The organism is Flagellimonas flava (genome assembly GCF_900129665.1).
In the GTDB taxonomy this organism is placed as follows: Bacteria; Bacteroidota; Bacteroidia; order Flavobacteriales; family Flavobacteriaceae; genus Flagellimonas; species Flagellimonas flava.
Genome location: NZ_FQWL01000002.1, coordinates 519044 through 576147, shown reverse-complemented (window position 1 = coordinate 576147; position 57104 = coordinate 519044). Strand labels below are relative to the sequence as shown.

Below are 57104 nucleotides of genomic sequence, written 5' to 3'. Positions count from 1 at the left end.
ATCGTTCCACCATATGCTTCTGGCCAACAATGGCCTTATTCATCTCCTGGGTAAGCAAATCAATAAAAGCACTTTCTTGGGCAATTTTTTCATTCACAGCACTAATATCAATAGTAGTGTTTTCTTCCATATAAACTTTTATTGTAACGTATTAATGATCAAAAATATATAGGGCTGCAAAATGAAAATTTATTTAAAAATGGTCTGTTAATTAATGGTTAAAAAAATCCGCAAAGCCCCAGTTTTGTGAAGGATTTAAGGGTTTAATTTTATACTTTCACTTCATATGCAAAGTACAGATAATTATTCAAAAGTTATTGTTGGGACAATGACCTGGGGAAGTTGGGGAAAGAAACTGTCCAAGGATGGGATGGTGGATTTGATGCATCATTGTCTTGAACATGGCCTTACAACTTTTGATCATGCCGATATTTATGGGGATTATACCACAGAAGCTGATTTTGGAGCCGCCTTTGCAGAAAGCGGTATAAAACGGGAAGATATCCAACTTATCACCAAATGTGGGATTCAAATGACAAGTGGACGAAAAAACCGCCTTAAGCATTATGAATACAGTAAGGATTACATCATTTGGTCGGCGGAACAATCCCTTAAAAACCTGAAAACCGATTATCTGGATTTGTTCCTTTTGCATAGGCCCAGCCCATTAATGCAACCAGATGAGATTGGAGAGGCCATCACTGCACTTAAAGAAAGTGGAAAAATAAAACAATTTGGAGTATCCAATTTCACTCCATCCCAAATTGGTCTTCTGGAAACCGGCACTCCGGTATCCGCTAATCAAGTGGAATTTTCCTTAACCCATACCGAGCCTATGTATGATGGCACTTGGGACGATTGTATTACAAACAAGAGAACGGCTATGTCATGGAGTCCTTTGGGGACAGTTTTTCGGGAAGAACAAAAAAAAATACAAGAGCACCTTTCAACGTTGGCCAATAAATACGATGCGGATGTGGGTCAAATTCTTTTGGCGTGGATGCTGAAACATCCTGCAGGGCCTAAACCCGTAATTGGCACCACCACCAAAAGCAGAATTGCAGCCTCGGCAAAAGCTCCCGACCTCGAATTGGAATTACAGGATTGGTTTGCCCTTTTGGAGGCCAGTCTAGGGCATGAGGTGGCGTAACATAAACGAAGAAAAAATGAACGTACTTATTACCGGAGCTACGAGTGGGATTGGTAAGGCCACAGCAGAACTCTTGGCCGGCAACGGGTTTGGCCTAATCCTTTGCGGAAGAAGAAAAGAACGATTGCAGCAATTGCAAAAGGAATTATCCCAAACTACACAGGTACATACCATAAGCTTTGATGTCAGGGATAAGAAGGCGGTTTTTGATGCAATAGCGAGTTTGCCGGATGCTTTTAAGCAGGTAGATATTTTGATCAACAATGCTGGGAATGCCCATGGGTTGGATACTATAGATGAAGGTCGAATGGAAGATTGGGACGCCATGCTGGATATTAATGTGAAGGGACTGTTGTATATGTCAAAGGCTATTTTACCACAAATGGTGGATAGAAAAGCGGGGCATATCATTAACATTGGTTCCACTGCAGGTAAGGAGGTATATCCCAAAGGGAATGTTTACTGCGCAAGTAAACATGCCGTTGATGCCATCAACCAAGGAATGCGAATTGATCTGAACAGTTACGGCATTCGGGTTGGCGCAGTAAATCCGGGATTGGTCGAAACTGAGTTTAGTGATGTACGATTTAAAGGTGATACGGCTAGGGCCGAACAGGTATACCAAGGATTTCAACCCCTTAAACCGCAGGACATAGCGGATATTATCCATTTTGTAATCACAAGACCTTATCATGTAAACATTGCGGACTTGGTAGTAATGCCAACTGCCCAGGCTAGTAGCACCATCGTCAAAAAAGAACTATGATCAACAAACGCCTTTTGGTCAAAAATCTGTTGGCTCATAATGATGAAAATAGTTTTTATGACAAGAAGCGTTTTATATCCATTGGTGAAAAAGAAGGAAAGGCCAAATTTCTGAAACATGTCTGCGCCTTGGCCAACAGCAATCCTATAAATAATTCCTTTATTGTGATTGGGGTCGAGGACGAGGACAGCAAGATTGTAGGTGTTGATTTTTTTGATGACAGTAAGATTCAGAATCTGGTGAATGCCTATTTGGACAATCCTCCCCTGATATCCTATGAAAATATTCCGTTTCCCCATTTACCGGAAGGAAAGGTGGTGGGTTTAGTGACCATACGTTCCAACGGCAAGGTATGCGCCCTTCGCAAGAATATCTGGAAATACTATGGTGGGGCCGTCTTTTTCAGGGAGGGAAGTATAAGTCTTCCCAAGGCATTTGATATTCAGTTGAAAGACATCAATTCCGAAGCTGTTGCTATCATTGAGCAGCATGCGAGAAACAACATTGAACTCACCCTTGATGCGGTCATTAATTTTATCAATACGCGTCATGCCGACCTGATAAGTGATTATAAGGTCTTCAAGGAACAATTTGTGGTCTGCTGGGCTGGAAACAGAAAGCGGGTCAATAACAAAACCTATTACTCCAGGGTGGACATTGAACTTATCAATGAGCAGGTAAAACTTTTCTATTCCGCATTGGATGAAATCACGATTTCCTATTCGGAAGATTCATTTACCATGATGGAATATGTGCAGCTGGGCTTGGGCTCCCAGCAAAAGTATTATCCACTTGAGGAGGTGGTCATCACTTTTTCGGAAAACGGAAAGTATACCATAAACAGCGAACTGATTTTTGAACCACCACAATACGATAAAAAGACCCTCCACCATGTGTTGAACACCAACAACTCCCTCCTTCAAAAACTGGAACGAAAAAGTGTCCTTAACCAAGCTGAAGAAGTGGATTTAAGTCATTTGCCGGCAACCTATCTTATTTGTTATCTGAATGGTTTTGAAGAAGCCAAAGAACAAATGGAGCGGGCAAGGCCAATGTTAAAACAACTTAATGAAAGAATCTATCAATCTTTGAAAGAGTCACTCAGGGTACTTAGAAAGGTGAGATACAATTAGACTAGGATTCCAACTGTACCTTGGTAGGCAATGAAGGAATGGCACCATAATTTTTGGTAGTAATGGCACCTGCTCTGTTTGCAACGGCAACCATGGACGTTAGGGTTTCAAAATCCGCTAAAATGTTTTGGAAATTGCCCATATCAGCAATTTGTTTTAATAAACAACCAATAAAGGCATCACCAGCTCCTGTGGTGTCAACTGGTTTTACAGGAATACTGGGCACAATTCTTCTGGTATCGCCGATACTCACCAAAGTACCATCTTTTCCAAGGGTAACGGTTATGATTTTAGTTCCAACCTCATGCAAATAATCGCAGGCTTCATCCAGGTCTTCCTTTCCCGATAACAATTGCGCTTCCTCCAAACTAAATTTACACAAATGGGATTTCTCAACGAAAGGCATACATTTTTTAATGAATTTCTGCTCGTTTTCCTTCCAAAGATCACTTCTAAAATTAGGGTCGAAACTGATGAACATATCCTTGGTAAGCCCATCAAACAGATATTTTCCATAGGCTTTTTCCAGAGAACCTCCCAAGAGTGCCGTAGCAGCTCCCAAGTGCAAAAGGTTGCCTTGAAATTCTTTCCTATGGTTTGGGTTGTATTCCAGTTCTTTATCGGCTCCCCTACTAAAAACAAAATCCCTTTCCCCATCCTCGGCCAAGGAAACAAAGGCCAAAGTGGTGAAAGTTTCTGAAACTTGGACAAGGGAAATATCTACCCCTTCTTTTTTGATGACCTGGACTAGGAAACTGCCAAAGGGGTCATCTCCAACCGCACCAATGAAGATTCCTTTTCCGCCTAATTTGGAGATGGCACAAGCCACATTTGCTGGTGCGCCACCTGCTTTTTTGGTAAATGTGTTAGCCTTGGAAAGGTCACTTCCCTGTTTTTCGGCAACAAAATCAATTAAGAGTTCGCCAATGCAGAATACTTTTTTCATCCTAACAACTACAAGTAGGGGTCAAAGTAAGGGGAAAAGTGTCGCTACTCCAAAATTTTATGGGCAATTACGGTAAAATAAGTGTTTGTGGAGCCTTTACCTGAAACTGACTAGTCCTTTTCTCAATAGCACTGATTTTAAAACTATACTTAAAAGGTTGGATGAATTTTAGGCCAAGTTTGAATTTGTTGTGTATCATTGTCCAAAATTTTTTCATGAGAACCTTGGTCATTGGAGATGTCCATTCTGGACTTAGAGCCCTTGAGCAATTGTTGGAACGGGCAAAGGTCAGTACCACCGATCATCTTATATTTTTGGGGGACTATGTGGATGCTTGGAGTACCGCAGTGGAGACCGTTGATTTTTTAATGGAACTTCAGAAAAGTCATAACTGTACCTTTATTAGAGGAAACCACGATGAACTTTGCCGCGAATGGCTTTTGACCAAGAAGGAAAACCCGCAATGGCTTGCCCACGGCGGTGCCGCCACGCGGGATTCTTATCTAGCGGCGCAAAGGGAGAACTGGAACAAGCATTTGGAGTTTTATGCCGGTCTTCAAAACTATTATTTGGACAACGATAACCGATTATATCTGCACGCGGGGTATACCAACTTAAAAGGAGTGGAGTATGAATATTTTGATCAATTGTTTTATTGGGATCGGACCTTGTGGGAATTGGCAAGGGCGTTGGACCCTAAACTTACCCAGACAGATAGCACGTACCCAAAAAGATTAACACATTACAGAGAGGTGTTTATTGGTCATACACCATTGTCAAAAACAAGTACGGCAATACCCCAACAAGGTGCAAACGTATGGAATGTTGATACCGGGGCCGCTTTTAAAGGACCGCTTACTATTATGGATGTGGAAACCAAGGAGTTTTGGCAAAGTGATCCAGTATACACGCTTTATCCAGATGAACCGGGAAGAAATTGATTTAGAATTTCCCTGATTTATGTTTGTCCTGCCATTTGGCAAGTTCGGCCCATTGCCCCATATAGGCCATTTTTGCCTGCATGGGCCATGATGCTGGATCGTGGATGCGGTAACGATCGCCTCCGGAATTCAAAACTTCCTGACACTTGTTTGTTGAGACCTCGGACAAGTCCTTCCAGGTCTTTATTCCAAAATTGTGGAACAAGCCTTCAATTTTTGGGCCTATTCCTTCAACAATTTTCAAATCATTTTCCTTCACGCGTTTTCCAAAAGCCGCCTTGGCCTCGACAGGATTAAAGGAATGGGGTTTAGCTTCGGTATTGGAAAGAGAAGCTACCGGAACATCCTTTTTGGTTTCTGTTTTCTGCGAAGCTTGTTGTTGTTTACAGGCTTCAAGTTCAGCTATTAGACTACTATTTTCTTGTTCTAATTTTTTAAGCTCTGGGCCTTGATCTAAGACGGAGGCATGTTTGCCCTTACCGATTAAGTATCCCAAAATCCCGGATATGATTCCCACCAAAGCGGGAATGATCCAACACCAGATATTGCTGTTTTCTAAACTCATTGGTTATAATTTAAGGTTGATGTTCTGTGTCTTTGGTTTCCGTAAGCTCGTATGAAATAGCACCTAGATAAGTAGTCCTGTCCTGCACCAAATTCTCATCAAGACTTGCAGTGGGAATGATTTGATCGGAACGAACCCCAAGCAAAACAAGATGGTTTTTTACTGAATGGGCACGTGCTATTCCAAGATTGGCAAACGAGCTGGTATTCTCTTCTTCCGAAGTATAGTATCCTGTTAATCGCACTGTTTGGTTTGGATGGTCGGCCAAATGGCTTTTGAGGTGTTCGATATTGGTTTTCAGACCCATGGACATAGGCATTAGAAAGGACGGGCTGGAAACAATAAAATTAAAGTTGTGGTTGACTTGAAACGGAAAGTCACTATCACGGACCGCAAAAGGATATGAAGCAGATAATTGATTGGGTTTTGCCATTTGAATATCTGTGGGGGATTTTGCATCACTGTTCATGCATCCGACGCACAGATTTTTAAACAAAAAAGTGCCAATAACAATAGTAGCCAGTATCCCTAAAAGGTACGTTGTTTTCGATGTCATTGGAGGTGGACTTTAGTGGATTCTTCTCCAAAGTATTAAAAAAATGCTAAAACTCTAGAGTTTAAACCAAACAATCTGAGCATGTTAGGTAGTATAAAACGGTATTTAACCATCAAATTGGAACGGAAGATGGTTGAAAAAATGCAAACCATACAGTTTTTTTGACCAATGATACGATTTGGGATTTATCCTTCATTTAGTTTACGGAAATTAGGGGTATATATTAGGTAAGGAACCCTATTTCTCCCGACCAAGTTCCGGCATTGAAATAGGGTTTAATTTAAGTTTGAGTTAGTTAAGTTGGTTTAAAGTAACGCCCGTTTATGCTTTGCATAGCGGGCGACTTTTTTATCTCAATGATTCCATTTTCCCGCCACATTTCGCAGTTTTTCTAGATAATGATCCCACGCAATGGCGCACCAAATAAGTCATTACTTCTTAACTGGGGGTTGCGAAGTCTTTTGTGAAAACAATTTATGGCGCTTTGCCACAATTAAAATTTCGAGTACATTTAATGGGTGGATGTGTCATCTATTTAGGTATTTGCGATTATTTCGGTCAACACAAAAAGTAACAAAGCAACTTCCCAAGAAAAACTAAAGAATTTGAGAGATGAAAAGACGAGAGGCATTAAAAAATGGTATGATGGGGGTTGGTGCCCTGACATTGTTCCCATCATTGCAAAAGTTGCAAAAATTAATGGGGTCACCCTATAATGAAGGTCAGATTCCACTTGGAGTTCAACTTTTTACCATTCCCAAATTGGTGGACCAAGACTTCAAGGGTACCCTTGAATTGATTTCAAAACTGGGATATAAGGAAGTTGAATTCTTTGGACCATATCCCTTTAGTGCGCAGGAGGCCATAGATGGATGGAATGAATTTAAACCTATGCTAGGTTTGGAAAATGATGCTTTTTATGGTCATACCATAGAGGAAACAGCACAAATTTTAAAGGATCTGGGTCTTACAGTTCCCTCTATGCATACGGATTTCATTTCATTGAGAAAAGAACTGGACAGAATGCTTGATGAGGTATCAAAGCTTAACACAAAGTATCTAGTTTTACCTGCTATCCAGGAGGAAAAAGACACCCTAGACGACTACAAGCGCTTTGCTGAGGAATTTAACGGGTTTGGCGAGAAAATGGCAAAATATGGAATACAGTTTGTCTACCATAACCATGGATACGAACATACAGAGCGAGACGGGGAAATACCCATGCATTACCTGCTCAACAATACTCATGAAGACCATGTGAAATTTGAGCTGGACATCTTCTGGATGCAGGCGGCAGGAGCCGACCCCATTCAATTTTTGAAGGAATATCCGACTCGCTATAAAATGTTGCATCTGAAGGATGCTTCCCAAGAGTTTCGTTTTACTGGCGACGGAAGTTCTCCTGATCAATGGATGGCCGGTTTCCCTTTAATGACGGATCCTGGGGATGGGGTCTATGATATCAAAGGCATTATTGATCAAGCAAAAACATCTGGGGTTGAACATTATTATTTGGAAAGGGACATTGCTCCCAACCCAAAAGAAACCTTACGAAATTCATATGATAACTTGCTTAAGTTGAGTTAAATAAAAAGGGCGGCTTATCTAAGCCGCCCTTTTAGTTTGAATCGTATGAACTATAAATCAAATTTGATTCCTTGAGCCAATGGAAGTTCTGTAGTGTAGTTGATCGTGTTGGTCTGTCTTCGCATATATATCTTCCATGCATCGGAGCCACTCTCTCGGCCCCCACCTGTTTCTTTTTCACCGCCAAAGGCACCACCAATTTCAGCACCTGATGTTCCAATATTAACGTTGGCAATGCCGCAATCGCTTCCGGAAGAAGACAGAAAACGCTCCGCTTCCCTAAGACTATTGGTCATGATGGCAGAAGAGAGGCCTTGAACAACTCCGTTTTGAAGTTCGATAGCATTTTCAACTGGACCGTTATATTTCAAAAGATATAGGATGGGCGCAAAGGTCTCTTCCTGCACAATGGTAAACGAATTTTGAGCTTCAACGATGGCAGGCTTTACGTAGCAGCCACTTTCATAACCCTCACCCTTGAGGACTCCACCTTCGACCAAAATGGTTCCGCCTTCATTGACCGCTTCCTCTAGGGCCGCCTCATACATTCTAACGGCATCGGTGTCAATAAGTGGGCCTACATGGTTGTTTTCATCCAATGGATTCCCAATGCGAAGTTGTTTGTACGCATCTGTAATCGCATCTTTGACCTGATCGTATATGGATTCATGAATGATCAATCTTCTGGTAGAAGTACAGCGTTGACCCGCCGTACCCACGGCACCAAATACAGCCCCGATAACTGTCATTTTGATATCAGCATCCGGAGTGACAATAATGGCATTGTTGCCACCAAGTTCCAAAAGGGATTTCCCCAATCGGGCAGCTACGGCTTGGGCTACAATTTTTCCCATACGGATAGATCCCGTAGCAGAAACCAAAGGAATCCTTTTGTCGTTGGTCATTAACTCACCTACCTTATAGTCACCATTGATTAGACAGGAGATACCTTCTGGCAAGTTGTTCTCTTTGAGTACTTCTGCAATAATGTTTTGACAGGCCACTCCGCACATTGGTGTTTTTTCCGAAGGCTTCCAAATACAGACATCACCGCAAACCCATGCCAAGGCAGTGTTCCAGGCCCAAACGGCCACTGGAAAGTTAAATGCGGAAATGATTCCCACTACACCTAAGGGATGGTATTGTTCGTACATTCTATGCCCTGGTCGTTCAGAGTGCATGGTAAGTCCGTGTAACTGCCTTGAAAGCCCTACTGCGAAATCGCAGATGTCTATCATTTCTTGGACTTCCCCCAAACCTTCTTGGTAGGATTTTCCCATTTCGTAAGAAACTAATTTTCCAAGAGGCTCCTTAAGCTCCCTGAGCTTTTCACCAAATTGCCGTACCATTTCACCCCTTTGGGGAGCAGGAACCAAGCGCCACTCTTTAAATGCATGGGTGGCTGACTCCATAACCCTTAGGTAATCTTCCGGGGTAGTGGTTTTAACTTTACCGATCAAGGCTCCATCCACCGGAGAATGGGAGGAGATGGTTTCTCCGGACCCAAAATTATCGGAACCTGTTGAGGTACCCTCATTTATCTGGTTGAGGCCCAATTTTCTTAGGGCTTCTTCAATACCAAAATCGATTGCAACTTCTGACATTTATAACTTTTTAAGTGTGAATTGTTATATTTTTTCAAAACTACGAATAATCCAGATGTTCTCATGGCCTTTTCTTAACTGAAATGATGCAATAGAAGAAGCAGTATACCTAGTATTGCTGGCAAGGCCTGAACCGTGAATATTTTCTTTGAAACGGTAGCAGCACCATAAATTCCTGCTACGGCTACGCATCCTAGAAAAAACAAGGCCACATAGACCTGCCAATCTGGATTGGTGATAAAGAGGGACCAAAAAAGCCCGGCCGACAAAAAGCCATTGTACAGCCCCTGGTTTGCTGCCATAGTTTTAGTGGGTTCAAACAAATGATCTGGAAAGTTCCGGAAAACTTTTTTGGCCTTGGTGGTCCAGACAAACATTTCCAGCCATAAAAAGTATAGGTGTAAAATGGCGACGAGTACAACAAAAAATTTAGCAGCTATCAACATTAGTCTTTGGCAATAAATCGTTCATCAATGGGCATCACAGTTCCGCAATTGGAGCAGGTCCGTAAATCTTTGGAACCGTAAAAGTGTTTAAAATGTCCCAGAAAATCTTTTTCAATATCATTTAAGGTAAAATAGGCCTCATAAAGTTTGTGGTTGCAGTTGTCGCAGAACCACAGTAGGCCGTCATCCACATTCATGTCCGATCGCTTTCGTTCTACCACCAATCCGATGGAACCTTCATGACGCACCGGCGAATGTGGAACTTTTGCCGGATGTAGGTACATGTCTCCAGGACCCAATTTCATGGTCTTTTTCTCTCCATTTTCTTGGATATGCACTTCAATATTTCCCTCCAATTGATAAAAAAGTTCCTCCGTTTCGTTGTAATGGTAGTCTTTGCGCGCATTAGGTCCGGCAACAATCATCACGATATAATCCCCAGCTTCCTTGTACAAATTTCTATTGCCAACCGGAGGCTTAAGAGTATCCCTGTTTTCAGCTATCCATTTGGTCAGGTTAAAAGGTGCTTGTATGGACATGACTCAAGATTTTCAGAAAGGTATAAAATTCCTTTTTGCCATCATAGGGTTTAACAAAAAGACCCGGGTATTGCCCAGGTCTCATCTTTAAAATCATTTACGTCCTTCTATTGACTAGAAAGCTCCACTCGCATGAAAATTTGAGTGAAGTATGCCCTTCCATCTTGATCTAACTGGACACTTAAGGTGGTATGGGTGAAATCACCTTCCAAGGTTCTTTTGTGTGAGGCACTGTTTAACCATCCTTCTAATGCAGAGTCGGCAGAAGAATAAAAACGCGCTACGTTTTCACCCACTTCAACAGCACCTGTTTCCGAAGCGATTTCTGATGCCCTGGTCTGAAAGTTATCGTGACTTAGTTTGTTTTTGGAAATCATGTAGTTGTTATGCGCTTCTGCATGTTCATATGAAGAAGGACTTAGCGCAAGTTCCGATGCACCTATGGAGGCTCGGTGTTCATTTACCATCGCTACCAACTCGGCTTCTACCGCCTCCGGGTCAACAACAATTGTCTTGTTGGCTTCTTTAACGGATTCTGTAAGAGCCTTTTCTTCAAGCGGGGATGATTTACTGCACATGACCAAACTTACAATGGAGGCCATGATCCATAAGGAGTAAAATACTTTTTTCATTTTCGGGGGCGATTAGCGGGGTTTGTTCTAAGAACCCCATGTGTTCCAAAGGTCTAAGCTAGCAGAGGATGGTAGTGAAACCATGAATTCTCCATATGGGAACCAAATTATCCGTTAAGCGGTATGAAAGCGGACTTTTTCCAGTTTTCATTAAAAATTCGGATAGCACTTTATCGGAAAAAAGAGACCTTTTATATACTATGGGTTGAGGACTCAGGTAAAGTATTTTCGTCACGATCGGGGTCAGTCTGTTCCTTTTCCAAAACAAAAGAAAATACGAACGCACCAATATCTTTAACAGGATGATAAAAGAGCGACTCATTTTTGGTGTCCTCATTGACCAAATTGAGAGGAGCAGTAAGTCGTTCAAAAAAGATGAGTATGGCACCAAGGATAATGGCTGTCTTAAGTGCTCCAAAAACCCCCCCGGCAATTTTGTTCAAAAGTCCCAACATGGCAAAATCCGCAATTTTGGTGAGCAACTTTCCTGCAGAATGGACCAAAATCACGATGCCAATAAAGGTGATGAGAAAAGCAGCGATTTTTAAATATTGCCCATTCCAGTTCATGGAGTTGGCAAGATGGTCCGCAGTGATATAGGAAAAATGGATGGCTCCGTAAATTCCCAAGATAAGGGCAATCAGGGAAGCAACTTCCACAAAAAGACCATTCTTAAGCCCTTTGAAAAGTCCCCAGACCAGTAAGATTCCAATAACAATATCCAAAAAGTTCATCGGTAGGATTTTAACAAATATAGGATATTGATCACTACCTTTGTTTTTTCCAAGAACAGCGAATGGCGAGAGATGAAAAACTTAAGGAACGATGGGATGAACTCGTGGTAAAATTGTCCCAACAATTTTCAGATGGCGACCCCTTGGATATTGACGGTATTATCTATCTTGTGGGGTTACAGGAGCTTGGCAATTTTCATCGGAGCTTTAAGAAAGATGAGAAGGTAAATCTGATGCATATTGCCATATGCAGATTGTTGGAGCCTTATGGCTATTATGATTTTGATTTTTTTGATGAGGAAGGATGGCCCCATTACAAGATAAAGGAGCAACTACCACCATTAAAGGCTGGGGAACAGGCCATTTTAATGAAGGAGGCTTTGGTGAATTATTTTTTGGAGAAGAACTATATAAAGTAATTAGAGCAGTTTAAGTATGGGCGAGCAGTTGAGATTTTCAAATTTGGACAGGCAGGACAGAATTCAGAATATCACCAAACAAACCTATGATTTGGTGGTAATTGGTGGTGGAATTACGGGCGGTGGAATTGCCTTGGACGCCGCTTCAAGAGGCCTTAAGGTATTATTGCTGGAAAAGGGGGATTTTGCATCCGGAACCAGCAGTAAATCAACGAAACTGATTCATGGCGGCCTGCGTTATCTAAAGCAGTTCGATTTTTGGCTGGTAAAGGAAGTGGGTTCTGAACGTGCAATTGTCCACAAATTAGCACCCCATCTCGTATTACCGGAAAAAATGCTCTTGCCCCTTATTGAAGGTGGTTCCTATGGAAAGTGGCTGACCTCCATTGGTCTCAAAGTATACGATATTCTTGCCCAGGTTACCGGAGAGGACAAACGACAAATGCTGGAGAAAAAACAGGCTTTGAAGTTGGAACCGCTCTTACCCAAGAAAATCCTCAATGGGGCCGGGTACTATGCAGAATACCGCACGGATGACGCCAGATTGACCATTGAGAACATCAAGACCAGTCTTAGCTTCGGTGCGGAGGCACTGAATTATGCCAGGGTAACCGATTTTCTGTACGAGAACGACAAGGTTGCCGGGGTGGCCTTTCAAGATGAAGCAGGAGGGGAAGAAGTTTTTCAGGTAAAATCAAAATACGTTGTGAGCGCTGCTGGTCCTTGGGTGGATGAATTGCGCACCATCAATAAGTCAAAAAAAGGAAAACGACTCCACTTGACAAAGGGGGTACATGTAGTGTTTCCAAAGGAAAAATTGCCGGTAAAACAATCGGTTTATTTTGATGTGCCGGATGGGCGAATGATTTTCGCAATTCCAAGGGGAAAAGTTACCTATGTAGGTACTACGGATACCAATTTTAACCTAGACAAAGATCATGTGAAGACCGATTTGGCGGATGCCATTTATTTGATTTCCGCGGTCAATAATATGTTTCCAGACATCCATTTGGAAATGGATGATATTGTGTCGTCTTGGGCAGGACTTCGTCCTTTAATACACGAAGAAGGTAAGTCAGCTTCGGAATTGTCCAGAAAGGATGAAATTTTCACGTCGGACACGGGCTTGATCAGTATAGCAGGCGGCAAGTTAACCGGGTATAGGAAAATGGCCGAACGTACTGTAAATCGTATCTCCCAAAAAATGGAAGAGGACTACGGTAACAAACCGAAAGAATGCGCAACGGCCGAAATTCCACTTTGTGGCAGCACTTTTAAAAAGTTCAAACATGTAAAAAAATACATGGCAGAAGTCAAGGATAGAATGCAGTCAGATGGTTTTAGCGAATACGATGCTTGGTATCTGGTGACCACTTATGGAAAGCAAACAGATACCATCTTGGAAAACTATGCTGCCCTTCGAAATAAGGATCCTTATGTGAAACTTATCCGGGCGGAGGTACAGTTTTCGATAGCGCACGAAATGGCCATGAACCCGATGGATTTCTTTATCAGACGAACAGGGAGGTTGTATTTTGATATTGAAAGTATTCGCTTGCACATGGAACCAGTCCTGGAAGAATTCAAAAAAGCCTATGGATATGGAAATGAGGAAATCCAGTCCTTCAGGGAAAAACTTTTATCCGAGCTGGATTCGCATTCCAATTTTTCGATCAATAGGGTATAAAAGGCAAGACCTGGAACAAACCTGACCTACCTTTTTGATTTCTCTATATTTGGAAAAATAGTTTGAAGTATTCCTATGGAGGGCAATCTTCTTTCGTTTTACGGTTGGTGGCAGTTTGCTGTGTGCTTCTTTGCATTTCTGGCATTGATGGCGATTTGGTGGCAGATTGGGAAGAAACAAAACGATTTTGGTCAGGTTTGGCTGGCTTTGTCCATTTTGGCCTGGTCTTTCTCAGGCCTGTTTGAAGTTTACTTTTCAGAAAAAATGCCGGAGAGCTTGCTACAACTTGAAAGTTGGCGCAGCATTTTTTCACTGTTCAATAGTCTGTTTATTTTACTGGCCCTTCCTTGGTTTAGATATTTACCCCCCCCGTTGGTCCCCATAATAAAAGGAGGGTTTTGGAGATATATTGTTGGTATTCCTTTTTTGTTCTGTTTTGGACAAACCTTACATAAACTTGTTATAGGAAAAGCATATGGGTTTGTTCAAGAGCCCGATGTATATTATGCGGTGTTCACCCTTATTTTTTTAGGAGGTGTTTTATGGGAGTCCTTTGCGAAAAGAAGGCTAAAAGTCCTCTCATGGCTGTCTTTGTTCTGTATTGCCATTACGCTACTGACACAGTTTCTAAAGCTTTCACAGTTTCTTGAAAACCAGTTGCTTTTCTCAGCAATTTTTAAGGCCAATTTAATCATGCTCTTTTTTGCCTTGGCGTTGGGCTGGGTCAAGGAACTAGCAGAAAGCATTATTCCAAAATCTGTAAACCTAAGTTTGATTTTTTCAAAAGAAAAGGACGTTTCGGGAAAATGGATTCCTACCGTTGTTTTGAACGGGTTTCCGGGAACCAAGGAACGTAAAATTGTGCTGAGCCCAAAGTCGAATGCCCTACTTTTAGAGTTTGCCCAAAAGTGCAAAAAAGGAGAAAATCCTTGGTTGGAAATCAAACCAAAAAACTTCTCCGTTACCGGAAAAAAATATGATATCTCGGATTACAATCAAATCAAAAGATTGCTCGTTGCCCTGTTGGATGGACTCTTTGGGGAAGGTAATTGGAGCAAGGAACAACACCTGGTTCCCCTAAAGAACACACTATTTGAAATGTCGGAAAACAGGGATAGAAAGATTAGATTGAGTATACCTCCAGAAAACATATTCCTGTAAATCAAACACTTATGATTAATTTGTCGGTTGGCAGATTTACCGACACCCCATAGTTTTTTCCGACCTTTTCTTCCTTTTCAAAAGTCTTGTTTCAATTTCAACCGAATTTGAAAACCAAGACCATATGAAATTTCCATTTCTCAGATTACCAGAAACGACCATTCATATATTGGGCACATCGACTGGAGGATTAGATCAAAGAATCAACGATTCTTTTATGCCCTTCGCACAATGGTGGGAGGCCCTAATTCTGGGAACCATAAACATTTTTGGAGCCCAAATACCTGTCGTATTGCTCCTGCTCATATTGGGTGCGCTTTTTTTTACTATCTATTTTAAAGGGGTAAATGTCCGCTTGTTTCCAACTTCACTCCGAATTGTGAGAGGTAATTACGACAGTTTGGATCGGGGTTCGGAGGATGGGGAACATGGTGAGGTCAATCACTTTCAAGCTCTGGCAACCGCAGTATCTGGTACGGTAGGTTTGGGAAACATTTCCATGGTGGCCGTAGCCATTTCCATTGGAGGTCCCGGGGCTACCTTTTGGATGATTTTGGCTGGTCTATTGGGAATGTCCACCAAATTTGTGGAATGTACTTTGGGCGTAGTCTATCGAGATATTGATGCGAAAGGAAATGTGTTTGGGGGACCCATGTACTATTTGAGCAAGGGTTTAAAAAGTAAAGGCTATAAAAATTTGGGAAAGGTATTGGCTGCAATATTTGCAGTCTTATGCATAGGTGCTTCCCTGGGAGGGGGGAATGCCTTCCAAACCAATCAGGCTGCTGCCCAAATTATTGGCCAGTTTGGAATTCAGCATGAGGCGGCGGGAACCTTGATTGGAATTGCCATTGCCATTTTGGTCGGAATAGTGATCATAGGGGGCATAAAACGAATTGCCAAGGTAACCGAGAAGACAGTTCCATTTATGGCATTGCTCTACGTTTTGGCCGCGCTTTTTATAATTATCTCCAATATAGATTTAGTGGATGACGCATTGGCTGCCATCGTTAAGGATGCCTTTTCCCCAAAAGCGACGGTTACTGGTGGTTTTATTGGAGTGATGATTCAAGGGTTTCGTAGAGCTGCGTTTTCCAACGAGGCAGGGGCTGGGTCTTCGGCAATTGCGCATTCTGCGGTGAAAACGAGATATGCCGCTTCGGAAGGTTTGGTCGGCTTGTTGGAACCGTTTATTGACACCGTACTTATATGCACCATGACAGCAGTAGTTCTTATCCTTTTTAATATGGAAGGGACATTTGTCTACGGCGATGTACTGAACAATAAGGTGCTAATGATGGATGGTTCCCGAGTGGGGGGTATCAACCTTACCTCATTGGCGTTCGAAAATGCCATAAGCGGGTCATCTTATGTATTGGTGGTTGCCGTTATTCTATTTGCGTTCTCAACCATACTTTCCTGGTCCTATTACGGGCTCCAAGCTTGGAAGTATTTGTTTGGAAGGGGCAAATGGTCGGACCTTGTCTACAAAGTAATTTTCTTGATGTTCACTATTCTAGGGGCAGCTATCACCTTGGATGCCGTGATCAAATTCTCCGATGCCATGATTTTGGCGATGGTTTTCCCCAACATGATCGGGCTGTTGTTTTTGTTTCCAAGGGTGCGGTTGGAACTTGAAAAATACCTAAAGGCAATTCAAGAACTAAAAGGCCGGAAAGATGGTAGGTCCTGACCGGCCTTAAAGGATGCAAAAGCTTTAGCTTTATTTGGAATCCAATCCCACGATGTCCTGTGCCCAACCAACAATGATATTGATGGTGCCCTCGTCCCATTCTCCAGGATTTCCTTCAAAAGAATCCTTGGGTGTTTTATGGATGGTGTTCCAATGATCCAATCCCGGATACTCATGTAAAATATGGTCCTGATGTCCATTCCGTTCCAACACTTCCATGATCATGTGGTTGTCAAAAGAGGACATGATCCAGTCGTTCTGTCCACGTAAAATCCGCACGGGAACCTTTAGCTTTTCCCATTGTCCGGCAAGATTAAAATCCTGTAATTGTTGGTAATAGGCAACGGGGCGTCCGTACATATGCGCAGGAGAATGGTAGTTATAGGCAGCCAAGGCCGGATAGGCATCCACCACCTCTTGATAGGTCTTTTTTTCGATGAGCATTCCGTAATACAACGGGATGTAATACTTGTTCATTTTCTCCACAATTTCCGATTCTGAATTTCCTTGAAATTGGAGTATGCGACGTTCAATTTCCAGCATATGTTCGTACCAGGTCTTGAAGAAAGTACCATCAGAAATGACCCCCGCCAAATTAAATTCGTTGGCCAGCAATGGTGCAAGGGCACTACCCATACTGGAACCGTAAACCACGATTTTATCGGGATCAACATAAGGCTTTGACTTTAGGTTCCGAAGGGCTGCTCGGTATCCCTCCAAATCTGTAATGAAATCGGATTGACTGCAATCACCTTGACTGTCACCTACACCTGGTTTTTCGATGCGCATGACCACCATACCCGATTTTTCCACCAAATCCTTGATGGTCTGCACCCAATTACCCCGTCTTCCAGGGTATGTTTCAATACTGGAACAGCTTAGTCCGCCGATGAGGACAACGGCTGGTTGTTTTCCGTTTTTTTTTGGTTTGGTGATGATGGTTCGTTGGGTGACTCCGTAAATGCTGGTAACTTCTTCATAATAGGTATCCAAACCTGTATGGGTTTCCTTTTCCAAGGGATTGAAAAGTACCTCCTTTTCAATCAATTTGGCATTCCTGACCGCCTTGATATGAATTTTGTTGTTAGCCCTAAGACCATAGCTCGCCTCGGTCCAATTTTCATCAGAAGTTATGGGAATACCATCCACTTCAATGATGACATCGTCTGGCAAAAACCCCGCCTTGTCGAGTGGACTATTCGTTTCAATCGAGTTGATTTTTGCTCCAGGAGTGTTGTTTGCGGGACCACTAATTATAGCTTCCCATGAGCTTCTACGGCCCAACTCTTGGGCCTCAACGGAAAATATGGAGAGAAGAAAAATAAATGTTGATACAATACTACTTTTAAGTTTCATGCTATGCTGTTTTATGATTTTCTTAAAATTAGATTGCCTATTTTTAGCTGAGGGAGAATTTATACCAAGGCATGGTTTTTTTATATCAAATCCATGCCGGGCATGACGAGTTCAGAAGCGCATCATGAAATCCAGTACCAACTTCTATCTATTTAATTCCAGAATAGCAACGCACGCCATTTTTTGGGTGCTGTACTACATTCTTTTTGGATTGATTTGGGTTGGGGAAGAAGGTTATTTGGCCTCGTTTTATCTTGAATTTGTGTTGCTGCCCATTCGCATTCTCGCGGTATACGTGACCATTTATTTTTTACTTCCCAAATACCTGTTGAAAAGAAAGTTCACAAGCTTTTTCTTGGGTTATGGTATTCTGCTTTTTATAGGTGGAATCATGCAACGGGTTTTCATCCATCTCTTTTATGAAGAGTTGTTGCTCAACGATTCTACCGCTGGGTTGTTCAACGTGATGAACTTGGTGCGGGTAATTATCCTGATCAATACCACCGTACTATTTATTTTGGCCATAAAACTTTTTCAGCTTTGGGCTGTTGAACATGAGCGGAACCAAAATTTGGAAAGTGAGATTTTGGAGATTCGTTCCAATCGAAAAACACATCGTGTTCCCATAGACACTATTCTTTTTGTGGAAGGATTGGGGAACTATGTCACCTATCATTTATCGGATAAATCCAAGATTACCAGCTACGGAAGTATTAAGGGCGCACTGCAACAACTCCCCAAAAATTTTAGAAGGGTGCACAAGTCCTATATTGTAAATAAGGAACATATTAAATCCTATGATGCCCTGAGCATTGATATTCAGGATATTACGATTCCAAGGGGCAAGAGCATTGCTGATGATATTCTCTTGAACTGATTCAGTTCAGTTTTTCAGTAAGCTTTCGGAAGACCTTTTTGGGGTTCTTGTTTTCGTAAAGTATTTGATATACTGCGTTTATAATCGGAGTCTTGGTCTTCTTGATCCGGTTTTGGTTGATCAAATGTGCACTTTTGGTAGCGTAGTACCCTTCGGCAACCATGTTCATCTCCATCATGGCACTCTTGACCGTATATCCCTTACCTATCATGTTCCCAAACATTCTATTTCGACTAAAAACGGAATAGCCGGTAACCAATAAGTCCCCTAAATAAGCCGAATTATTGATGTTGCGCTTCATTTTGTAGACCTTGTCTATAAATCGCTTCATCTCCCGAATGGCATTGCTCATGAGCACACTTTGGAAATTGTCACCATAGCCCAATCCATGAGCTATCCCCGCGGCAATAGCGTAGATGTTCTTGAGCATGGCCGCATACTCCGTACCAATAATGTCATCAGAAATTTTAGTTCGGATATAATGGCTTTGCAAGGTGTTTGCCACCAATTCCGCTTTGGAGGCATCCGCGCAGGCAATGGTAAGGTAGGACAAGCGCTCCAGGGCAACCTCTTCGGCATGGCAGGGACCAGTCAATACCCCTATATTTTCAAACGGAATCTGGTACTCATCATGAAAGTGTTCCCCAACGATCAAACCGCTTTCAGGTACAATGCCCTTAATAGCGGAAAAAATGATTTTATCCTTCAATGAGGTGGATAATTGTTGTAGTTCTGCCTCCAAAAAAGCAGAGGGAATGGCAAAAACAAGCACATCTGATTCAGCAACTACTGAATTCATGTCGTTGCTGAGGTGAAGTTTGGAAACATTAAACTCTACGGAACTTAGATAATTGGGATTGTGGTTTTCCTTTTGTAAATGTCTGATGGCGGAATCACTTCGCATGTACCATGAAAGTTGGTCCAAGTTTTCGGAAAGCATTTTTACAATAGCGGTACCCCAGCTTCCTCCGCCAATAACACCAAAACGAAGATTTTCCTTCATTGTCCAGATTTAAGGGCAAAACTAAAAAATATATTTAATGAGGTATTAAACACTGATTATCAATTAGTTAAAATCTTGGCATGGTGCTTGGTCCATTCAAACTGAATCAAAAACCCAAAGTATGAAAAATGGAAAACTACTCTTAGCAATTATAAGTATAGGCTTGTTAGCCAGTTCTTGTTACACAGAAGTCCTTATTGAAGACGACTTCATTGAAGAATCACCCGTAAATACCGCCCTGGTTTTGGAATCCTTTGATTTATGGTATATAGATATCAATGCTACCAAGGGCAACGGGGAAGTTCCATTTTTGCAACGTGCCTTTACAGTCACCTTTGACCGTGGGGTATTTAGGGCCAACAACAATCTAGTTGGAATTGGAAAAACAGCAGGTGGATTGGGATTGGATGTGGGTACTTATGGTACCTTGTTCGGCGCGGTGGAAATAGACCATGATGTTGATGGCACTTGGGTTCTGGATGTCTATGCTGTAAACAGTAGCACCATTGAATTGTTTGATTCACGTTCCAATACATCCTACATTCTACAGGGTTATCAGCGCAACAATTTTGATTACGATGGGATATTCTATGACAATATCAATTACTTCTTGCAAGAATACCAAGCATGGGAGAAAACGTATACCAGCGAAATAGGCGCTGTAAACGAGTTTGATGACGAGAACTATCTGCAGTTTCTTTCCGGAAACAATGGACCCTTTTTTAGGTCATCCGTAGACGGTAGCGGAACACCAATTCCTAATCTCCAATGGGATTATGAGGGCGATTACGAAGTCTTTGATGTGGCCAATGACGGTACACTAAAAACTTTAACACTGGATTATGACTTTCTGGGCAATGACTATTTTGAATTGTACGTTATTGATGATAGTACCATTGAATTGTACCATGTGGCCAGTGAAACAGTATATGAGTTCCAAGGTAGGGGTTACATTCAATATTTGAAGTCCGGTAACAAGGTAGGAAAGAAACGTTCAAAAGTTAAAAATTCTATAATGTCTGTTACAAGGCAAAGAAAAAAGTAAGGAAAGAAATTAGTGTTCGACTACTATAACAAGTTTTTTGGTTGGTTATTTAGTTAAGAATCGCCTCAAGTTCTGAGCTTGGGGCGGTTCTTTTTTTATGGGCATTCCAGCCTTAGGCCCTCCTTCCTCGGTTTACCAAATACTGTCTTTTAAATTCAGAAGGATTCTCACCACTGACTTTCTTAAAGGTGCGATTGAAATACGAAAGACTTTCAAACCCACACTCATAACAAGCTTCCCCCACATTTTTCCCCATAAGCAACAGTCGCTGTGCCTGACTGATACGATACTGGTTTAAAAAATTGGTGAAGGTGTTTCCCGTAGTCTTCTTAAAATACCTGCAAAAGGCCTCTTTGCCTAGATTGCAAAGTTCCGCCACTTCGGCAATTTCAATTTTTCGCTGGTAGTTCTTGTCCACAAATTCATGTATTCCCCTTAACCGGTCCTGCTCTTTTTTTCGATAACGATTCACAAAGGGACGCTCATGCAGTAGAAAATATTCCTTACTATGGGCCAATTCCTTTAGAATGGAAATGGACTCCATAAAAAGTTCAAAGTTGGAAAGAAGGTGCAACTTCTTTAATCGCTCCCCAATTACTTTTTTGGTTTCCCCAGTGAAAACAATACCATGTCTAGATTTTTCAAATAGATCATGAATGGGCAGCAATTCTGGAATACTGGCTAAAAACTGGTCTTTGAATTCTGGTTTTATATGTAGTACATCCTTAATGTAGTCGGTTTGTACCCCATAATCAAAGTTAAGATGTGGGATGTTGGAGCCAATAAGGACCAGATCGCTACCTTCAAAACTTGAGATACTATCACCCACATGCCGGGTTGCGCTGGCTCCTTCAATATAGACCAACTCGTACTCAGGATGAAAATGCCAATAGAACAAATGGTTCAATCTGGGAAGATGCAAAAGTCGGAACGGACTCTTGGTATTGGGCGCTATGGTCTCTAACTGGATCTTCAATTTACACTTTAATACCCTCTAAAATATTAAATTACGTATAAAAAATCAATATAGTTCAAATTTTAATCAATATAAAGGTTGAGAACACCTATTGGGCTGCCTAGTTTTATCCCATAGAATTTAGAAGTTGAAAAAACAGAGATCATGGAAAAAGAAGTAAAATTGGAAATGGCCAACAAGGCCCATGAGGAAATTCCAGGGAATCCGTCCACGGCCACAAGCAGCAAGATGATGTTGAACGATAGGTCCAGCGGAAAACCACTTAGAGTGTTGACAGAAGAAGACTGGAACTTTTGGATACATAATGGCTATATCGTTATTAAAAACGCGATTCCCAGGGAACAGGCCAAAGCCACGGCCGATTTTTTGTGGGAATTTGACGAGAAAGACCCCAACGACCCCAAAACTTGGTATGCACCTCCAAGAGCGGAAATGAAAATGAAGGAACTTACAGGCACTGGAATGGTTGAGGTGTACAACCATCAGCATTTATGGAACAACAGGCAAATGCCTAGAGTGTACGATGCTTTTGTTGATGTTTGGGGAACAGAGAAATTATGGGTGACCATAGATAGGGCAAACCTTAACTTTCCTTTGCAGCCGGGTGTTGAGAAGAAGGGCTTTATCCATTGGGACTATGACCCTGAAACACGTCCGCAAAATGTTCAGGGTGTATTGGCCTTGGCCGACCAAACGGACGAAAATATGGGGGGATTCCAATGCATACCCTGGCTCTATCGTAATTATGATACCTGGAAATTGACCCAACCTGAAGACCGTGATCATTTTCAACCAGCCCTTGATGGAATTGAAGACAAGATTGTAAAGGTTAAAATGGAGGCAGGGGATTTATTGATCTTCAACAGCACGGAACCCCATGGAATTCGTCCCAATAAATCAGGGGATAAGGTCCGCATTGCACAATACATTTCCATGATGCCGGCTGAGGAAGACAATGAGGAATTAAGGCAATGGCGAATCAATTCTTGGCAGAACAGAGTTGCCCCCGAAGGTTATGCTTTTCCGGGTGATCCTCGGAACTGGGAAAGGGATAAATATGAAACCGCCGAGCTTTCCGACCTTGGGCAAAAGTTATTGGGTCTAAAAAACTGGTAACTTTAAGCATTGACCAAACCAAATTAAACCCCCTATGTTAACCAATATCAGTACTTGGGATATTCTCATTATCCTGTTTTATTTTGGAATTATTTTATGGATAGCCAAATGGGCTTCCGGTGGCAAAGGCGGCTCTGGAGCTGCGGCCGATTACTTTTTGGCAGGCAAGGACCAAGGATGGCTGGTTGTGGGAGCTTCCCTATTTGCATCCAATATCGGTTCGGAGATTATTCTGGGTGTTTCTGGAGCGGGAGCAAGGGCGAACATGCCCATGGCCAATTTTGAGATTTTGGCCGCTTTGGTACTTATCCTTTTGGGATGGGTTTTTGTTCCATTTTACCTCCGTACAGGGGTATATACCATGCCCGAGTTTTTAGAAAAAAGATATTCTCGTGCCTGTCGAAACTATCTCTCCATAGTCTCCATTTTGGCCTATGTGATTACAAAAATATCCTTAATCATCTTTGCTGGTGCCCTGGTTTTTGAAACCATTGGGGTTCCCTTTTGGACCGGGGCCATAGTCACAGTTCTGGCCACAGGGTTCTATACAGTTCTAGGCGGACTCAAAGCCGTGATTTATACCGATATGGTACAAGCGGTAATCTTGCTTTTAGGGACCATCGCCGTTACCCTTTTTGGAATTCACCAATTGGGCGGATGGGACGGTTTGATCAGTACCTTGGATATGGCTGCCAATACAGAAGGAAATCCACCCACAGAACGGTTCTTTAATTTATGGCGTCCCATGACGGATACCGAATATCCCTGGACTGGAATGCTGTTTGGAGCTCCCATTTTAGGTGTTTGGTATTGGTGTACGGACCAGTATATTGTTCAACGGACCCTATCGGCCAAAGATGTTTCCAATGCCAGAAAAGGGGCACTTTTTGCGGGATACCTAAAACTGTTGCCGGTATTCATCTTTTTTATTCCAGGGGTAATCGCTTATGCCCTGATGCAAAAAGGGGAAATCAATTTTGCGTTGGAAAATGCCGATCAGGCCTTACCGGCAATGATTACGAATTTTTTGCCAATGGGATTAAAAGGATTGGCCATAGCTGGCTTATTAGCGGCCCTTATGAGCTCGCTCTCATCGGCTTTTAACTCCAGTTCCACGCTGTTGACCATGGATTTTTATAAACAGTATAGACCCAATGCCTCTGACAAGAACTTAGTGCGGTTTGGGCAATTGGCCACAGTTGTTTTGGTCATTGTAAGTTTGGGCTGGATCCCGTTCATGAAAACCTTAATGGGAGGAGGAATCTTTCACTACCTGCAAAGCGTACAGGCGTATATCTCACCGCCCATTGCTGCGGTGTTTTTGTTCGGGCTTTTTTACAAATGGATCAACGCCAAGGGCGCCATTGTTGCACTTTGGTCTGGATTCTTCTTGGGCATACTCCGTCTGGTAACAGAATTCATGGTTAAGGAAGGTATTTTGATGGTGGACGAGGGAACACTTTTTGCCGCTTTCTTGGATATTAACTTTTTGCATTTTGCACTTTTCCTTTTTGTTTTCTGCGCCTTGGTGTTAGCTCTGGTGAGCAAAACGGGCCAGCCAAAATCAGATGAGGAACTGAAGTTGGTCACATTTCAGAAGAAGGAGGGTAAACCGTCCAAAGGACGCAGTAGAGATATGATACTTACCATTGTTCTCATTGTTTTGGTTTTGATTTTATGGGCTGTTTTCAGTCCCTGGGGACTAGCAGGATAATTATGGATTTACAATTAGAAGGGAAAACGGCATTTATTTCAGGCTCCACAGCAGGAATAGGTTTTGCTATTGCCAAGTCTTTGTTGAACGAGGGAGCCAAAGTTATTATCAACGGCCGTTCCAATAAGTCCGTAGACAAGGCCTTGGATAGCTTGCAAAGCGAGTTCCCAGAAGGGAGTCTCAAAGGGTTCGCAGCAGACTTCGAAAACAAAAGCCAGGTACAAGAGCTTATCCATCATTTGCCCAGGGTGGATATATTAATCAACAACATTGGCATTTATAAGGCGGCACCCTTCCTTGAAATGCAGGATGAAGATTGGTTTCAGCAGTTTGAGGTCAATGTTATGAGCGGGGTTCGACTCTCTAGGGAATTTCTGCCTAAAATGTTGGAAAACAATTGGGGTCGAATTGTATTTGTTTCAAGCGAATGTGCGGCCTTGGTCCCGCCGGATATGTTAGCATACAGTATGACGAAAACAGCTATGTTGGCTGTTTCAAAAGGGTTGGCGCAATTGACCAAAGGAACCGGAGTGACTGTGAATTCTGTCTTGCCTGGATCTACACTTTCTGACGGAGCAGAACGATTTTTAGAAATGGAAGCGGAAAAAACAGCTCGGACAAAGGCGGAGGTAGAAGCTGATTTTTTTACAGAGGTGCGGACTTCTTCATTATTACAACGTTTTGCCACGGTAGATGAGGTGGCCCATACGATTACGTATTTATCCAGTCCGTTGTCTTCAGCGACCAATAGTGCCGCTATTAAAATTGATGGTGGAAGTACGGGTGGAATTTTTTAGAAATCAGCACATTATGTTCAGAAATAGTGATTTTATTATCACTTGGGCTAAGATTTCATCAATTCGTAGGTACGAATTCGCTTCATGTGGTGAATAGTGCTATTTTTGCCGGCTTCAAACAGGAGCTATGAAAAAGTATCTCAACCTTTTCGATTTTTCCCAAAAAGTCAACTACCGTACCGAAGTACTTTCGGGCCTTACGGTGGCCCTTGCCTTGGTCCCAGAGGCCATCGCCTTTGCTTTTATTGCCGGTCTTTCGCCTTTAACCGGCCTGTATGCGGCATTTGTTATGGGCTTGGTCACTTCCATTTTGGGAGGTAGACCTGGAATGATTTCTGGTGCAACAGGAGCGGTAGCGGTGGTAATTGTGAGTTTGGCCAAACAATACGGAGTGGAATACATTTTTGCTACCGTTATTTTGGCAGGATTGCTTCAAGTTGCGGCTGGTTTTCTGCGGTTAGGGAAGTTGATGCGATTGGTTCCCCATCCTGTAATATTTGGTTTCGTAAACGGTTTGGCCATTATCATATTCCTGTCCCAAATGGATCAATTTAAAGGGGAAGATGGTACTTGGTTAAGTGGAGCCACACTTTACATATTTCTTGGGTTGGTGATTTTAACCATGCTCATCATTTGGGGACTACCAAAATTGAGCAAGGTTGTTCCAGCGTCTTTGGTGGCCATCTTATTGGTTTTTGGGATTGTTTTCTTCTTCGATGTGGATACCCGTACGATTGGCGATATAGCTTCTATTCAAGGGAGTTTCCCTCCTTTTCACGTTCCTGATTTACCCTTTACCTTGGAAACTTTACAAATTATTTTTCCTTATGCGGCCATAGTTGCGGGTGTAGGACTTATTGAAAGTCTGTTGACTCTGAACATTGTGGATGAGATCACGGAAACCCGCGGGAGAGGTAACAAGGAAGCTGTTGCACAAGGTACCGCAAACATTCTCTCTGGTTTGTTTTCGGGAATGGGCGGTTGTGCCATGATAGGACAAAGTTTGATCAATACTTCAAATGGGGCTAGGGCCAGATTATCTGGAATTGTAGCCTCATTGATGCTTTTGGCCTTTATCATGTTTGGTTCCAGCCTTATAGAAAAAGTACCTATGGCAGCTTTGACTGGATTGATGATCATGGTCGCTCTGGGAACTTTTGAGTGGGCGAGTCTAAGAACTTTTAGAAGGATGCCAAAGTCCGATGTTTTGGTGATGGTCTTGGTTACCTTAGTGACCGTCTTCTTGCATAATTTGGCACTTGCGGTACTGGTTGGTGTTGTCATTTCGGCCTTGGTATTTGCATGGGATAATGCTATCCGAATTCGAGCGAGGAAACACGTGGATGAACATGGTGTAAAGCACTACGAAATCTATGGACCGCTTTTCTTTGGAAGTACCACCTTGTTTTCGGAAAAGTTTGATGTATTAAATGATCCAGAAGAGGTGGTAATCGATTTTCAAGAAAGCAGATTGGTGGATATGTCGGCAATTGAGGCCGTCAACAAAATCACTGAGCGCTACAAAAAGGTGGGTAAACATGTCCACCTGAAACACCTAAGTAGAGATTGTAGACGCCTTCTCAAAAACGCGGATGACATCATTGAGGTAAACGTGATGGAAGATCCAACGTATAAGGTTGCGGTTGATAAAATATGGCCGTATAAATAAGTGGGACTAATTCCTTAGCCTCCCCATAAACACACTAATATTTGGATTGATAGGGTTTTCGAAAACACTACATCCTTGGTCGATCTGGTCTCAACTAAGAAAGAAGAAATAATAAATCCCGAAAAACAGGACACACAGAATTACTAGAGAAATGAAATAGGCTCTTATTTCTAGCATTTTATCCCTCCTAGCTTGAGCAATTATTTTGTCCCTAATCTTCTTTTGTTCAAAAGGCGTGAGCTCTTTAAAGTGAAGTTTTAAATCATCAGTATAACCATTATAGGCATCGCGAATTTCGCTATAACTACGTCTTTTGCGCAGTAAAGCTCTATTTGCCTTTATAACCAACATCGGTTGACTTGCCGATCCCATAACTTTGCTGTTTAATTATGGGTGTTTAAAATCTAGACTTTGTTACAGATTTATGGATAATTAATTATTTCTGATTGTTCCCCTAAACACACTAATATTTGGGTTAATGGGGTTTCCGGAAGCTCTTCGCATCATAGTAATCTGTCCTGCATGGTAGATGCAATCCGAGAGCATACCGTTGATCAAGTTCCAATACGGGAAGGATGTTTGTTTTTCATCGCGTTGGAAAATAACCTCGAAATTCTCGAAATCCTCAGCAGTTTTACCCGCTGTATATTCACTCGCTGCCTTTAAGTTTTCAAGGGTTCCCTTCCGAAGATCTTCATAGGATAGAGTGGATAAATCCATAGGGCGGACATTCGGTTTTGCCAAGGGAGCATTCTTGATCATTTCGGACATACCATAAATATGCTGCAGGGTCTGGAAAACAGTTCTTCCATCTTCTGAAGGCTTATAGTCCAAATCTTTTTGGGTCAATCCCTCCGAAGCCCAATAAAATCGAAAACCAAGGCCATCTATCATTCTGGCAGCCACATTTCCGGGGCCATAATCTTGAGGATAATCCGGTATTTCGTGATAGGGCAATTGTTCCTGGGCTGTCATAGAAAGACATAAAAATGAAAAAAGAAAGATAGGAAGAAATCGGGTCATGGTTTTGGTTATCATATCGAAAGTAAATAGAACACCAAAATAACGGTTTTGGAAATTAACCCCCAGTCTTTTGACAAACATTTAGCACATTAGGCCCCAGTATTGAAACTTAGCTCCAAAATCCCTCCAGCGGCCAAGGCTTGCCATCTAAGCGTCAAATCATCGTATGTGTTATAGATTTTTTCCAGGGAAATCGGATTTAGGGCATGGGGAAACCCTAAACCGTCCGCTTCCAAAATCTGTCTTAAAGTGCCTATGAGATCAAAGTCGTTTCTTTCAGAAATACCTGGTGTCAACAAAAGGTTCACTAAATGTTCGGTTTGCAAGCTTTGCTCTGGAAGATTGGCTGGTATCAAAGCCTCAGGTCTTTGGCCCCGAGGCAGTTCAAAATCCTGGATATTGAAACCTTGGGAAAGTAGGCCATAAAAAGCTCGGTCAAAACCTAAAACGGTTTCTACCGCGTAATGGGCAAGGTCATGCGATTCAAAATTGTTTCGCAGGGTAGTCCATGTAATAGTGCTATCTTCCCTTATACAGGTGAGTGTACTTGGCTTGGCATCCCCTTTTTTAAATTGAATTCTCATACGTGCTTAAACTAGTTTTTGGAATTAGGCGATGTTCCCTAGTATAATTAACTATGGCCTAGGAATCAATCGATACATCCTTTGTAGAAGGGAGCAAAAGGGTGAATTTCGAGTTTAAAAAGCTTGTGCTGAATTGCCAAATCTTCGTGAAGCATGCTTGTGACCTCTTCCTCACTTTTCCCTTTAATGATCAACATGCCAGTATCACTGTAGCGTGCGCCAACAGAAATTTTCTCTTGTTTGCGCAATTGGGATAGGAACATTCCATGTTCCTTAAAATAGGCCTGCTCCTGTGGTGGTTTGTCCATGTCCCAACTGTCACCAAGTGTGTATAGGGCAATGAAATGGGAATCTGTCTTTTCTTCGTCTTGGGAAAATGAGAGAAAGGGTAGTCCAAGCATTAATAGCATAAAGTATATTGCCTTGCCCGATTTCCAGAAATCAAAGTTGCCTATGTATTTATTGGTTCTCATAACATTCGTTTGCTCCAAATCTCATAGAGCGGTTTTCCTTTGCTGCTAAAACCTGAATGGTACCAATCTCCTTTTTTGAGGGCATAGTCAAATTCAAGACTGGCCCCGACCCTTGAATTATCCCGGGAGAAAAACTCGATATTTTCTGTGTATTTGCCATCAACGGTGGTATAAGTGCCTCCACCAGTGCCCATAAATTGCTTTGTTTCGGTATTGTATGCAATCCATTGAAATCGGGTTCCGGACAAAATTTTCATGGTCTTCCTAGGGCGATCTGTATCCCTGTATTGCATTTGCCCGTTATATCTCCGGCCAGACATCAGCCAGGCTCCGGCCAAATCCCCGGGAGTGCCATCATCTATTCGGGTCCAAACTTGTTGACCATCCTTTATCCTAAGTGTATCATCTTGAAGTTCAATCTCAAAACTGATGGAGGAACCCACACGATCTGAGTTTTTGGTATCAAACTCCACAGTTTCCTTGATCGTATTCCCGCTGAGTTCCCAAGCACCTCCGTTAGTGCCTATAAAATCACCATTGGTTGCATCAAACCATGTGGCCACTTGGTGTCCTTCAGTAAAAATGACAACGTTTTTTATCCTTTGCCCATCTTCTGTAGTTTGGGTATTTACCCAAGCACCAAGCAAGGATTGGCCCCGAATACTACCCATAAAAAGTAAAGTGGTCAGTATAAAGGCAACGGTTTTCATGTTGTTTTTTACTGGGCTATAGTGTTCTTAGGTACTCGGCTACATCCCGTGCTTCTTCTTCCGTAAGATTTTGGTTGAGCATGATGGCATTGTTGTATTCCTTTAACAACGCTTTTGCGATAGGATCTTCCCTTAGCATCCCGTCAGGGTTAAGAATCATATTCATGACCCATGCTGGGCTTCGTCTTTCATAAACTCCTTTCATTGCCGGTCCTATCATGCGCTGATCCACCATGTGGCAGGCCACACAAATGGAATTGAACTTGGCTTCACCCCGAGCTGCCATTTCCGTATCGATGTCAGCTGGAAACTCCAAGTCTTTGATTGGACCCACTCCTTTGTTATCCAAATCTATAGGGACTCCACCTTCTGCATCCGCTTTTTTATCTTCGGTCTTTGATCGGCTTACTTCAAACCCATCTTTTTTTTCTTCTTTCTTTCCGCCGCAGCTGGCAACAAATGCCACCAACGTAAGGCACAGGAGTATTTTTTTCATGACGTAAATTTGTTCTTACTTGTTCAGTTTGCAGCTACTAAGATAGTTAAATAGGGTAGAACTTTTTCGCCCTATGTTTTGATGCTTATAACAATTTCACCAAAGAAAGTGTACTATATCGTTTGAAAAAATTCAAGAGCCCTTTTTTCTGTATACGTGATATTGTTCTTCCCCCAAAAACCTACATGACCTCCGTACTTGGGAACCTCCAAATAGAGATTGGGGTTTTTGTCGGATTCAGCATGAGGAAAACACTCCGGACCTAAAAACGAGTCATCCTCAGCATTGATAATCAGGCTGGGTATTTTAATGGCATTTAGGAACTGAAGCGAACTGCATTGTTCGTAGTAATCCAGGGCATCTTTGAAATTATGCGCCTTGCTGGTGTAGACATCATCAAAATCCTTTAGAGTTTTAATGGACTTTATATCCTGTTTGGAAATCAATTGTGGAAATAACTGTTGCTTTTGCCAAAGTTTTGCGAGTAAATGTCTTTTGAAACGTCTAGCATACAATACGTTCTCGAAGGTCAACAGCTTTTTACAAGAACTGTGCAGATTACACGGAACAGAAACGGCAACAGCCCCTTTGATTTCGGCCGGAAGCTTGTTCCCCTCTCCCAAAAATTTTAAGGCAAGGTTTCCTCCCAGGCTAAATCCATTCAGATAGATGGATGTGTACCTCTTACTTTCCAGGACATGGTCAAGGATCTCAATCAAATCTGCTGTTGCACCACTGTGGTACGAACAGTATTTTAAATTTGGTTCTCCGCTGCACCCCCTATAATTCACCGCACAGGTATCAAATCCATTTGCATTGAAAAGTTTGGCACTTCCCGTGATGTATGGCCGTTGACCATCACCTTCCAGACCATGTAATAGTACCACAAGTTTTGTTGAAGGTTGGCGAGCATGACTCCAATCCAAATCTATAAAATCCCCATCGGACAAAGTCAGTCTTTCCCTTGTTTGTGATACTCCATGGACCCTTCTGAAAAGTCCGTGGTGAATGGTTGCTAAGTGCCCATTTCTAAAGAAAAGGGGCGGGCGATACGATGAGGGAACTACAGGCATCAGTACAAAATATTGTGCTGGGGTTTTATTTTTTCTGGAAGATTCTCTTCGTCCAACATATCCCTCAAGTCAATTTCGATAGTTCGGCATAATGCGGTCATGGGAACATCATTGATTCGACCCTCAAAAGGGTCTTCACTGTTACTACCCACCTTTTCCATGGTGACAAAAATCCACGAAATAAGAATGGAGAAAAAAATCATCAACACAATGTACCACCAGTTGTGACCTACTTCCAATTCTTGGAGCTGTGTTTCAAAGACGTTGAGTAATCCAAAAGGAAGGAGCAAGAGAAAAACCCATGTGAAAACGGTGCTAAAATAGGCGTACTGTCTTGGAAAAGGCGTGTTTTTAATTCGCTCGCATTTACCTTGAAGGTTATAAAATTCCTCTAGATTGCTATGAAAGATTTGCTTGTCGAACTCGGTTAGCTTGCCTTCGTCCAACAATTGTTTTATGTGCTGCGCCTGTTTTTTGACGAGGTGAGTGGCGACATTTTTTCTGTTTTCCAAAGCATCCACTTCCTTGGGATCCAGGAACAAATCCATCCCACTACACACTGGGTTCCTTTCCCCATGGCGATCAAAAAGCCGTTCTACTGCTCGGTTTTCCCTTATGGAAAAACTGGTGGGTTGCCTCAACTGAATGCGTAGCGCGTTGATCCAGGCAATGTGCCGGTAAATCAGGGTGACTTGGGCATTACGGTCGTTTTTCACCAGATTGAGCACATTATTGGCCCAGGTTCGGGAGTAGTTTACAATACCACCCCAGATTTTCCGTGCCTCCCAAAAACGGTCATAGCTCTGGCTGTTTTTAAATCCGATGTAGAAAGCCACGGCTATTCCTATTACGGAAATAGGTTCAAAGGGGATATCAATATGTGTCCACTCCCATTGGTGGTATAAAAAAAACACCACAGCGGCGTATATGGCAAAAAAGAGTAGATTTTTCCATGCGAAGCGCATGATAATGGCCCAACTAAGATTTCTTTTGATATACATGAGGATGTCAATGGTTGATTAACAATCACCAAAATACAAAGAAAAGCGAGACCTTGTTAAGCGCTATGAATAGCGTTCCAACAACTGGGCTTGCTCTGTTATGGCTGCTTTGAACTCAGATTTTAGATTATTGATCAGGTCACCCACAGGAAGTGTATTTTCGATGGTGGTTACCCCTTGACCAGCGGACCAAATGGTTTTCCATGCCTTGGCCTCGGTATCCAGTTCTTTTCCAAAATCGATTTTATGGTCTTTCTTCAAATCTTCTTCAGAAATCCCCGCGGCTTTAAGGCTGGCCGCCAAGAAGTTGGCATGCACACCTGAGATGGCAGCCGTATATACTACATCACTGGCTCCCGCCTCTATAATCATTTTTCGATAATCTTCAGGTGCTTTGCTTTCCTCCGTATTGATGAAACGGGTACCCATATATGCTAGGTCAGCTCCCATCTGCATGGCAGATGCAATATCCCTTCCGGTACTTATGCAACCTGAAAGGATGATGGTTTTATCGAAGATTTTTTTCACCTCGGCAATTAAGCTCATGGGGTTGAGGTTTCCTGCATGCCCGCCAGCGCCGGCAGCTACTAGGATCAAACCATCTACTCCGGCTTCCGCGGCCTTTTCGGCATGTCTCTTTTTAATGATGTCATGGAACACAAGCCCGCCATAGCTGTGAATAGCGTCTACTACCATGCTCACCGCCCCCAGGGAAGTAATTACCAAGGGGACCTGATGTTTAATGCAGAGCTTCACATCGGCTTCCAATCTGGGATTGGTAGGATGCACAATAAGGTTAACGCCAAAGGGTGCCGCTTTTTTTCCAGTTTCTTCCTCAAACTGTTTTAGTTCCGACTTAATTTGGATAAGCCATTCCTCAAATCCCTCACTGGTTCTTTGGTTTAAGGCAGGAAAAGTACCCACAATGCCATTTTTGCAGCATTCAACCACCAATTTTGGTCCTGATATTAAGAACATAGGGGCGGCAATAGCTGGAAGACTTAGGCTTGGGATGAATTCGGCTTTTTGACTCATGGCGAAATGTTAAAGTTCTAAAGTTACATGTATTTCAGGTACGGGATGGGCCTGTTTTTTTAAAAGTATGGTAATTTTACAATTATTATGCACGCATAACAAATTATCAGCCTATGTTTTTTAAGGAATTTGAGATTCGATGGAGCGATTTAGATGCTAATCGACACTTGGCCAACTCGGCCTATATCAATTTTATGAGTCATACCCGTATGGCTTATTTGGGACAATTGGGATTCAATCAAAAGTCAATGGCCCAGTTCAATATCGGACCTGTGGTATTCTATGAACACATGTATTATTTTAAAGAGGTTTTTGCAGGAAAACCCATTAAAGTGTCTCTTGGTTTTGAAGGCATGAGCCAAGATGGGATGTTCTTCGAATTCAAACATGAGTTTTACGATGCCAAGGGAAGGAATTTTGCCCGATGTGAGATGATGGGAGCTTGGATGGACCTTAAGGAACGAAGGCTGACTGCTTTGCCCCAGCAGTTTCTTGATGCTTTTGATAAAATGGAAAAATCGGAAGACTTTAAAACCTTAACCAAGGAGGACACTCGAAAATTTGTACAAATCCCTAAGGACTTGGTTTAGGCTTTCTACTGGCCAAATAAACCCCCGAGAGTACCAAAACCGTGGCGGCAATCTTGATCAGTGTAAGTTGGTCTTTTCCAGAAAACATGGCGAAAAGAATTCCAATTAGGGGTTGAACATACATAAAAGCACCTACTGTAGAAGCACGTAACTGAGTCAGTGCAAATACATTGAACAGATAGGTTACAATGGTGGTGCCTATAACAACGAAGGCAACAATACCATAGACCCACCCGGGCATGGTAGACCATTCAATTTGTGAGAATTCAGGGTAGGTAACCGGGAAGGCGATTACGAACCCAATGGAAAAAAGCCATTTCATCAAGGTGAACGGATGGTATTTTTCCGTGAGTTTTTTTACCAAGATCAAGTACGACCCATACACAGTGGCATTCACTATAAAAAGAATATTGCCCAAAGGAATATTTGGGGCGTCTTGCCGTATTTCGGCACCGAACAAAATAAGACCCAAAGCTCCAATAAAACCCAGAAGGATACCAAGTCCTTTGTTCATTGTTATTTTTTCCTTGATAAAAATGGCAGAAATTACCACCACAATAATAGGCGTGATGGTCACTAAAACCGAGCTGTTTATTGGTGTGGATAATTGCAGTCCCTTAAAAAATGCCAGCATGTTTATGGCCATACCCAAAAGGGAACAGGCTAAAATCCGAAGCCAGTCCTTTTTTTCTATTCGTTCTTTGGGGCCAAAAATTGAAATCGCCCAAAAGAACAAGGTGGCACCGCCAAGACGAAGCATAATAAAGCCAAACGGGCCCACGTAATCTGGCATGACACCCTTGGCCACGGTGTGGTTAATACCATAAATGGTAGTGGCCATCAAAGCCGCCAAAAGTGCCAAGGTTCGTTTGCTCATGAATGTAGTGCCGCTTTTGCGGCTTCAACTGTTTTTTTGGAGTTGCCAACAAAAATTTGATTGTCAACCAAAACCACAGGTCGTTTTAAGAAGGTGTAATGCTCCAGAATAAGTTTCTTATAATCGTCCTCCGATAAGTTTTGTTCATGGAGTCCACGTTGTCTGAAAAGCATGGCCCTTCTGCTAAATAGGGATTCGTAACTTCCGGAAAGAGCGGCCATTTCATCTACCTGCTCGGTGGTCATGGCTTCCGATTTAATTTCCTGAAGGACAACCCCGTTCAGTGGCTCCAATTCCTTTAAGATGCGCTTGCAGGTGGAGCAGCTTCCCAAGTGATATATTTTTCGCATTACAAAAAAGGTTAATAAAAATGAAGCCCAAAGTTCGTGTATTTGAAACTAAGAAAGTGCAAAATCCACCGCTTTCTGTGCATGAATTTTAGTAGTATCAAATGTTGGGATTTTCACTTCGTTACCTGGAATTAAAATAGGGAGTTCCGTACAGCCTAAAATAATGCCTTCGGCGCCTTGCGCTTCCATTTTCCCTATGATGCGCAAGCATTCTTCCTTGGCCTCTTGGGTAAAAACTCCTTTGACCAATTCGTTGTAGATCATGGATTGAAGGGCCTCCCTATCTTCTAGGTCCGGAATTAGGACTTCCAAGCCAAATTCCTCTTCCAGGATTTTGGTGTAAAAGTCTTTTTCCATGGTAAACTGGGTGCCTAATAGCGCTATTTTTTTTAGCCCTTTTTGTTGGATGGCTTCGCCTGTGGCCCTGCCAATGTGCAGAAAAGGTATGGATACAGCGTTGGTAATTGCATCACTTACAAGGTGGATAGTATTGGTGCACAAAACAACAAGGTCCGCCCCAGCCTGATTCAGTTTCTTTGCATGTTCGGCCATGAGGTTCCCAATTTTTTCCCAGTCACCTGAGAAAGAATACCGTTCCACTTCCTCAAAATCCACAGAGGTAAGCACGCTTTTTGCAGAATGGGAACCGCCCAGCTTTTCCTTTACCATCCGATTGAGATGTTCATAATAAATCTTGGAGGATTCCCAGCTCATACCTCCTATCATACCTATCGTTTTCATAAGCTTGGTCTTATTTGATTTTAGACATATCCTCCGCACCTTCAATGACAAAGGAAATAAGAAAATTAGTAATTCTATTTCTCAAAGTTTGATTGTAACCTAGAAGGGTTAAATCGTTGTGATTCGAACATTCCAAACAGTTTTCCATACGTGATAATATTTAGATATTTCTAACTATCGATTTATAAACGAGAGCGAACACCCTAGTTTTAAATGTTGGGTAAAACTATTAAATATTTACATATTTATAAAAGTAGATATGTTAATAAATAGATAAAAATGTAATTTGAATGGTCATAGCGTATTCTCATAGTCTTAACTACAAACTATTTTGACCTTTTTGAGAATAATGGAAATTAGGGTTTAGTAGGTCTTTTAAGATATTTGTTCACTTCTGCAAAGGGTAGAACCATAGTTTTTGGGCCATCCGCATAAGATGCTATTTCATATTGATTATAGATCATTTGAATCCCTTCTTCAGTGTACCCCAGATTCTCTGCCAACCGAAAGGTATCCCCTTCAAACATAAACCCAGTGGCATTGATATTGTCATCTTGTGGTATATCTTCCTGAATCCTGAATTTGGCTTCTGCAAAGTTTCGAAACCCTTCCTCATCATCAAAAAGTTCCCAGTTTTCAATTTCCTTGCCTTTGATTTTGTCAAAATTCAACAATCTTGTTGAGCTGTATCCGTGTGCTCCACCGGTAAACGTATAAGCGTTCAAAATTATGGTCAACATATCATTGTCTTCATAGACCACCTCCGCATCAATTTTCGCTTCCCAACCTACAGTTTCATCCGGGAACTTTTCTTTGAGTTCCTGATAGCTCCGATGAAAGGAACTTATGGCCTTGTTTAAATTGTCAATAGTCTCCGCTTCATCAAAGGAAAGGATGGCAATGACTTCTTCTTCCAAAGCAGTGTTGATTGCGTTGGCCAAAGCGGTTTCATCAAGGGCTTGGATTAGATTAATTTCAATCTTGGGACAGTCGGAACAGTCGGATCCCTCAACTTGGGATGGCGCAAAAGTAAGTTTGTTGCCATTTTCGCAACCAAGGGACAGCATAAGAATTAAAAGTAGGAAAGCGGACTTTTTCATGTGAGGTACTTTTAGGGTTCCCAAAAATAAGACTTCATTGATTACTCCAAAAGATAACAATACATTTGTACGCAGATCAAAACAAGATGAGCAAGAAAGATTTAAGATTTAACAGTAAGACCATTCACGGAGGCCAGCAACCCGATAAGGCCTACGGTGCCGTGATGCCGCCCATTTACCAAACAAGCACCTATGCCCAATCCACCCCCGGCGGGCATATGGGCTATGAATATTCCAGGAGCGCCAACCCTACACGGACGGCCTTGGAAAATGCCTTGGCGAGCATTGAAAACGGAAACTATGGACTCGCCTTTGCAAGTGGACTCTCGGCCATGGATGCCGTAATAAAATTACTTAACCCTGGAGATGAGGTGGTTTCCACCAATGACCTATATGGTGGTAGTTATAGGTTGTTCAAACAGGTTTTTGAAAAGTACGGGATTACGTTTCACTTCATAGGTATGCAGGATGCTGCCGCCATCGAGAGTCATATTAATGAAAAGACCAAGCTCATCTGGGTTGAGACCCCGACCAATCCTATGATGAACGTTATCGACATAAGGGCAGTATCTGCCCTTGCAAAAAAACACCAATTGTTGTTGGCAGTGGATAACACCTTTGCAACACCTTATTTGCAAAGACCGCTGGATTTGGGAGCTGATATTGTGATGCACTCCGCCACCAAATACTTGGGAGGTCATAGCGATGTAGTTGTTGGTGCCCTAGTGGTCAAGGATAAAGAATTGGCAGATCAACTTTACTTTATACAAAATGCAAGTGGTGCGGTTTGTGGTCCCATGGACAGTTTTTTGACCCTTCGCGGGATTAAAACCCTCCATGTAAGGATGCAACGCCATTGCGAAAATGGGAAGGCCATTGCCCAATATCTTGCCAAGCACCCTAAAATTGAAAAGGTATATTGGCCAGGATTCGAAGATCACCCAAACCATGAAGTGGCCAAAGACCAGATGAACGGTTTTGGAGGTATGATCTCATTCATTACCAAGGGCAGCAGTTATGACGATGCCATCAAAATTGTGGAGAAACTTCAAGTATTCACCTTGGCAGAATCTTTAGGAGGTGTGGAAAGTTTGGCCGGCCATCCTGCCAGCATGACCCATGCCAGTATTCCCAAAACGGAACGGGAGAAAAGCGGTGTGGTGGATGCGTTGATTCGACTTAGCGTAGGTATCGAGGATGTGGACGACTTGATTGCAGATTTGGAACAGGCCATAGGATAGCACTTTTTGAAAAATTTTTAAAAAAGGGGTATTTAAATTATGCAAATAGTATAATTTTGCCGTCTAATTCCTAATTTGTTAAAATTCCCTTGAAATCAAGTCAAGGGAACCTAAACCAGTAATCCGTTTTATGGAAGCAAAAATCAAAGCATTTATGGATGAGGTGAAGTCCCGAAATGGACATGAACCTGAATTCATCCAAGCGGTACAGGAGGTTGCGGAAACCGTAATACCTTATATTGTAAAACATGATATTTACCACGGGAAGAACATTCTTTTGAGGATGGTTGAGCCAGAGCGTTTGATTTCATTCCGGGTGGCATGGGTTGATGATGACGGAGAGATCCATGTAAATAGAGGATATAGAATCCAGATGAATTCGGCCATTGGCCCTTATAAGGGTGGACTTCGTTTCCATCCTACGGTGAACGCCAGCGTGTTGAAATTTTTGGCCTTTGAACAGGTCTTTAAAAATAGTTTAACCACCTTGCCCATGGGGGGTGGTAAAGGCGGGTCGGATTTTGACCCTAAAGGAAAATCCGATGATGAGGTGATGCGGTTTTGCCATGCTTTTATGTTGGAATTGAACCGCCATATTGGCCCTAATACAGATGTTCCCGCAGGAGATATAGGAGTAGGTGCCCGTGAAATCGGATTCCTATTTGGGATGTACAAGAAAATCCGAAACGAATTTACCGGTGTTTTGACCGGAAAAGGTCGTTCCTGGGGAGGATCTTTGATTCGCCCAGAGGCTACCGGATATGGAACGGTTTATTTTGCTGATAGCATGCTGAAAACGCAAGGCGAATCATTTAAAGGGAAAAAAGTGGTGATTTCCGGATCTGGGAATGTGGCCCAATATGCCGCTGAGAAGGTGATGCATTTGGGCGGAACAGTGCTTACGCTCTCTGATTCCGGTGGATACATTTATGACAAAGATGGGATTGACGAGAATAAGTTGGCCTTTGTCATGGATCTAAAAAATAATAGAAGAGGCAGGATTTCCGAATATGCAGAAAAATATTCTTCTGCGGAATACCATAAAGGCAGAACGCCTTGGGAAGTTTCTTGTGATGTTGCTCTCCCATGTGCAACCCAAAACGAGCTCACAGGAGATGACGCTGCTACCTTGATCAAGAATGGTTGTATGGCAGTGGCCGAGGGTGCAAATATGCCTTCAACACCCGAAGCTATCCATGCCTTCCATGATGCCAAAATATTATTTGCGCCCGGAAAGGCCTCCAATGCAGGTGGTGTTGCCACTTCAGGCTTGGAAATGTCTCAAAACTCCTTGAGAATAAGTTGGACCCGTGAAGAGGTAGACGAAAGACTGAAGGGGATAATGGGAGATATCCATGACTCCTGTATTGAATTTGGTAAGGAAGAAAACGGCTATTGCAATTACGTTAAAGGAGCAAATATTGCTGGTTTTGTCAAGGTAGCGGATGCTATGTTGGCTCAGGGAGTGATTTAAACCCTTTTATTCAAGTATAGAACTAAAGTGGGCGATTGATCAATCGCCCACTTTTTTTATATTGTCACATACTCAAAAAGCTAATGCAGGTAACCACCAAGGCCATAGTACTTTCTTCCTTGAAATACGGCGACACAAGTCTTATTGTTAAGGCTTTTACCGAGTCGGATGGAATTAAGTCCTATTTGCTTAAAGGGGTATTATCCTCCAAAAAAGGGAAACTGAAAGCCGCGTATTTTTTGCCTTTGATGCAGTTGGAAATTGTGGCCACCCATAAAAACAAGGGAACTTTGGAGGGGATACGAGAAGCAAAAGTAGCCGTGCCCTATAAGAGCCTTCATACCGATATTGTAAAAAATAGCATTGTGCTTTTTTTGGCAGAAATGTTGGGCAACAGCATTCAGGAACAGGAACAGGACCAAGGCCTATTTAACTATTTGGAATATGCATTGCATTGGCTGGATGAACATGCACCTCCACCTAATTTTCATTTGCTATTCTTGTTGAATCTTTCAAAATATTTGGGGTTTTATCCGGATACATCCTTTAGCCATGCACCGTATTTTGACCTCCTTGAAGGTAGTTTCAATCAGAACCCTTCCCTAAACCCATTGATTCAGGGTAAAGAAATTGTCCAGTTCAGAAAGCTGTTGGGCATAAATTTTGATGCACTTCAAACAATACAAATGAGCAAGCTTCTACGACAGGAGTTGCTTAAAAAAGTTATTCTGTATTTTGAATTACATTTGCACGGCTTCAGAAAACCTAGGTCCTTGGCCGTTTTAAATGCAGTTTTTGAATAGTATGCGCATATCAGGATGTATCCTCTTTTTCTTTTTGGCCACCCTTAACGTATTTGCTCAGGAAATTACCGTTTTGGATGCGGAATCGGGCAATCCTATTGCCAATATTGCCATTTTTAACAGGGACAAGTCCAAGAGCACTGTTTCCAACCTTAATGGTAAGGCAGATTTGGAAGTCTTTTCCAAAAATGAACGAATCATACTCAGGCACCTTAGCTACGATGAATACACCACCACAAAGTCCCAAATTGTAAAGAAGGGAAACAGGGTCTATCTGGACCTGAAACCCGAAGAATTGATGGAGGTGGTCATGTCGGTTTCCAAATGGGAGCAACAAAAAAAGGATATCCCTCAAAAGATTGAATCCATAGATGCCCGGACCATCTCGTTTACCAATCCCCAAACAGCAGCGGATGTATTGCAGAACAGCGGAAAGGTCTTTGTCCAAAAAAGCCAATTGGGGGGAGGAAGCCCTATGATTAGAGGTTTTGCAACGAACAGATTACTTTTATCCGTGGATGGTGTTCGAATGAACAATGCCATTTTTAGAGGAGGGAACATTCAGAATGTAATTTCCGTCGACCCGTTTACCATTAAGAACACTGAGGTGATTTTTGGACCGGGTTCGGTTATCTACGGAAGTGATGCCATTGGGGGTGTCATGAACTTTCTAACCCAAAAACCTCGATTTTCATTTACGGATAGCCTCACGGTTTCAGGTAACGCCACATATCGTTTTGCTTCGGCAAACAATGAAAGTACGTCCCATTTGGATTTGAATCTGGGACAGCAGCACTGGGCCTCCTATACCAGTTTCACCTATAGCGACTTTGGTGATTTGGTCATGGGGGAGCATGGTCCCGAGTCTTATTTAAGGAACAACTTTGCAAGCAGGGAGAATGGCTCTGATGTGCTTGTTCCTAATTCAGATGCGCAAAAGCAGATTTCATCTGGATATGACCAGATTAATTTCCTTCAAAAATTCACCTATCGACCCAATAAGGTATGGAATTACGATTTGGGACTGTACTATTCCGAGACTTCGGATTTCTCCAGATATGACCGTTTGATCCGACCAAATGATGAAGGTGATGGACTTCGTTCGGCAGAATGGTTTTATGGGCCACAGAAATGGTTTATGGGGAACGTGCAGGTGACCAAGCAAGGAAAGAACAAATTCTATGACGGCGTTAAACTGACCACGGCCTACCAGTTTTTTGAAGAAAGCAGAAACAATCGGGGGTTTCAGGAAATTAATCGCTCAACCACAACCGAAAAGGTTCATGCGTTATCCGTGAATCTCGATTTTGAGAACAAGAAAATTGGAGATCTAAGACTGTATTACGGCGCAGAGTATATTTTCAATAAGGTTCGTTCCGAAGGAATCGATACCAACATTGAGACTAGCACATCGATACCGGCGGCCTCACGATATCCTGATGGTGCTACTTGGCAGACTTTCGCGGGCTATATCAATGGCGAATATAAGCTGAAACCCAATTTTACCTTATTGTCTGGGGCAAGATATAGCCAAGTTTGGGTAGATGCCCAATTTGAAAACACGTTTTTCGATTTTCCCTTTGATGAGGCCGATCTCATTACCGGAGCGTTTACTGGGAGTATGGGCTTTAGCTGGTTTCCAAGGGCCGATCTTCAGATAACCTTAAATGGGTCGACCGGTTTTAGGGCTCCAAATATTGATGATATAGGAAAGGTATTCGATTCGGAACCGGGCTCGGTGGTAGTGCCCAATCCAGAATTGGAACCTGAATATGCCTACAATGCCGAAATTGGGGTTAGAAAGAACATCAAGGATAAACTGGTATTAAAAGGAGCGGCATTTTATACCTATTTGGTCGATGCTCTGGTACGAAGGGACTTTGAGTTCAACGGGGAAACGGAGATTTTGTATAACGGTGAGCTGAGCAACGTACAGGCTATTCAGAATGCAGCAAAAGCCTATGTGTATGGTTTTGAGTTGGGATTGGAAGCATTTATGAATGAAAACTGGTCTTTTGCATCCAATCTCACGGTTACAGAGGGAACCGAAGAGGACAGTGATGGGACAGATACCCCAGCGCGCCATGCAGCTCCCACTTTTGGCGATGTCCATTTAATTTGGCAAAACCAAAAATTGAAAACGGACTTGTTCCTCAATTACAATGGAGAAATTGCCTACGAGGACCTCGCTCTGTCTGAAAGAAGCAAGGCATATATTTATGCGGAGGATGAGAATGGAAATCCGTTCGCTCCATCTTGGTACACCTTGAATGTTAGATCGCAATATCAGATTTCCAACGCCCTAAAGACTACCGTGAGTTTGGAGAACCTTACCAACCAACGCTACCGTACCTATTCCTCAGGAATTGCAGCACCTGGAACCAACTTGATTTTGGGACTTAGCTACAACTTTTAATAAAAAGGCCCGGGAAACCCGGGCCTTTATCTTCAGCGCTGTTCAGGTTAATTATCCAGCTGGTCCTTGGTTTCCTCGGCCACTTTTTTAAGGCCATCTGCAGTTTCTTCTGCTGCATCTTTAATGCCATCGCCCATTTCCTTGGCTTTGTCCATGGCATCCTCTCCAGCTTTTTTGATACTGTCAAGGGCTTGCTCCCCAGCTTCTTTTGCGTCTTCTCCTGCCTCTTTTACAGCATCAACGGCATCATTGGCGGCATCTTTCAAATTCTCGCCAGCTTCTTCCAACGACTTTCCGGCTTCCTCTGTAGCCTCTTTTGTTTTTTCGGCCGCTTCCTTACAAGAGATCAATGTCCCCATAGATAGTGCCAATACAAATAGTCCAACAACTACTTTTCTCATATTAAAAATGGTTTAGTGTTAAAGCCGTGAATATAGGAATTTTGTTATAAATCCGTTTTTAGGGATATTATATTTAGCATTAGTGCTTTATGCCCTCCAAATACCCTTTTTTGAGCATAGGAATTCCAGCTAAATTTTTAATTTTGCAAACTTGGAATTCTAGAAGAAGGAGCATCGAATATGAAGTTTGCGGAATATAAAGGATTGGATTTGCCAAAAGTGTCAGAAGAAGTTCTGGACTTTTGGAAAGACAACCAGATTTTTGAGAAAAGTATTTCCACACGTGAGGGAAAGGAAAGCTATGTGTTTTACGAAGGTCCGCCTTCTGCAAACGGTATGCCCGGAATTCACCATGTTATGGCGCGTACCATAAAAGATATTTTTCCGCGGTACAAGACGATGAAGGGATACCAAGTGAAGCGGAAAGCAGGATGGGATACCCATGGTCTGCCCATTGAGATCGGTGTTGAGAAAGAACTGGGGATTACCAAAGAAGATATAGGGAAGAAAATTTCGGTGGAGGAATACAACGCAGCCTGTAAAAAGGCCGTGATGCGGTATACGGATGTCTGGAACGAAATGACGGAAAAAGTGGGGTATTGGGTGGATATGGACGACCCGTACATCACTTATAAACCTAAATACATGGAATCTGTCTGGTGGTTGTTGAAGCAGATTTATGATAAGGGATTGCTGTATAAAGGGTATACCATTCAACCCTATTCGCCAAAAGCGGGTACCGGATTAAGTTCCCATGAGCTAAATCAGCCTGGTACTTATCAGGATGTTACGGATACTACCGTTACTGCCCAGTTCAAAACGGTTGAAAGTACTTTGCCGAATTTCCTAAAAAAGTTTGACCATCTTCATTTTCTTGCTTGGACGACAACACCTTGGACCTTGCCAAGTAATACTGCCTTGACCGTAGGAGCCAAAATTGACTATGTAGTCGTAGCGACCTATAATCAATATACTTTTGAACCTACCCATGTGATCTTGGCCAAGAACTTGGTGGGAAAACAATTTGCTGGAAAGTTTGAGCAGACGGATGATGTTACGGTATTGAGCAGCTATACCAAGGAAGACAAGAAAATACCGTATCTGATCGCTGCAGAATGCAAGGGTAAAGACTTACTTGGCATACGCTATGAGCAACTTATGGATTATGCCCAGCCCTATCAGAATCCTGAAAACGCATATCGGGTTATCGCCGGGGATTTTGTGACCACGGAAGATGGTACTGGAATCGTACACACAGCTCCCACTTTTGGTGCGGACGATGCCCATGTAGCCAAACAAGCTGAACCTCCAGTACCCCCAATGTTGCTGCTGGACGAGAACAATAATCCTGTTCCTTTAGTGGACCTTCAGGGAAGGTTTAGACCCGAAATGGGAACCTTGGCAGGCAAATATGTCAAGAATGAATATTATGAAGACGGCGAAGCTCCTGATAAATCCGTGGATGTTGAAATCGCAATCAAACTAAAGGAGGAAAACAAAGCCTTTAAGGTGGAAAAATACCTCCACAGTTACCCCAATTGCTGGCGAACGGATAAGCCCATATTGTATTATCCTCTGGATTCATGGTTTATAAAGGTCACGGACATTAAGGATCGGATGTTCGAACTGAACCAGTCCATCAACTGGAAGCCAAAGGCAACAGGAGAAGGTAGGTTTGGGAACTGGCTGGCCAATGCTAACGATTGGAACCTTTCCCGGTCCAGGTATTGGGGCATTCCATTGCCGATCTGGAGAACAGAAGATGGTAAGGAAGAATTGATTATTGGGTCCGTAGAAGAATTAAAGAATGAAATGGCCAAGGCCGTTGAAGCAGGCTTGCTGAATCAGGATGTTTTCCAAGATTTTGTGGTCGGGGATATGACGGAGGCCAATTATGATAAAATAGACCTCCATAAAAACATTGTGGATGGAATAACTTTGGTTTCACCAACTGGCAAGCCGATGAGGCGGGAATCAGATCTAATTGATGTTTGGTTTGATAGTGGTTCCATGCCCTACGCCCAGTGGCATTATCCTTTTGAGAACAAAGAACTTATTGATAACGGAGAGGCTTTCCCAGCCAATTTTATTGCAGAGGGCGTAGATCAGACAAGGGGATGGTTCTATACCTTGCATGCCATTGCCACCATGGTTTTTGACTCCGTTTCCTACCGAAATGTAGTATCCAATGGATTGGTTTTGGATAAGGAAGGCAAAAAGATGTCGAAGCGTTTGGGGAATGCAGTAGACCCTTTCAAGGTGTTGCCAGAGCACGGAGCTGACGCCACCCGCTGGTATATGATTTCCAACGCCAATCCTTGGGACAATCTTAAATTCGACATGGAAGGGATTGTTGAGGTAAAACGAAAGTTCTTCGGCACCTTGTACAATACCTATTCCTTCATGGCCTTGTATGCCAATATTGATGGATTTACCTATGAAGAGGCGGACATTCCTTTGCCGGATAGACCTGAAATTGACCAATGGATTCTCTCCGAGTTACATTCACTGATCCAAAAAGTGGATGAAGCCTATGCCGATTATGAGGCAACAAAGGCTGCACGGATGATTTCAGATTATGTGCAGGAAAATTTGAGCAACTGGTATGTGCGATTGAGCAGAAGAAGGTTCTGGAAAGGGGATTATCAGGAAGATAAAATCTCCGCCTATCAAACCCTTTATACCTGTTTGTGCACTATTGCAAAGTTGTCTGCACCCATAGCTCCATTTTATATGGAAAGGCTGTTCCAGGACCTGAACAACAACACCCGAAAAGAGGACTTTGAAAGTGTTCACTTGGCAGATTTTCCAGTTTTCGACCCCAACATGGTCAACAAAAAGTTGGAGAGCAAAATGCATTTGGCACAGCGGATTTCGTCTTTGGTACTGTCAATCCGACAAAAAGAAAAAATTAAGGTACGCCAGCCCCTTCAGAAGGTGATGATTCCCGTTCTTGACCCCACCCAAAAGGAGGAGATTGAGGCAGTTTCCGAATTGATCAAATCCGAAGTTAATGTAAAGGAAATTGAATTGCTCGATGATGCCTCCGGTATCCTGGTTAAGCAGATAAAGCCAAATTTTAAGGTTTTAGGGCCAAGATTTGGAAAGGATATGAAGGCTATTGCGGCTGCTGTAAACCAGTTGGATCAAGAAGATATCCAAAAAATTGAACGGGAAGGCGAATTAATGCTACAATTGGAAAATAAAAGTATTATTTTACAGTTAACCGATGTAGACATTAGCTCTCAAGATATAGAGGGATGGTTGGTGGCAAGTTCCGGTTCCTTGACCGTGGCGTTGGATGTCACCATTGACGATGGTCTCCGAAAAGAAGGTATTGCAAGAGAGCTGGTAAACCGAATCCAAAACCTTAGAAAAGAATCAGGTTTTGAGGTTACGGATAAAATTGACATAAAGATTTTAAAGGACGGTTGCGTTGAAAAAGCGGTTTCCAGTAATGAAGATTACATCAAAACAGAAACCCTCACCGCAGAACTGAACTTTGAAGAGAAACTAGATGAAGGTATAGCAATTGCCTTTGACGAAGTGAATACGAAATTGTTTATCCAAAAACACTAAGAAATGGCACAAGATTTAAAAGTAAGATACGCCGATAAAGACCTTGAGGAATTTAGAGCACTGATAGAGGAAAAAATAGAAAAGGCCCAAAAGCATTTGGAACTTTTGAAGAGTTCTTATATGAATGACGGAAATAATGGCACGGATGATACCTCTCCCACCTTCAAAGCATTTGAAGAGGGTTCGGAAACCATGAGCAAGGAAGCAAATACCCAATTGGCAATTCGACAGGAGAAATTTATCAGGGATCTTAAAAATGCACTACTTCGTATAGAAAACAAAACTTACGGGATTTGCCGTGTTACCGGAAAACTCATCAATAAGGAACGTCTTAAGCTTGTTCCCCATGCCACTTTAAGCATTGAGGCCAAGAACATGCAGAAATAATGAAAACGCCCTCGGGCGTTTTTTCTGATGAGATGGCTGCTTGGTTTTATAGGTTTCTTTCTTATGGGAAGCCTTCATGGCCAGAAGGTGGTCAAGAAAGCTTTTCTTCCACCAAGTGTTGAATATATTCAAGTTGATTCCCAATTTTGCTATCGAGTTACCCTTTCTACTTCAAAGTCAAACGAAGTAGAGGTTTCGGCCCTCATGGAAGGAGAGTACGCCAAGGATTTGGTAGTGACCTTGGAGGAACGGGGAGAGACCATATTGATCGCTGCAACTTTTCAGCCCAACTTCACAGCGCCAAACGATAAATTAAGTGCACATAAGGTGGTTTCCATCGCCCTGGATGTAAGCGTTCCTCAATACAAGAATGTATCTGTTTACGGCACCGTGAGTAATGTTAAGGCCAGTGGAGATTTTAAAAATCTAAATGTGAGTTTATCCAATGGAAGATGCGTTCTTAAGGATATTGGGGAATCCGTGACGGTGCAGACACAAAAAGGAGACATTTTTTTGGAGACGGCAAATGGAAATATAAATGCGAAGAGCACTTACGGCAGGGTGGTGAGAGATGATATTCCAAAAGGTGATAACAGGTACATTTTGAACACCATAGAAGGCACAATCCAACTGAAGAAAACGAAATAATATCCCTACTTTTGCGCAATCTCTTTTACAAGGTATGAATCTAAAAAAGTCCCTGTTGATCATAGTGCTGGTCTTAGTAATAGACCAGGTGAGCAAGATTTATGTGAAGACCAATTTTATTTTGGGTGAATCGGTTGACGTGTTGAGTTGGTTCAAGATTCTGTTTATTGAGAATGAAGGAGCGGCCTGGGGTACCAAATTGAGTGATATTCTTCCCATTTCCGAATCTGTTGGAAAATTGGTGCTGACCATATTTAGACTCTTTGCCATTCTTGGAATTGGATACTGGCTTTGGGACATCATCAAGAAACAATCCCCCAAAACCTTGATTCTTGCTGTGTCACTGATATTCGCCGGAGCTTTGGGCAATATCATTGATTCGGTTTTCTACGGAATGATTTTTGACCATAGCAACAACCAGGTGGCCACATTGTTTTCAAGCGAACCTTATGGACAGATGTTTTATGGCAAGGTGGTGGACATGCTTTATTTCCCAATGGTGGATGCCACTTGGCCAGATTGGGTGCCCTCGGTCGGAGGAAATAGATTCCGTTTTTTTGAACCTGTATTTAATATAGCCGATACGGCCATAAGCACAGGAGTTGGAATATTGATTGTATTCAACAAAAAGGCGTTTCCCAAGCGCTCCAAGGAAACGGCCAAGGATTAAAACTTGTATACCTTCTCTGGGCTAATACAATAGTCCAAGGGAATGTCATTTTCATGAACATCCTTTATGGCCGTTTCGGCCTCAAAAAAAGATAGTCCAATTTTAAGGGTTTTGGGATTGCATTTGCGAAGAAAAGTGTCATAAAACCCTTTGCCATAGCCCACTCGATTCCCACTCTGGTCGAAAGCTAGTAAAGGTAGAAAGACAACTTCTATTTTTTCTTCTGGAATTGGAATGCCGTCAACGGGTTCAGGAATGTTCCATTTATTTTTTTTAAAGGTGGTGTTGTCAGTGAGCAAAAAATGCTCCAAACTGTTTTTGCTGGAAACTTTGGGGATCACCACATTTTTGTCCCTTCCTTGTAGAAGTGTAATCAAGGGTAGGGTATCTACCTCCTTGTGCTCTGAGATGCTTAGAAAAATATGGAAATAAAAAAAATCCCATATTGGGATTTCTAATACATGATTTGCAAGAAGTATACTTAAATCCGAGATTTTTTCAGGAGTTAAACCCTTTCTCAGTTCTTTATAATTTTTTCTTAGTTCATGTTTCAACATCTAGTGTTGAAGATTTTGGGGTAGGTGTTTTGGGGAACCTATAAAGTTAATCTCTGGCCGAAACCGAAAAAAAGATTTTGAAGAATAACATCAAAATCAAATACATTCCCAAAACAATAACATAGTTCTCCATAGAATTGTATTTATGTGGTTAAATGTAAGTAAAAGAATTGAAAAAAGTACCGTGAAATGCATTTTTTATCGATGAAAAGCATCATTTTTAGCATCGGTTTAACAATATGGGCCTAATTGGGGTTTTTTCAGACAAATTTTGTATGGCCAAAAAAATGATTTTTCCAAATTCTATTACATTATGGTGTTCGAATGGAAATTGAAATGCACCAAACAGAATCAAAGTGGGCATTTCAATTTTAAAACTGCCAGGTTTTATCCGTAAATTGAACTTGCCCTTTGATCAATGCGAAACGGGGTTTAGTCAATTTTAACAAAAAAACACTCGTTATAAGGCCTACTTTTGTTTAGAGCCTTTTTTGGAAAGTTTTATGTCCAAATCATCTTCAATTAGTGTACAGATCAGTACCCTGCCCAACAGTCCCGGCGTTTATCAGTTTTATGACGTTGAGGGGAAGATTCTTTATGTTGGGAAGGCCAAAAATCTTAAGAAAAGAGTTTCCTCTTATTTCAATAAGAAACAGGAATACGGAAAAACAAGGGTTCTTGTCAAAAAAATCGATTCGGTAAAGCATATTGTAGTGTCCACCGAGTCCGATGCGCTCTTGCTGGAAAACAATTTGATCAAAAAACTATTACCTAGGTATAATGTCCTGCTTAAGGATGATAAATCCTATCCCTGGATTTGTATCAAAAAGGAGCGGTTTCCCAGAGTATTTTCTACCCGAAAATTGATCAAGGACGGGTCGGAATACTATGGGCCCTATACCAGCATGAAAACCGTTAGGACCTTGTTGGACCTGGTCAAAAGTTTATATCCCCTTAGAACCTGCAATTACGACCTTTCAGAGGAAAAAATTGCGGCTGGGAAATACAAGGTATGTCTGGAATATCATTTGGGCAATTGCCTTGGGCCTTGTGAAGGTTTTCAAACCGAAGAGGATTACCATGGACAAATTGAGAATATAAGGCAGATCATAAAGGGAAATTTTAAAGGGTCATTACATTTCTTCAAAGCGCAGATGAAAGATTTGGCAACCCAAATGGAGTTTGAAAAGGCCCAGCGAATAAAGGATAAGATTGAGATTTTGGAGAACTATCAGGCCCGCTCCACTGTGGTAAACCCAAAAATCAATAATGTTGATGTATTCTCCATTATCTCCGATAAAACCCATGGCTACGTGAATTTCTTGCAATTGTCGCATGGTTCCATTGTGCGTTCGCATACCATGGAAATCAAAAAGAAGTTGGAAGAAACGGATGAGGAGTTGTTACAGCTGGCCATCACGGAAATCAGACAACGTTTTAATTCCCTATCCAAGGAAATCTATCTTCCTTTCCCAGTTCTGGTAGAAGAAAATATAAAAGTAACATTGCCCAAACTTGGCGATAAAAAAAGAATTTTGGAACTCTCTGAACGGAACGCCCGATTTTTTAGGCAAGATAGGTTCAAGCAGATCAAGATTACGGATCCGGACCGTCATGCCAAAAGAATCATGGCACAAATGAAGGCCGATTTAAGGTTGTCCGAAGAACCTACCCATATTGAGTGTTTTGATAATTCAAACATTCAGGGAAGTAATCCAGTTGCTGCCTGCGTAGTCTTTAAAAATGGAAAACCTTCCAAAAAGGAATATCGACATTTTAACATAAAGACGGTGGAAGGACCGGATGATTTTGCGAGTATGGAAGAGGTGGTGTTCCGGAGGTACAAAAGATTGGTCAATGAAGATGAACCCTTGCCACAACTTATTGTTATTGATGGAGGTAAAGGCCAGTTGTCCTCGGCCTTAAAGAGTCTTGAGGTTTTGGGGTTAAGGGGAAAGATTGCGATTATTGGGATTGCAAAACGTTTGGAGGAAATCTATTTTCCGGATGACCCCATTCCCTTATATCTTGATAAAAAATCGGAAAGCCTTAAAATCATCCAACAGCTGCGAAATGAAGCGCATCGATTTGGTATCACCCATCACCGAAACCGAAGAAGTAAGGGCGCCATAGATTCGGAGCTGGAGAATATTGAGGGCATTGGAAAAAAAACAGCGGAACAACTATTGAAAAATTTTAAATCGGTCAAACGGGTCAAAGAGGCAAGTATTGAGAGTTTGGCAGAATTAGTCGGAATGGCGAAGGCAAAAAAAATCCATAAAACCTTTCATTAGCAAAAATGGGAATTAAAAAAACACTGTTGTTTGTTTTTGCATTTTTCGGTCTTTGGTTGACCGGGCAGCACGCAAATGCCCAGGAGGAACCAAAGATTGGGCTGGTGCTTAGCGGAGGAGGGGCCAAGGGATTGGCCCATATTGGAGCATTGAAGGTTATAGATGAGGCGGGCATCAAAGTGGATTATATTGGAGGAACCAGCATGGGTGCCATAGTTGGGGCCCTTTACGCATCGGGATATTCCGGACATGAACTCGATTCTATTTTTAGAGTGACCAATTTTACCAAACTCATTCAGGACAATGTGCCCAGAGGAGCCAAGACATTTTATGAAAAGGAAGACTCTGAACGTTATGCGCTGGGATTGCCCTTTACCAATTTTAATGTGTCGTTCCCCCAAGCAATTTCTGGCGGGCAAAATATCTACAACGAGTTGGTCCGACTACTTTTTCATGTGAAGGACATTCAGGATTTTAAACAATTGCCTACACCATTTTTATGTGTGGCCACCGACGTGGAAACCGGTGAAGAGGTGTTATTGGATAGGGGATATTTGCCAGAAGCCATAATGGCAAGTGGTACATTCCCGTCGTTATTTGAACCTTCTGAGATAGATGGGCAGATTCTCATTGACGGTGGGGTGGTAAACAATTACCCCATTGATGAGATACGGGAGATGGGAGCTGATATTATTATTGGCGTGGATGTGCAACATGGTTTGTCCACCCGGGAATCGCTTTCCTCGGCTACTGAAATTCTATTGCAGATCAATAATTACCGAACGGTTGCCGATATGAAGCGAAAGGCGGGGGAAACGGATATTTATATCAGGCCCAACATAGACGATTTCTCCGTAATTGATTTTGACCGCAGCGAAGAAATTGTGGTCAGCGGTGAGATGGCTACCATGGAAAAGTTGGAGGAACTCCAGAAAGTTGCAAAGCGCCAGAACAGTAACCAGCACCCCCAAAAAAGGATAGTGGGGAGGGACAGTCTCACTATCAATAGACTTATTATTAGAGGTAACGACCGGTATACCCGTGGATACATTAAAGGAAAACTTAGATTTGATTTGGCGGAAAAAACCTCTTTTGAGAAACTAAAACAAGGCATAAACAATCTTTCGGCCACCGGTAACTTCAAGGCCATTAGGTACGAATTGGTATCCAACGGTCTTGGAACCGATTTGATCTTGAAACTCAAGGAGAACCCTACAAAAATGTTCATTAAAATGTCGGCGCACTATGACGATCTGTACAAAAGCTCGGCACTGATCAACCTTACCAAGAAGAATTTCCTGCTAAAGGATGATGTGGCGTCCTTCGATTTTATCCTGGGGGACCATATTCGATACAACATGCAGTATTATTTGGATAAAGGGTACTACTGGAGTTTTGGCATCAATTCCCGTTTTACCGATTTTGATGAAGAGATCGATTACAATCTTATTCGAAACAATTTTGATGCTCCAAATGACCCCAACATTAGCGAGATTAATCTGGATGTAACCGATCTGACCAATCAGATTTATTTACAAACGGTGCTGCGTGAGGAGTTTGCATTTACCATAGGAGTGGAACACAAACTACTACGTTACAGTACCCGTACATTGAACCAGTTGAATGCAGATGCTGAGGGTATATTTCTCCCTTCGGAAAATGGAAGGACCTTTTTTGAGGACTCCAATTTCTTCAGCACCTACGGAAAAATCACCCTGGATACCTATGATGACAAATACTTCCCAACCAAGGGACTTTATTTTGATAGCGACTTCCATTTGTATCTATTTTCGTCCGATTTCAACGATAACTTTCGGGAATTTTCCATTGGCAAGGCACGAATGGGAACGGCAATACCCCTTTTTCATAACCTGACCTTGAATCTAGAGACCGAAGGAGGGGTTAAACTGGGAACTTCTGGAATTACCTCTTTTGATTTTGTCCTTGGAGGATTTGGAAATGACTTTGTAAACAACTTTACTCCTTTCTTTGGGTATGATTTTTTGAGCCTGCCTGGTAACAGCTTTGTAAAAGCGTATGGCCGTTTGGATTATAATTTTGCGCCAAAGAACCATTTGTTGTTTTCAGCAAATTTTGCGAACGTCGAGGATGACCTGTTTCGGACCGGGAACTGGTTCACTGAACCAAGCTTTTCAGGATATGGGCTAGGTTATGGTTTGGAGTCCTTTTTGGGGCCAATCCAGATCTATTATTCATGGAGTCCCGAAATCAATACCAACAACTTCTTTTTTAGCGTGGGATATTGGTTCTAATGACTTTTTCCGTGGCAAAACCACGCTTTTCTTCTTAAAAAATTGTAAAAAAACCATAGTTATTATGCGGATTGACGCAAAGAGAGTTAAAGTCCGTTAAAAACTTATTTTCCTACAAGACCTTGGCGTATATTTACACCACATAAGGGGTGGTTCCCTTATAACTTTAAGTATTGGTTTTTCATAATTTAAAGTTTGGTTGGTTATTTAGGAAAAGCCCAGTGTTTCAACTGGGCTTTTTTTATATATACTATTTTGGAACAAGTTTTGTTTAAGTAATTGTAAACTAACCTGCTTAAAATGCGATTTTAGTAATTTTATACCGACAAAACAGTTATGAAAAAGTTATTTGCCCTTATTTTCCTTCTGCTTGTAATGCCGGCTATGGCCCAAAAGCACTACCCGGCTTTTAAAAGTGGTGAATGGCTCAAGTTCCGTATCCACTATGGATTTCTGAATGCCAGCTACGCAACACTGCACCTTAGTTCCAAGACTTTGGACAGTGTTCCGGTTTATCATGTGGTGGGAAGGGGAAAGACCACCGGATTTGCAAGTATATTTTTTAAGGTTGACGACACTTTCGAGAGTTATTTTGATAGAAAAGATGGTAAACCGTACCGATTTATCCGAAAAACGGATGAGGGCGGATATACCAAGGATATAGAAATTGATTTCAACTATAACCAAGAAAAAGCAATATTAAAAGACAACAAGGCGGGCAAACAATTGGATATACCCGTGCACAATAGCATCCAGGATTTGCTTTCAGCCAGTTATCATCTTAGGGACCGTTACCAACTCAAGGAGTTCAAGGAAGGGCAATCCATTGATCTTGACATGCTTTTTGACGATGATGGTGTTTTCAAATTTCAATTGAAATACCTAGGAAAAGAAGTGATTCGCACCAAGTTTGGTAAGGTAGAATGTCTTAAATTTAGGCCCCTGGTTCAATCGGGCAGGGTTTTCAAGGAAAAAGAGAGTCTTACCCTTTGGGTATCCAACGACCTAAACAAGATTCCGGTTAGAATCAAAGCCGATTTGGCGGTGGGTTCCATTAAAGCCGATTTGGACGGATACAATGGATTGAGAAACCAGTTTAAAATAATAATGAAATAGTTTTAATGGCGAATGATGAGCGAATTGAGTCCCAAATCAATAAGCTTGAAGAAAAGTTCAAAAATTCCGGGCAAGACCTAAGCTCCTACCTAGACGGGCTCCTTTATCAGAAATACCTTACCTACTGGGATTACATCCACTTGGACACCTTATTGAGTATTCAGGTGCCCCGCACCCATTTTCCGGACGAGGAGATATTCATTATGTATCACCAAATCACGGAACTGTACTTTAAGCTTATCCTTCATGAGCAAAAGCAAATTGTAGATGATCGTTCCCAGGATTTGGCCTTTTTCATCGAAAAAATAAGAAGAATCAATAGTTATTTCAAAGCTCTGATATCTTCGTTCAGTATTATGATCAGGGGCATGGAACGGGAACAGTTTTTGCGCTATCGCATGGCCTTGCTTCCCGCAAGTGGATTTCAATCGGCCCAATACCGCATGATTGAGATTTACGCAACTCCCTTGGAAAATTTGGTGCACCAATCCGAACGGGATTCATTTTCGAAAGAAAACAACATTGAAGAACTTTTTGAACATATCTATTGGAAGAAGGGAGCGACCGATCTGTCCACCGGGGAAAAGACATTGACCTTAAAACAATTTGAATTTCGATATACCCCTAGATTACTTCGTATTTCCAATCAGGTAAAGAGTAGTACCATTTATCACAAGTACCTGCAATTGCCAAAAAAACTTAGGGAGAATGAAGAATTGATATCCGCTTTGAAGGACATGGATATGAATGCCAACGTAAATTGGCCCCTTATGCACATGGGCTCCGCGTACAGATATTTGGCCAAGGAAAACAAAGAGGTGGAAGCCACAGGAGGAACCAATTGGAAGGACTTTTTGCCTCCAAGTTTTCAGAAAATAATATTTTTCCCAACTTTGTACTCGGAAGAAGAGTTGGACAACTGGGGTAAACAATGGGTAGACCATATCTTTAATCCCGAAAATAGAAAGTAAAAATGCAGAAATTTATTGGGGCAATTTTGGCATTGGTGTTGGTTTTGGCGTCTTGCAAGGAGAAACAGGTACTAGCCGAAGAATTGGGACCTCCGGAAGTGATTGAGAAACCCATTGTAAAGCTTTTTGGCTTTAATGTTGAGGATTTCCATGTGGTCCACGACACTATTAAGAACGGGGATAGCTTTGGAGAGCTAATGCTGAAAAACAAGGTGGACTATCCCAAGATAGTCACCGTATCGGAAAAGTACCGAGATACCTTTGATGTCCGCAAGATCAGAGCGGGAAAACCCTATCATATTCTAAGATCCAAAGATACCTCTGAAGTGGCGGAGGTTTTTATTTATGAAAACGATCGCATTAACTATACGGTGGTGGACCTTCGGGATACCGTAGTGGCCTATAAAAGCAAAAAGAAGGTGAAATACGTGGAAAGGGAAGCCTCGGGTATTATAGAATCCTCATTGTCCGAAGCGATTTTGGACCAGGGCATAGACTATGATGTTACCCTAAACCTTTCAGAGATCTACGCCTGGACCATCGATTTCTTCCGATTGGAAAAGGGGGATAAGTTTAAAGTGATCTACAAGGAACGATATATCAATGATAGCATTTATGCAGGGGCCGAACCTATTGAAGCCGCTTACTTTGAGCACAAAGGCAAACCTATCTATGCCTTCTCCTATGTTGCGGATTCCCTGAAACAGATAACCGATTATTTTGATGATGAGGCCAATAATCTTAGGAGCACTTTCTTAAGGGCTCCCATAAAGTTTGGTTATCGACTGTCCTCCAGATACAACCTTAAAAGAAGGATTGCCTATTACGGTTATAAAGTAAGACCCCATAAGGGAACGGATTATGCCGCCCCAATCGGCACACCTATTATAGCAACAGCGGATGGGACGGTGACTGAGTCTACCAGAAGAGGAGGCAACGGAAGGTATGTTAAGGTTAGACATAATGGCACCTATAGCACCCAATACCTTCACATGAAAAAACAGAAGGTGAAAAGAGGCGAGTTTGTGCGACAGGGAGATGTAATCGGATGGGTTGGCATGACTGGAAATACAGGAGGCCCCCACGTTTGCTATAGATTTTGGAAAAAT

The 57104-nt window shown here is 42.1% G+C and carries 56 protein-coding genes (2 of these 56 running past the window's edge); 29 read left to right on the top strand and 27 right to left on the bottom strand.

Features of this window, described 5'->3' with window-relative positions; genetic code table 11:
- Positions 1–130, bottom strand: the 5' portion of a protein-coding gene (locus BUC10_RS08445) for an AAA family ATPase (protein WP_073178344.1). It extends 872 nt beyond the left edge of the window; only the first 130 of its 1002 coding nucleotides appear in the window; its start codon is at positions 128–130; the stop codon falls past the left edge of the window.
- A 156-nt stretch (positions 131–286) separates the two neighbouring features.
- On the opposite strand from BUC10_RS08445, the gene BUC10_RS08440 reads away from it, so the two are divergent.
- From BUC10_RS08440 to BUC10_RS08430, 3 genes are read left to right on the top strand one after another with little or no spacing between them, the layout of a single operon-like run.
- A complete protein-coding gene (locus BUC10_RS08440) occupies positions 287–1150 on the top strand; it encodes an aldo/keto reductase (protein WP_073178341.1) in 864 nt (287 codons plus the stop codon).
- 16 nt (positions 1151–1166) lie between these two features.
- Complete coding sequence (locus BUC10_RS08435) at positions 1167–1916, top strand: SDR family NAD(P)-dependent oxidoreductase (protein WP_073178901.1); 750 nt, start codon at positions 1167–1169, stop codon at positions 1914–1916.
- Entirely contained in the window at positions 1913–3049 is a 1137-nt protein-coding gene (locus tag BUC10_RS08430) for an ATP-binding protein (RefSeq protein WP_073178339.1), read from the top strand. Before BUC10_RS08435 ends, BUC10_RS08430 begins: the two co-directional genes overlap by 4 nt.
- 1 nt (position 3050) lies before the next feature.
- Here BUC10_RS08430 and BUC10_RS08425 read toward each other — a convergent pair whose 3' ends face one another.
- Positions 3051–3995 (bottom strand): carbohydrate kinase family protein, encoded by a 945-nt coding sequence (locus BUC10_RS08425; protein ID WP_073178337.1) that lies wholly within the window; start codon positions 3993–3995, stop codon positions 3051–3053.
- 215 nt (positions 3996–4210) lie between these two features.
- Here BUC10_RS08425 and BUC10_RS08420 point away from each other — a divergent pair, with 215 nt between their 5' ends.
- Positions 4211–4936, top strand: a complete 726-nt coding sequence (locus tag BUC10_RS08420; RefSeq protein WP_073178335.1) for a metallophosphoesterase — start codon at positions 4211–4213, stop codon at positions 4934–4936.
- Between the two features lies 1 nt (position 4937).
- On the opposite strand, the gene BUC10_RS08415 is transcribed toward BUC10_RS08420, so the two are convergent.
- A complete protein-coding gene (locus BUC10_RS08415) occupies positions 4938–5501 on the bottom strand; it encodes a hypothetical protein (protein ID WP_073178332.1) in 564 nt (187 codons plus the stop codon).
- Between the two features lie 10 nt (positions 5502–5511).
- Positions 5512–6057, bottom strand: coding sequence for an OmpA family protein (locus tag BUC10_RS08410; protein ID WP_084732592.1), 546 nt, complete (start codon positions 6055–6057; stop codon positions 5512–5514).
- Positions 6058–6669: 612 nt separating this feature from the next.
- Here BUC10_RS08410 and BUC10_RS08405 point away from each other — a divergent pair.
- A complete protein-coding gene (locus BUC10_RS08405; protein ID WP_073178327.1) occupies positions 6670–7644 on the top strand; it encodes a sugar phosphate isomerase/epimerase family protein in 975 nt (324 codons plus the stop codon).
- 50 nt (positions 7645–7694) lie between these two features.
- Here BUC10_RS08405 and amaB read toward each other — a convergent pair whose 3' ends face one another.
- The 5 genes from amaB to BUC10_RS08380 form a co-directional block, all read right to left on the bottom strand.
- The gene (amaB, locus tag BUC10_RS08400) at positions 7695–9248 is read right to left on the bottom strand and encodes an L-piperidine-6-carboxylate dehydrogenase (protein WP_073178325.1); all 1554 of its coding nucleotides are present in this window, start codon (positions 9246–9248) and stop codon (positions 7695–7697) included.
- 74 nt (positions 9249–9322) lie between these two features.
- Entirely contained in the window at positions 9323–9694 is a 372-nt protein-coding gene (locus BUC10_RS08395; protein WP_073178323.1) for a DUF1304 domain-containing protein, read from the bottom strand.
- A complete protein-coding gene (locus tag BUC10_RS08390; RefSeq protein ID WP_073178320.1) occupies positions 9694–10233 on the bottom strand; it encodes a 3-hydroxyanthranilate 3,4-dioxygenase in 540 nt (179 codons plus the stop codon). Before BUC10_RS08390 ends, BUC10_RS08395 begins: the two co-directional genes overlap by 1 nt.
- A gap of 107 nt (positions 10234–10340) precedes the next feature.
- On the bottom strand, positions 10341–10865 hold the full coding sequence (locus tag BUC10_RS08385) for a CAP domain-containing protein (RefSeq protein WP_073178318.1): 525 nt from the start codon (positions 10863–10865) through the stop codon (positions 10341–10343).
- A gap of 191 nt (positions 10866–11056) precedes the next feature.
- Positions 11057–11599 carry a CvpA family protein gene (locus BUC10_RS08380; RefSeq protein ID WP_073178316.1) on the bottom strand — a complete coding sequence of 181 codons (543 nt, stop codon included), beginning with the start codon at positions 11597–11599 and terminating at the stop codon, positions 11057–11059.
- Between the two features lie 62 nt (positions 11600–11661).
- On the opposite strand from BUC10_RS08380, the gene BUC10_RS08375 reads away from it, so the two are divergent.
- The 4 genes from BUC10_RS08375 (at position 11662) to BUC10_RS08360 (ending at position 16559) form a co-directional block, all read left to right on the top strand.
- Positions 11662–12018: a hypothetical protein gene (locus tag BUC10_RS08375; protein WP_073178313.1), complete on the top strand. Its 357-nt coding sequence runs from the start codon at positions 11662–11664 to the stop codon at positions 12016–12018.
- 16 nt (positions 12019–12034) lie between these two features.
- Positions 12035–13705 carry a glycerol-3-phosphate dehydrogenase/oxidase gene (locus tag BUC10_RS08370; protein ID WP_073178311.1) on the top strand — a complete coding sequence of 557 codons (1671 nt, stop codon included), beginning with the start codon at positions 12035–12037 and terminating at the stop codon, positions 13703–13705.
- 75 nt (positions 13706–13780) lie between these two features.
- Positions 13781–14866 carry a hypothetical protein gene (locus BUC10_RS08365; protein WP_073178309.1) on the top strand — a complete coding sequence of 362 codons (1086 nt, stop codon included), beginning with the start codon at positions 13781–13783 and terminating at the stop codon, positions 14864–14866.
- Positions 14867–14990: 124 nt separating this feature from the next.
- A complete protein-coding gene (locus BUC10_RS08360; RefSeq protein ID WP_073178307.1) occupies positions 14991–16559 on the top strand; it encodes an alanine/glycine:cation symporter family protein in 1569 nt (522 codons plus the stop codon).
- A gap of 30 nt (positions 16560–16589) precedes the next feature.
- On the opposite strand, the gene BUC10_RS08355 is transcribed toward BUC10_RS08360, so the two are convergent.
- On the bottom strand, positions 16590–17915 hold the full coding sequence (locus BUC10_RS08355) for a PDZ domain-containing protein (protein ID WP_073178305.1): 1326 nt from the start codon (positions 17913–17915) through the stop codon (positions 16590–16592).
- A 124-nt stretch (positions 17916–18039) separates the two neighbouring features.
- On the opposite strand from BUC10_RS08355, the gene BUC10_RS08350 reads away from it, so the two are divergent.
- A complete protein-coding gene (locus BUC10_RS08350) occupies positions 18040–18792 on the top strand; it encodes a LytR/AlgR family response regulator transcription factor (protein ID WP_084732591.1) in 753 nt (250 codons plus the stop codon).
- A gap of 1 nt (position 18793) precedes the next feature.
- Here BUC10_RS08350 and BUC10_RS08345 read toward each other — a convergent pair whose 3' ends face one another.
- Positions 18794–19795, bottom strand: coding sequence for an NAD(P)H-dependent glycerol-3-phosphate dehydrogenase (locus BUC10_RS08345; protein WP_073178300.1), 1002 nt, complete (start codon positions 19793–19795; stop codon positions 18794–18796).
- A 121-nt stretch (positions 19796–19916) separates the two neighbouring features.
- On the opposite strand from BUC10_RS08345, the gene BUC10_RS08340 reads away from it, so the two are divergent.
- Positions 19917–20840 (top strand): nicotinic acid mononucleotide adenyltransferase, encoded by a 924-nt coding sequence (locus BUC10_RS08340; RefSeq protein ID WP_073178298.1) that lies wholly within the window; start codon positions 19917–19919, stop codon positions 20838–20840.
- Positions 20841–20952: 112 nt separating this feature from the next.
- Here BUC10_RS08340 and BUC10_RS08335 read toward each other — a convergent pair whose 3' ends face one another.
- Positions 20953–21816 (bottom strand): helix-turn-helix transcriptional regulator, encoded by an 864-nt coding sequence (locus tag BUC10_RS08335; protein ID WP_073178296.1) that lies wholly within the window; start codon positions 21814–21816, stop codon positions 20953–20955.
- A gap of 144 nt (positions 21817–21960) precedes the next feature.
- Here BUC10_RS08335 and BUC10_RS08330 point away from each other — a divergent pair, with 144 nt between their 5' ends.
- The 4 genes from BUC10_RS08330 (at position 21961) to BUC10_RS08315 (ending at position 27112) form a co-directional block, all read left to right on the top strand.
- Complete coding sequence (locus tag BUC10_RS08330) at positions 21961–22932, top strand: phytanoyl-CoA dioxygenase family protein (RefSeq protein WP_073178294.1); 972 nt, start codon at positions 21961–21963, stop codon at positions 22930–22932.
- A gap of 34 nt (positions 22933–22966) precedes the next feature.
- Entirely contained in the window at positions 22967–24646 is a 1680-nt protein-coding gene (locus tag BUC10_RS08325; RefSeq protein WP_073178292.1) for a sodium:solute symporter, read from the top strand.
- A gap of 2 nt (positions 24647–24648) precedes the next feature.
- Positions 24649–25443: an SDR family NAD(P)-dependent oxidoreductase gene (locus tag BUC10_RS08320; RefSeq protein WP_073178290.1), complete on the top strand. Its 795-nt coding sequence runs from the start codon at positions 24649–24651 to the stop codon at positions 25441–25443.
- A 127-nt stretch (positions 25444–25570) separates the two neighbouring features.
- Positions 25571–27112 (top strand): SulP family inorganic anion transporter, encoded by a 1542-nt coding sequence (locus BUC10_RS08315; RefSeq protein WP_073178287.1) that lies wholly within the window; start codon positions 25571–25573, stop codon positions 27110–27112.
- 90 nt (positions 27113–27202) lie between these two features.
- Here the strand turns inward: BUC10_RS08315 and BUC10_RS08310 are convergent, their stop codons facing one another.
- The 9 genes from BUC10_RS08310 to BUC10_RS08270 form a co-directional block, all read right to left on the bottom strand.
- On the bottom strand, positions 27203–27484 hold the full coding sequence (locus BUC10_RS08310) for a hypothetical protein (RefSeq protein WP_073178285.1): 282 nt from the start codon (positions 27482–27484) through the stop codon (positions 27203–27205).
- A gap of 60 nt (positions 27485–27544) precedes the next feature.
- Positions 27545–28087, bottom strand: coding sequence for a DinB family protein (locus BUC10_RS08305; RefSeq protein ID WP_222843717.1), 543 nt, complete (start codon positions 28085–28087; stop codon positions 27545–27547).
- 137 nt (positions 28088–28224) lie between these two features.
- Positions 28225–28719, bottom strand: coding sequence for a hypothetical protein (locus tag BUC10_RS08300; RefSeq protein ID WP_073178283.1), 495 nt, complete (start codon positions 28717–28719; stop codon positions 28225–28227).
- Positions 28720–28784: 65 nt separating this feature from the next.
- Positions 28785–29192 (bottom strand): YciI family protein, encoded by a 408-nt coding sequence (locus tag BUC10_RS08295; RefSeq protein ID WP_073178281.1) that lies wholly within the window; start codon positions 29190–29192, stop codon positions 28785–28787.
- A complete protein-coding gene (locus tag BUC10_RS08290) occupies positions 29189–29902 on the bottom strand; it encodes a membrane or secreted protein (RefSeq protein WP_073178279.1) in 714 nt (237 codons plus the stop codon). The genes BUC10_RS08295 and BUC10_RS08290 overlap by 4 nt, the downstream gene beginning before the upstream one ends.
- Before the next feature lie 16 nt (positions 29903–29918).
- A complete protein-coding gene (locus BUC10_RS08285; protein ID WP_073178276.1) occupies positions 29919–30398 on the bottom strand; it encodes a c-type cytochrome in 480 nt (159 codons plus the stop codon).
- A 113-nt stretch (positions 30399–30511) separates the two neighbouring features.
- Positions 30512–31471, bottom strand: coding sequence for a YheT family hydrolase (locus BUC10_RS08280; protein WP_073178274.1), 960 nt, complete (start codon positions 31469–31471; stop codon positions 30512–30514).
- On the bottom strand, positions 31471–32472 hold the full coding sequence (locus BUC10_RS08275; protein ID WP_073178272.1) for a bestrophin family protein: 1002 nt from the start codon (positions 32470–32472) through the stop codon (positions 31471–31473). The genes BUC10_RS08280 and BUC10_RS08275 overlap by 1 nt, the downstream gene beginning before the upstream one ends.
- Positions 32473–32535: 63 nt before the next feature.
- A complete protein-coding gene (locus BUC10_RS08270) occupies positions 32536–33507 on the bottom strand; it encodes an NAD(P)H-dependent flavin oxidoreductase (protein WP_073178270.1) in 972 nt (323 codons plus the stop codon).
- A 113-nt stretch (positions 33508–33620) separates the two neighbouring features.
- Here BUC10_RS08270 and BUC10_RS08265 point away from each other — a divergent pair, with 113 nt between their 5' ends.
- Entirely contained in the window at positions 33621–34097 is a 477-nt protein-coding gene (locus BUC10_RS08265) for an acyl-CoA thioesterase (RefSeq protein ID WP_073178268.1), read from the top strand.
- Here the strand turns inward: BUC10_RS08265 and BUC10_RS08260 are convergent.
- From BUC10_RS08260 to BUC10_RS08245, 4 genes are all read right to left on the bottom strand, one after another.
- On the bottom strand, positions 34081–34974 hold the full coding sequence (locus BUC10_RS08260; RefSeq protein WP_073178266.1) for a DMT family transporter: 894 nt from the start codon (positions 34972–34974) through the stop codon (positions 34081–34083). The genes BUC10_RS08265 and BUC10_RS08260 overlap by 17 nt on opposite strands.
- Positions 34971–35324 (bottom strand): arsenate reductase family protein, encoded by a 354-nt coding sequence (locus BUC10_RS08255; protein ID WP_073178263.1) that lies wholly within the window; start codon positions 35322–35324, stop codon positions 34971–34973. Before BUC10_RS08255 ends, BUC10_RS08260 begins: the two co-directional genes overlap by 4 nt.
- A 48-nt stretch (positions 35325–35372) precedes the next feature.
- On the bottom strand, positions 35373–36065 hold the full coding sequence (locus BUC10_RS08250; protein WP_073178896.1) for an aspartate/glutamate racemase family protein: 693 nt from the start codon (positions 36063–36065) through the stop codon (positions 35373–35375).
- Between the two features lie 356 nt (positions 36066–36421).
- Positions 36422–37165, bottom strand: coding sequence for a DUF3298 and DUF4163 domain-containing protein (locus tag BUC10_RS08245; RefSeq protein WP_073178261.1), 744 nt, complete (start codon positions 37163–37165; stop codon positions 36422–36424).
- Between the two features lie 86 nt (positions 37166–37251).
- Here BUC10_RS08245 and BUC10_RS08240 point away from each other — a divergent pair, with 86 nt between their 5' ends.
- From BUC10_RS08240 to BUC10_RS08225, 4 genes are all read left to right on the top strand, one after another.
- On the top strand, positions 37252–38406 hold the full coding sequence (locus BUC10_RS08240) for a cystathionine gamma-synthase (RefSeq protein WP_073178259.1): 1155 nt from the start codon (positions 37252–37254) through the stop codon (positions 38404–38406).
- A gap of 130 nt (positions 38407–38536) precedes the next feature.
- Positions 38537–39880 (top strand): NADP-specific glutamate dehydrogenase, encoded by a 1344-nt coding sequence (gdhA, locus tag BUC10_RS08235; RefSeq protein ID WP_073178256.1) that lies wholly within the window; start codon positions 38537–38539, stop codon positions 39878–39880.
- Between the two features lie 83 nt (positions 39881–39963).
- Positions 39964–40683: a DNA repair protein RecO gene (recO, locus tag BUC10_RS08230; protein ID WP_073178254.1), complete on the top strand. Its 720-nt coding sequence runs from the start codon at positions 39964–39966 to the stop codon at positions 40681–40683.
- 1 nt (position 40684) lies between these two features.
- On the top strand, positions 40685–43099 hold the full coding sequence (locus BUC10_RS08225; protein WP_245812801.1) for a TonB-dependent receptor: 2415 nt from the start codon (positions 40685–40687) through the stop codon (positions 43097–43099).
- Between the two features lie 47 nt (positions 43100–43146).
- Here the strand turns inward: BUC10_RS08225 and BUC10_RS08220 are convergent, their stop codons facing one another.
- On the bottom strand, positions 43147–43500 hold the full coding sequence (locus BUC10_RS08220) for a hypothetical protein (protein WP_084732590.1): 354 nt from the start codon (positions 43498–43500) through the stop codon (positions 43147–43149).
- A gap of 180 nt (positions 43501–43680) precedes the next feature.
- Between BUC10_RS08220 and ileS the strand changes: the two genes are divergently transcribed.
- The 4 genes from ileS to BUC10_RS08200 all read left to right on the top strand — a co-directional run bounded on the left by ileS (position 43681) and on the right by BUC10_RS08200 (position 48784).
- Positions 43681–47079, top strand: a complete 3399-nt coding sequence (ileS, locus tag BUC10_RS08215) for an isoleucine--tRNA ligase (protein ID WP_073178250.1) — start codon at positions 43681–43683, stop codon at positions 47077–47079.
- Positions 47080–47082: 3 nt separating this feature from the next.
- Positions 47083–47466: a TraR/DksA family transcriptional regulator gene (locus BUC10_RS08210; protein WP_073178247.1), complete on the top strand. Its 384-nt coding sequence runs from the start codon at positions 47083–47085 to the stop codon at positions 47464–47466.
- A gap of 63 nt (positions 47467–47529) precedes the next feature.
- Positions 47530–48114, top strand: coding sequence for a DUF4097 family beta strand repeat-containing protein (locus BUC10_RS08205; RefSeq protein WP_245812800.1), 585 nt, complete (start codon positions 47530–47532; stop codon positions 48112–48114).
- A 34-nt stretch (positions 48115–48148) separates the two neighbouring features.
- Complete coding sequence (locus BUC10_RS08200) at positions 48149–48784, top strand: lipoprotein signal peptidase (RefSeq protein ID WP_073178243.1); 636 nt, start codon at positions 48149–48151, stop codon at positions 48782–48784.
- Here BUC10_RS08200 and BUC10_RS08195 read toward each other — a convergent pair.
- Positions 48781–49341, bottom strand: coding sequence for a 5-formyltetrahydrofolate cyclo-ligase (locus BUC10_RS08195; protein ID WP_073178241.1), 561 nt, complete (start codon positions 49339–49341; stop codon positions 48781–48783). The genes BUC10_RS08200 and BUC10_RS08195 overlap by 4 nt on opposite strands.
- A 503-nt stretch (positions 49342–49844) precedes the next feature.
- Here BUC10_RS08195 and uvrC point away from each other — a divergent pair.
- The 5 genes from uvrC to BUC10_RS08170 all read left to right on the top strand — a co-directional run.
- The gene (uvrC, locus tag BUC10_RS08190) at positions 49845–51635 is read left to right on the top strand and encodes an excinuclease ABC subunit UvrC (protein WP_073178239.1); all 1791 of its coding nucleotides are present in this window, start codon (positions 49845–49847) and stop codon (positions 51633–51635) included.
- 5 nt (positions 51636–51640) lie between these two features.
- The gene (locus tag BUC10_RS08185; RefSeq protein WP_073178237.1) at positions 51641–53908 is read left to right on the top strand and encodes a patatin-like phospholipase family protein; all 2268 of its coding nucleotides are present in this window, start codon (positions 51641–51643) and stop codon (positions 53906–53908) included.
- Positions 53909–54244: 336 nt separating this feature from the next.
- Positions 54245–55024, top strand: a complete 780-nt coding sequence (locus tag BUC10_RS08180) for a DUF3108 domain-containing protein (RefSeq protein ID WP_073178235.1) — start codon at positions 54245–54247, stop codon at positions 55022–55024.
- A gap of 5 nt (positions 55025–55029) precedes the next feature.
- A complete protein-coding gene (locus BUC10_RS08175) occupies positions 55030–55995 on the top strand; it encodes a tryptophan 2,3-dioxygenase family protein (RefSeq protein ID WP_073178232.1) in 966 nt (321 codons plus the stop codon).
- A 2-nt stretch (positions 55996–55997) separates the two neighbouring features.
- A protein-coding gene (locus BUC10_RS08170) for a M23 family metallopeptidase (protein ID WP_073178230.1) crosses the window boundary here: on the top strand, positions 55998–57104 show its 5' portion. The gene runs 192 nt beyond the window's last position; the window shows 1107 of its 1299 coding nt (coding positions 1–1107); it begins with the start codon at positions 55998–56000; its stop codon lies beyond the right edge, outside the window.

What these genes read in the sequence shown, in the direction of transcription:
- BUC10_RS08405 (WP_073178327.1), top strand. Translation starts at nt 6,670, where the DNA reads ATGAAAAGACGAGAGGCATTAAAAAATGGTATGATGGGGGTTGGTGCC.
- BUC10_RS08345 (WP_073178300.1), bottom strand. Translation starts at nt 19,795, where the DNA reads ATGAAGGAAAATCTTCGTTTTGGTGTTATTGGCGGAGGAAGCTGGGGT.
- BUC10_RS08180 (WP_073178235.1), top strand. Translation starts at nt 54,245, where the DNA reads ATGAAAAAGTTATTTGCCCTTATTTTCCTTCTGCTTGTAATGCCGGCT.
- BUC10_RS08280 (WP_073178274.1), bottom strand. Translation starts at nt 31,471, where the DNA reads ATGCCTGTAGTTCCCTCATCGTATCGCCCGCCCCTTTTCTTTAGAAAT.
- BUC10_RS08380 (WP_073178316.1), bottom strand. Translation starts at nt 11,599, where the DNA reads ATGAACTTTTTGGATATTGTTATTGGAATCTTACTGGTCTGGGGACTT.
- BUC10_RS08290 (WP_073178279.1), bottom strand. Translation starts at nt 29,902, where the DNA reads ATGAAAACCGTTGCCTTTATACTGACCACTTTACTTTTTATGGGTAGT.
- BUC10_RS08425 (WP_073178337.1), bottom strand. Translation starts at nt 3,995, where the DNA reads ATGAAAAAAGTATTCTGCATTGGCGAACTCTTAATTGATTTTGTTGCC.
- BUC10_RS08225 (WP_245812801.1), top strand. Translation starts at nt 40,685, where the DNA reads ATGCGCATATCAGGATGTATCCTCTTTTTCTTTTTGGCCACCCTTAAC.
- BUC10_RS08330 (WP_073178294.1), top strand. Translation starts at nt 21,961, where the DNA reads ATGGAAAAAGAAGTAAAATTGGAAATGGCCAACAAGGCCCATGAGGAA.
- BUC10_RS08360 (WP_073178307.1), top strand. Translation starts at nt 14,991, where the DNA reads ATGAAATTTCCATTTCTCAGATTACCAGAAACGACCATTCATATATTG.
- BUC10_RS08325 (WP_073178292.1), top strand. Translation starts at nt 22,967, where the DNA reads ATGTTAACCAATATCAGTACTTGGGATATTCTCATTATCCTGTTTTAT.
- BUC10_RS08255 (WP_073178263.1), bottom strand. Translation starts at nt 35,324, where the DNA reads ATGCGAAAAATATATCACTTGGGAAGCTGCTCCACCTGCAAGCGCATC.
- BUC10_RS08410 (WP_084732592.1), bottom strand. Translation starts at nt 6,057, where the DNA reads ATGACATCGAAAACAACGTACCTTTTAGGGATACTGGCTACTATTGTT.
- gdhA (WP_073178256.1), top strand. Translation starts at nt 38,537, where the DNA reads ATGGAAGCAAAAATCAAAGCATTTATGGATGAGGTGAAGTCCCGAAAT.
- BUC10_RS08205 (WP_245812800.1), top strand. Translation starts at nt 47,530, where the DNA reads ATGGGAAGCCTTCATGGCCAGAAGGTGGTCAAGAAAGCTTTTCTTCCA.
- BUC10_RS08195 (WP_073178241.1), bottom strand. Translation starts at nt 49,341, where the DNA reads ATGTTGAAACATGAACTAAGAAAAAATTATAAAGAACTGAGAAAGGGT.
- BUC10_RS08440 (WP_073178341.1), top strand. Translation starts at nt 287, where the DNA reads ATGCAAAGTACAGATAATTATTCAAAAGTTATTGTTGGGACAATGACC.
- BUC10_RS08240 (WP_073178259.1), top strand. Translation starts at nt 37,252, where the DNA reads ATGAGCAAGAAAGATTTAAGATTTAACAGTAAGACCATTCACGGAGGC.
- BUC10_RS08430 (WP_073178339.1), top strand. Translation starts at nt 1,913, where the DNA reads ATGATCAACAAACGCCTTTTGGTCAAAAATCTGTTGGCTCATAATGAT.
- BUC10_RS08295 (WP_073178281.1), bottom strand. Translation starts at nt 29,192, where the DNA reads ATGAGAACCAATAAATACATAGGCAACTTTGATTTCTGGAAATCGGGC.
- BUC10_RS08265 (WP_073178268.1), top strand. Translation starts at nt 33,621, where the DNA reads ATGTTTTTTAAGGAATTTGAGATTCGATGGAGCGATTTAGATGCTAAT.
- ileS (WP_073178250.1), top strand. Translation starts at nt 43,681, where the DNA reads ATGAAGTTTGCGGAATATAAAGGATTGGATTTGCCAAAAGTGTCAGAA.
- BUC10_RS08435 (WP_073178901.1), top strand. Translation starts at nt 1,167, where the DNA reads ATGAACGTACTTATTACCGGAGCTACGAGTGGGATTGGTAAGGCCACA.
- BUC10_RS08415 (WP_073178332.1), bottom strand. Translation starts at nt 5,501, where the DNA reads ATGAGTTTAGAAAACAGCAATATCTGGTGTTGGATCATTCCCGCTTTG.
- BUC10_RS08175 (WP_073178232.1), top strand. Translation starts at nt 55,030, where the DNA reads ATGGCGAATGATGAGCGAATTGAGTCCCAAATCAATAAGCTTGAAGAA.
- BUC10_RS08395 (WP_073178323.1), bottom strand. Translation starts at nt 9,694, where the DNA reads ATGTTGATAGCTGCTAAATTTTTTGTTGTACTCGTCGCCATTTTACAC.
- BUC10_RS08340 (WP_073178298.1), top strand. Translation starts at nt 19,917, where the DNA reads ATGAAAAATGGAAAACTACTCTTAGCAATTATAAGTATAGGCTTGTTA.
- BUC10_RS08200 (WP_073178243.1), top strand. Translation starts at nt 48,149, where the DNA reads ATGAATCTAAAAAAGTCCCTGTTGATCATAGTGCTGGTCTTAGTAATA.
- BUC10_RS08250 (WP_073178896.1), bottom strand. Translation starts at nt 36,065, where the DNA reads ATGAAAACGATAGGTATGATAGGAGGTATGAGCTGGGAATCCTCCAAG.
- BUC10_RS08350 (WP_084732591.1), top strand. Translation starts at nt 18,040, where the DNA reads ATGAAATCCAGTACCAACTTCTATCTATTTAATTCCAGAATAGCAACG.
- BUC10_RS08270 (WP_073178270.1), bottom strand. Translation starts at nt 33,507, where the DNA reads ATGAGTCAAAAAGCCGAATTCATCCCAAGCCTAAGTCTTCCAGCTATT.
- BUC10_RS08305 (WP_222843717.1), bottom strand. Translation starts at nt 28,087, where the DNA reads ATGACAGCCCAGGAACAATTGCCCTATCACGAAATACCGGATTATCCT.
- BUC10_RS08245 (WP_073178261.1), bottom strand. Translation starts at nt 37,165, where the DNA reads ATGAAAAAGTCCGCTTTCCTACTTTTAATTCTTATGCTGTCCCTTGGT.
- recO (WP_073178254.1), top strand. Translation starts at nt 39,964, where the DNA reads ATGCAGGTAACCACCAAGGCCATAGTACTTTCTTCCTTGAAATACGGC.
- amaB (WP_073178325.1), bottom strand. Translation starts at nt 9,248, where the DNA reads ATGTCAGAAGTTGCAATCGATTTTGGTATTGAAGAAGCCCTAAGAAAA.
- BUC10_RS08385 (WP_073178318.1), bottom strand. Translation starts at nt 10,865, where the DNA reads ATGAAAAAAGTATTTTACTCCTTATGGATCATGGCCTCCATTGTAAGT.
- BUC10_RS08315 (WP_073178287.1), top strand. Translation starts at nt 25,571, where the DNA reads ATGAAAAAGTATCTCAACCTTTTCGATTTTTCCCAAAAAGTCAACTAC.
- BUC10_RS08365 (WP_073178309.1), top strand. Translation starts at nt 13,781, where the DNA reads ATGGAGGGCAATCTTCTTTCGTTTTACGGTTGGTGGCAGTTTGCTGTG.
- BUC10_RS08320 (WP_073178290.1), top strand. Translation starts at nt 24,649, where the DNA reads ATGGATTTACAATTAGAAGGGAAAACGGCATTTATTTCAGGCTCCACA.
- BUC10_RS08300 (WP_073178283.1), bottom strand. Translation starts at nt 28,719, where the DNA reads ATGAGAATTCAATTTAAAAAAGGGGATGCCAAGCCAAGTACACTCACC.
- BUC10_RS08390 (WP_073178320.1), bottom strand. Translation starts at nt 10,233, where the DNA reads ATGTCCATACAAGCACCTTTTAACCTGACCAAATGGATAGCTGAAAAC.
- BUC10_RS08285 (WP_073178276.1), bottom strand. Translation starts at nt 30,398, where the DNA reads ATGAAAAAAATACTCCTGTGCCTTACGTTGGTGGCATTTGTTGCCAGC.
- BUC10_RS08220 (WP_084732590.1), bottom strand. Translation starts at nt 43,500, where the DNA reads ATGAGAAAAGTAGTTGTTGGACTATTTGTATTGGCACTATCTATGGGG.
- BUC10_RS08375 (WP_073178313.1), top strand. Translation starts at nt 11,662, where the DNA reads ATGGCGAGAGATGAAAAACTTAAGGAACGATGGGATGAACTCGTGGTA.
- BUC10_RS08310 (WP_073178285.1), bottom strand. Translation starts at nt 27,484, where the DNA reads ATGGGATCGGCAAGTCAACCGATGTTGGTTATAAAGGCAAATAGAGCT.
- BUC10_RS08355 (WP_073178305.1), bottom strand. Translation starts at nt 17,915, where the DNA reads ATGAAACTTAAAAGTAGTATTGTATCAACATTTATTTTTCTTCTCTCC.
- BUC10_RS08370 (WP_073178311.1), top strand. Translation starts at nt 12,035, where the DNA reads ATGGGCGAGCAGTTGAGATTTTCAAATTTGGACAGGCAGGACAGAATT.
- BUC10_RS08185 (WP_073178237.1), top strand. Translation starts at nt 51,641, where the DNA reads ATGGGAATTAAAAAAACACTGTTGTTTGTTTTTGCATTTTTCGGTCTT.
- BUC10_RS08260 (WP_073178266.1), bottom strand. Translation starts at nt 34,974, where the DNA reads ATGAGCAAACGAACCTTGGCACTTTTGGCGGCTTTGATGGCCACTACC.
- BUC10_RS08210 (WP_073178247.1), top strand. Translation starts at nt 47,083, where the DNA reads ATGGCACAAGATTTAAAAGTAAGATACGCCGATAAAGACCTTGAGGAA.
- BUC10_RS08420 (WP_073178335.1), top strand. Translation starts at nt 4,211, where the DNA reads ATGAGAACCTTGGTCATTGGAGATGTCCATTCTGGACTTAGAGCCCTT.
- uvrC (WP_073178239.1), top strand. Translation starts at nt 49,845, where the DNA reads ATGTCCAAATCATCTTCAATTAGTGTACAGATCAGTACCCTGCCCAAC.
- BUC10_RS08275 (WP_073178272.1), bottom strand. Translation starts at nt 32,472, where the DNA reads ATGTATATCAAAAGAAATCTTAGTTGGGCCATTATCATGCGCTTCGCA.